Source organism: Enterobacter cloacae complex sp. SHL009 (genome assembly GCF_049237205.1).
GTDB classification, from domain to species: domain Bacteria; phylum Pseudomonadota; class Gammaproteobacteria; order Enterobacterales; family Enterobacteriaceae; genus Enterobacter; species Enterobacter cloacae_M.
In genome coordinates this window covers 173,014-229,286 of the sequence record NZ_JBMKIW010000005.1, presented here as the reverse complement: position 1 = coordinate 229,286, position 56,273 = coordinate 173,014, and the positions used below count along the sequence as shown (strand labels likewise).

Below are 56,273 nucleotides of genomic sequence, written 5' to 3'. Positions count from 1 at the left end.
GGGTAAGTTAACCGCTCCTACATTTTTAACTTCTTTATTCAAATAATCACCCAGAATGTCATCCAGCGACTCAGGTTTAATCGATTTAGAACTGATCAATAAATTTTTACGGACCAACAAATACTCATCGAAATGGATATTCGCGATCGCCATAAAAACAATAAACAGGGTTTTTGGATGCTGATTAATGATTTGCTTAATGTGCTGACTGTTGGCTGGATCGTGAATGAAACAGTCCTCATTAATAAACACCACGCCTGGTTTTAGTTCGTCACAAGCGGCTGCGAGTTCGTCAACGGTGTGTGCATCGTTGATGTCTCTCTTTCTTACCCCTCTGCTTGCCAGGTACCCGGTTAACCCTAGCCGGGTGTAGCTGCATAAATCCATAATGATCGTTGACATGGCATACCCTCACTCAATGCGTAACGATAATTCACCATCTGCCTGAGAGCTCAAAACAGCCATACGGGATGGAAAAAAATAATAAACCTGTGAGCATGACAAAGACTTTCAGGCGGACTCACTATCCCGTAAAGTTACGTATAATTTGCCAGGAATCTTCTTAAAGTAAAGTAAATATTAAGTATTGTGAGATGGTTAGAAACAATTAAACCGCGTCAGATATATCCTGGAAGATGTTTTACGTGTTTTATTTTAGGAATATCCTCAGAAAGACAATAGCAACAGTGAGGGCTATTATTTGCGTGGCAGCTCGCTGACAATATCCGCTAACAGGTTGAATATCTCGCCGAATAAATGTTCACAGAAGGGAGCGATAAGTGGCATCAGTAATGACATTAATAAAATCCCAACCGTCAGCGTCAGCGGAAAACCAATGACAAACACTGAAAGCTGCGGCGCCATTCGGTTGAGTAAACCTAACGCCAGGTTGACGGTCAGCAGCAGGGTGATGATCGGCAGCGCCAGCATCAGCCCGTTGAGGAAAATCAGCCCCGCAGCGCGAGTAAGCGCGAGAAAAGCGTTGCTGTTCACCGGATTTTCGCCAATCGGTAGCGTATGGAACGTATCTACCAGCATGGAGATAAGCCACAGATGGCCGTTGAACGACAGGAACAGCAGCATGGCGAGCAGATCGATAATGCGCGCCAGCACGGGCATGTTGAGATGACTGCCGGGATCGACAAACGTGGCGAACGATAGCCCCATCTGCAGGCCGATCAGTTCCCCAGCGGTACGCACCGCGGCAAAGGCGAGCTGCATGGTAAAGCCGACGGCGACGCCAATCATCACCTGCTGCAGGGCCACCCACACCGCGTTCGCCGAGAAGATCGGAATATCCACGGGGGGAAGAGAGGGTGCGACGATAATGGAGATGATAATGCCCAGCCCCACCTTGACGCGCTTGGGTATCGATTTCTCACTGAGAATCGGGGCGGTGGATATCAGCGCCATGATGCGCAGCATCGGCCAGAAATAGACGCCGAGCCACTGAACCCACTGGTCGCTGGTGAAGTGCAGCATCGTCAGGTCAGCCGATAATGTACGGCAGATTGGTAAACAGGTTGCGCATATAGTCCAGCAACAGGTTCAGCATCCACGGCCCGGCCACGATAATCGCCACGAACACGGCGATGATTTTCGGGATGAACGACAGCGTCATTTCGTTAATCTGCGTGGCGGCCTGCAGGATACTGATAATCAGACCGGTAACCAGCGCAACAAGCAGCAGGGGCGCGGCAACGGCAATCGCGATTTTCATCGCTTCCGTGCCCATCATCATGACCGATTCGGGTGTCATTGCCGTTCCTTAACTGTAGAAACTCTGCGCCAGCGAACTGACCAGCAGCTGCCAGCCGTCGACCAGTACAAAGAGCATGATCTTAAAGGGCAGGGCAATGGTCGCGGGCGGCACCATCATCATCCCGAGCGCCATCAGGACGCTGGCGATCACCAGGTCGATAATCAGGAACGGAATAAAGATGGTAAAGCCGATCTGGAACGCGGTTTTCAGCTCGCTGGTGACATAGGCAGGCAGAAGAATACGCATTGGCACCGCTTCCGGTCCCTGCAGCTCGCCGGTGTTGGACAGGCGGGCAAAGAGGGCCAGGTCGGCTTCGCGCGTCTGGCGCAGCATAAACTCTCGCAGCGGCTGAGCGCCTTTATCCAGCGCCTCCTGCATGGAGATTTTGTCTTCGCTGAACGGCTGATAGGCGTCGGTATAAATCTTGTCGATAACCGGCGACATAATGAAAAAGGTCAAAAACAGCGCCAGCCCAAGCAGAACCTGGTTTGGCGGTGCGGAAGGAGTTCCAAGCGCGTTTCGCAGCAGACCAAAGACGATGATGATGCGGGTGAAGCTGGTCATCATCAGCAGGATGGCCGGAATAAACGTCAGCGAGGTGATGAACACCAGCGTCTGCACCGGAAGCGACCAGCTTTGTCCGCCGCCCGCGAGAGGGGTGGAGACCAGACCGGGCAGCTGTGCATAAACCGCGGGAGCAAACAGGCCAACGCCCGCAAGCGTCAGGGATAACAAACGGCGCATCAGGATCTCCCGGAACGCTTAAGCAAACTCTTCATGACGGACTGAAAATCCGCAGGGGCGTCTGCGCGCTCGTCCACCACAACAGGGGCGGGCGGCAGCTTGTGTAATACGCTGATGTTTGAGGCCGTGACGCCCAGGACCAGGCGCGCGTCATCCACCTCTACGATGACCACGCGCTCGCGTGGACCCAGCGTGGTGCTGGCGCTGACCTTCAGGCCGCGGGCACCGGCGGTTTTACCCGCCAGTCCAAAGCGCTTAGCCAGCCATGCGGCGATAAGAATAAAGGCAATAATACCGAACAATGCCCCGCTCACCTGGAGCAGAGGCGAGCCGGGAACGGCAGAAGGCTGTGATATTGTTGCCTGGGTTTTCATGCTTAACGGCTCAGACGACGCATACGTTCAGACGGGGTGATGATATCGGTGATGCGTACGCCGTATTTATCGGCAACCACCACCACTTCACCCTGGGCAATCAGATAACCGTTGATCAGAATATCCAGCGGCTCGCCGGCCAGACCGTCAAGAGCCACCACGGAACCCTGCGTCAGGCGCAGCAGTTCTTTGATGGTCATGCGGGTGCGTCCCAGCTCAACGGTCAGCTTAACCGGGATATCCATAATCAGGTCGATATCCTGCAGCGTGCCGCTGACGTCACCGCCGCCGAGCTGCTGGAATACGGCATCCGCTGCACTTTTGGCCGGGGGTGCTTTTTGCTCGTTTAACGCGTCAGCCCACAGATCGTCCAGTGCTCCGCTGTTCTCATCGGACGGATTGTTCATGTCACTCATTTGGGCTGTTCCTCATTCAGCGAATTCAAAATCGGGTTGATCAAGTGCTCAACGCGTAACGCATACTGACCGTTAATCGTGCCGTACTGGCTTGTCAGCACGGGGACACCATCCACATGGGCAATAATGCGGTCGGGTTTTTCTATCGGCAAAACATCACCGGGTTGTAATTTCAGGATCTGAGATAACCGCAGCGGGATATCGGCGAAGCTCGCTACCAGCTCAAGCTGCGAATGCTGGACCTGGCGGACCAGGTTTTCACGCCAGTTCTGGTCTTCGTTGCGGGAGTTCTCCAGCGGCGGGTTCACCAGCAGCTCGCGCAGCGGTTCGATCATGCTGAACGGCAGGCAGATGTTGAACTCGCCGGTCAGGTTACCGATCTCCACGTGGAACGGCGTGTTAACGACGATATCGTTCGGGGAGGTGGTGATATTGGTAAATTTCACCTGCATCTCAGAACGGACGTACTCCACTTCCAGCGGGTTAATCGCTTTCCACGCGTCGCTGTAAGATTCCAGCGCCAGCTTCAGCATGCGGTTAATGACGCGCTGTTCGGTGTGGGTGAATTCACGACCTTCTACTTTGGTCGGGAAACGCCCGTCGCCGCCGAACAGGTTATCCACCGCGATGAACACCAGGCTTGGCGAAAACACCACCAGGCCGGTGCCGCGCAGCGGCTTCAGATGAATCAGGTTAAGGTTGGTCGGCACCGGCAGGTTGCGGGCAAACTCATGATACGGCTGAATGCGGATCGCACCGACCGTAATATCCGGGCTACGACGCAGCAGGTTAAACAGCCCCATACGGAACTGACGTGCAAAACGTTCGTTAATGATCTCCAGCGCCTGCAGACGTTCACGTACCACGCGACGCTGGGTATTCGGGTCATAGGGACGAATATCGCTATCGCCGCCAATACCCGGTTGCGGATCATCATTGTTATCGCTGTCGCCGTTGAGCAGCGCATCGATTTCTGCCTGAGAAAGAATACTGTCGCCCATGTCGTTACCGCAGAATGAATGCTGTATACAGAACGTCAGTGACTTCCTGCTTAGGTTGGCCGTTTACCAGCGGGGTCGCCAGCGTTTGTTTAATGGCGTCGACCAGCTTTTGCTTACCCACATCGGTAGCCAGCGCCGAAGCGTCCTGACGAGAGAACAGCAGCAGAAGGCGGCTGCGCACTTCAGGAAGGTAATCGTTCAGACGTGAACGGGTGGCTTCATCTTTCAGGCGCAGCGTAATGCCAACGTAAAGCACGCGATCCGCATCACCCAGATTGACGGTGAAGGTATCCAGCGGGAAGAACACTGGAGCCGGCGGAGGAGGTGCTTCAGCTTTGGCTGCAGCGGTGGTCGGTTCCTGCTGCATACGCCAGTAACTATAGCCCGCGGTAGCGCAGGCGGCGAGCGTGATCAACACCAGCAGCGGGATCCAGATGGAACGCTTACTTTTTTTGGTGATAGCGGAGTCAGTCATCTGATACGAGCTTCCTGTTTCGGTACAGCTTAATAAGGTGATTATCCCGTGTCCTGCTGTCGTCAAAGCGTGGAAAAGACGGGGATAATCACGCTACCTCTGGCGTTTAGGCGAAGATGTCTACGGCACTGTTACCGCGCGCTGCGGACTGCAGGGCGGCAGGAACAGGCAGTAACTCATCGCTCTCTTCATTAAAACCGCCGGTGTTGCCGGAACGCGAAGCCTGGTGCTGCTGCTGGGATGAGGACTGCTGCTGCCCGGCGAAGCTCTCGCTGCTGACGCTGCTCTGCGCAAGCTGAATGCCGTTTTCCGCCAGTGAGGTCCGCAGTACCGGCAGCGCGGCTTCCAGCGCCGCACGAACGTGGCTGTGTGCAGAGACCATCTGCAGCTGGGCCTGATTGTCATCCAGCTTAAGCGAAATTTGCACCTGACCCAGATCTTCCGGGTGCAGGCGCAGCTCTGCCGTCTGCTGGCCCTGTTTGGTGAACAGGGTGATATGCTGGCTCAGGGACTGCTGCCATTCGTGGGTCCCCAGAGGCTGGCTTAACACCGGCGCGATGGCAACGGTGGCGGCCGTCTGACTGGTCACATGGCTGGACATAATCGGTGCCAGGGTAGCCGTTGGTGATGATGAAGAGGACGAACTGGCGAGCTCCTGCTTCTCTGCCGCCGCGGCCACGGCCGGTGTAGCAGGCGCGTTGCCCTGCAGGGCCGGCTCGTTATTTTTCACCTGGCTCTGATAAGGCGTAGAACTCTGCGCTTTATCATGGCTACCCGGAGGCGCGTTCAGGGACGGTTGGCCCGCGCCGTTTTGCGAAAGCGTCGCGGAATTCAGCGTTGAGGTGGCGGATACGCTCTCGTTGCCTGCCACGCGAGAGGCGGTAGTTTGCTGCTGGTGCGGCAGCATCGCCATCAGCGCGCTTAATCCGGCCAGCTCTTCTTCGCTCAGGTCGCTCTTACCGTCATCTTTGCCGTTTGCCGCATTGAGCGTCTTCAGCGCGTCGCCCTTAGACAGCGGCACCAGCCCGGAAACCAGCGTATCAAGCGACGCGATCGGCGACGTTTCATCGCCTTTCAGCGCGGGCTGGCGCGAGAGCAGGTCGGCAATTTTTGCCTGCAGGGTGGTATCCCCTTTGGCGTCCTGAGCCACTTTCGACAGCTTACTGCCGGCGGCTTTCAGATCGGCCAGGGTCAGCGGCGCATCTTTGCCCTTGCCCGTTGCGTCCGAGAGGGCGCCCGCCAGCAGAGAAAGAAAATCCTGTGCACCGTCGGCGCCTTTCCCCGTTTGCGTGCCGCCTGACAGGTCGCTGTCGCTCATCAGCAGTTGTTGCAGTGTGATCATTCCGGTTTCCTCATTGATGCGCGCTGGGCAAACTCATCCATTTTCTTCTGATCCAGACGGTTTTCCGCCAGGGTCGTTGCCGCGATCTGTCGGTCCTGTAAAGTCTGCCAGGCCTGCAGCCGCTGCTTCTTCTCGCGCCAGAAATTGAGCGCGGTATCGACTTTCTGGGTCCACTGGTTAAGCTGCTGGCGATGCTGATCTATCGCCTTCTCCAGCGTCTGGATAAATTGCTGATAGTTAATCCAGCGCTGGCTGCCAATGCCCTGTGTCATATCGGTATTGAGGTTGGTGCGATATTCATGCTGATAGTCGATCAACATCTTCAACTGTTCTTCAGCCTGCTGGCACCCGCGTCGCATTGCGCCTAGCTGCAATGCGGCATCATCAACTTCTTTTTCAGCCAGATCTTTCAGCGTTGATAACGCGCTGTTTTGCGCCATGACCTTCGCCCTCCACCTGTGTTACACCTGCGGGAAAATCAGCTCCAGTGCCTGAATTGAATCTTCCCAGTCGGCGCGTTCAAAAATGCCTTGTTGCAAAAATGCCTCCAGCTGTGGCCACAGGCTAATCGCCTTGTCGAGCATCGGGTCGCTGCCTTTGGCATACGCCCCCACGCTGACCAGATCGCGGTTGCGCTGGAAGCTGGAAAGCAGTTGTTTGAAGTTACGCACGCGGGCGTAGTGCTTCTCGGTTATCAGCGCCGTCATTGCGCGGCTGATAGAGGCTTCAATATCGATGGCCGGATAGTGTCCGGCTTCGGCCAGACGACGCGACAGCACAATATGACCGTCAAGGATCGCGCGCGCGGAGTCGGCAATCGGGTCCTGCTGGTCATCGCCTTCCGTCAGTACCGTATAGAACGCGGTGATGGAGCCGCCGCCGCTGATGCCGTTCCCCGCGCGTTCCACCAGCGCAGGGAGTTTGGCGAAGACCGAAGGCGGGTAGCCTTTGGTCGCCGGTGGCTCACCGATGGCCAGCGCGATTTCACGCTGCGCCATCGCGTAACGGGTCAGGGAATCCATGATCAGCAGCACGTGCTTGCCGCGGTCTCGAAAATCTTCGGCGATACGGGTAGCATACGCGGCACCCTGCATGCGCAGCAGCGGCGACACGTCTGCCGGTGCGGCGATGACCACCGAGCGGGCGCGGCCTTCCGCACCCAGAATGTTTTCAATAAAGTCTTTTACTTCACGACCACGTTCGCCGATCAGCCCCACGACGATCACGTCGGCCTGGGTATAGCGCGCCATCATGCCGAGCAGGACGGATTTGCCTACGCCTGAGCCGGCGAACAGGCCCATACGCTGTCCACGTCCCACGGTCAGCAGGGCGTTAATCGGGCGCACGCCGGTGTCCAGCACATGCTCGATAGGGGTACGCTGCAGGGGGTTGAACGGCTGGGTGATCAGCGCGCCGGTTTCGGTGGTGTCCGGGGAGGGCAGTCCGTCGAGCGGTTTCCCGCTGCCGTCCAGCACGCGGCCCAGCAGGGCAGGGCCAAGCGGCAGCTGTTTCCCGCTTTGCAGCCCGTCGCCAGAAATATTTTTGGCATACACGCGCGCGCCGGGCAGAATGCCTTCCACCTCTTCAAGCGGCATCAGGAACAGGCGCTGGCCGTTAAACCCGACCACTTCGCTTTCAACTTCACGCGTTTCCAGACCATCCTGACGCTCAATGACGCAGGTCGCGCCCAGCGGAAGCTGCAGGCCGGTGGCTTCGAGAACCAGGCCGGTGGCGCGCGTCAGTCGCCCATAACGACGAACGGATGGCAGTAGCGCCATCTTCGTCTCAAAGTTGTCGAGCGTGGTGAGCCAGCGGGTGAGGCGCGCAGTCATCAGACGACTCCCGGTGCCGCCAGGCGGCACAGCTCCTGCCAGCGGGTGGCGACGCTGGCATCCAGATCGCCTTCATCGGCAGAGACTTTGCAGCCGCCGTGATGTAGCGATGGGTCGCCGCGCAGGCGCCAGCCGTGCAGGTTAAGCGTCGCGCCCAGGCTTTCTTCAACGCGCTGCAGGTCGTCCGGATGGACGCGCAGCTGAGGTTTCCCGCTGAACAGCGGCTCCTGCTGAAGCAGACCCTGAATTTGTTTGATAAGCGCGGTGTTATCCACCACGGGCGTCTGGCCGATGACCTGACGCGCGGCTTCCAGCGCCATCTGCATCAGTCGCGAGGCAATCACGCTGTCCAGCGCGTCCAGGGTGTGCTGAAACTCGCTGACCAGCTGCTGCATGCGGGCATGGATCGGCGCCTGCTGCTGGCGCGCCTGATCGATACCGTGCTCTAACCCTTTCGCCAGACCTTCCTGATACCCCTGCTCGTGGCCTTTCTGACGGCCTTCGTTCAGACCGGCGTTATAGCCCTGCTCGTGCGCCTGCATTTGCAGCTGCGCCAGCATCTGGGCCTGCTGCTCCTCTTCGGTCAGCTCGGGCTGCTCGACGTCCGGGTCAAGCTCTTCGGTTGCGATGACGGCCGGCGTGAACTCGGAGAGGGGAGGCGCCAGATCGTCCGGCGTCCAGCGCTTCCAGGGCAGCTCATTAGACATAGGTGTCGTCTCCGCTGCCAATCACCATCTCGCCGGTTTCCGCCAAACGACGAACAATAAGCAGAATGGCTTTCTGTTCGTTTTCCACCTGAGACAGACGAACCGGGCCGCGGTTGGCAAGGTCGTCGCGCAGGATATCGGCCGCACGCTGAGACATGTTGCGCAGGAACTTCTCGCGCAGCGGCTGCTCGGCGCCTTTGAGGGCGATAAGCAGCGACTCGGAGTCCACTTCCTGGAGCAGGCGCTGGATGCTGCGGTCGTCCACTTCGACAAGGTTTTCGAACAGGAACATCTCGTCGATGATTTTCTGTGCCAGCTCGCCGTCGAATTCGCGAACCGCCGTAATGACGGCCTCTTCCTGCTGCGTTTTCATCAGGTTGATGATTTCCGCCGCCGTTCTCACGCCGCCCATTTTGCTGCGCTTGAGGTTCTGACCGTCGAGCAGGTTGTTCAGCACTTCGGTCAGCTCCGCCAGCGCGGCCGGCTGGACGCCGCCGAAGGTCGCGATACGCAGCATCACATCGTGACGCAGGCGTTCTTCGAACAGCGCCAGAATATCTGCCGCCTGACCGCGTTTGAGGTGGACAAGGATGGTGGCGATAATCTGCGGGTGCTCGTCGCGGATAAGGTCGGCGGCACTCTGCGGCTCCATAAAGTTGAGCGTTTCGATACCGCTGGCGGTATCGCGCGTTTCCAGAATGTCTTCCAGCAGGCTGGAGGCACGCTCTTCGCCCAGCGCCTTGACCAGCACGGAGCGCAGGTAGTCGTTGGCGTTGATGTTCAGCGCGGCAAACTGTTCGGCTTCCTGTTCAAACTCTGCCAGCACTTCGGTCAGCTGCTTGTTGGAGATCTGACGCACGTTGGCCATGGCCGCACTGAGAATTTGCACTTCTCGCTGGGAGAGGTGTTTAAACACCTCTGCCGCACGATCTTCGCCAATGGTCATCAGCAGGATGACGCTTTTATCGGTGCCCGTAAGCGTATTACTCATGTTCGTTACCCATCCACTGGCGGATGACCAGCGCTACGACGCGCGGATCGTTATCTGACATTTCGCGAATGCGCTGGCTCATCACCTCAGCGCCCATGCGCTGGTTAGCACGACGCTGCTGCAACTGTTCATCTTTGCTGAGGCGCACTTCAACCGCTTCTTCCGTTTCCTGGCGCGCATTCATCTGCTCGCGAGCCGCTTTTTCGGCTTCAGCACGGCGCTGGAGCTGCGGACGAACGCCCTTACGCCACAGCAGCCACGCGACAATCAGCACCAGCAGCCAGCGTCCTGCGGACATCAGCTGGTCGATAAACGCCTGCTGTTGCCAGAACGGCAGTTCACCGCCGGTCTCATCAACCGAGTTGAACGGTGAGTTCACCACGTTGAGGGTATCGCCGCGCTTCTCGGAGTAACCCATCGCTTCACGGGTCAGGTTTTCAATCTGCTTCATCTGCTCGGCGGTCAACGGCAGCGGTTTGCCGTCCGCCAGCGTTTTGTAGTTCACCACTACCGCAACGGAAAGACGCTGAATATCGCCCACGTTCAGTTTAGTGTGGCGAATCGTCCGATCCACTTCGTAGTTCGTGGTTTCGTTACGGCTGCTGGTGCGCGGACCGGCGTTACTGGTCGTTGAGGTGGTCTGCTGATTATTTTGTTGACCGTTCTGCTGATTGGCCGGCGGCGTAGAGATCGGTGCCGCGTTAGCCGGGGCAGGCTGGTTAGACAGCGCGCCCGGCACGCCGCCTGGGTAGGCACCGCCGACCTGCTCGTTCGAATTGATCTGGCGTGAACGCATCACCGCCTGAGCCGGATCGCCGTTCGGGCTGTACTGTTCTTCAGTTTGTTCTTTATTCGCGAAGTCGATCTGGGCGGTTACCTGCGCGTGCACGTTACTGTTGCCCACTACCGGGCCCAGGATCGCTTCGATACGACGCTGGAGACGGCTTTCGACATCGGCGGCATACTTCAGCTGTGCGTCATTCAGATCGCGACCGGCGGTATTGGACTGCGTCAGCAGGTGACCGCTCTGGTCAACCAGCGTCACGTTACCCGGCGGCAGACCGGCCACGGCGCTGGAGACGAGGTGCGTCACCGCGCTGATTTGCCCTTCGTCCAGCGCGCGGCCGGGTTCAAGGTTCACGGTAACGGAAGCCGAAGGTGATTTCTGTTCGCGGACAAATAAAGAAGGTTTAGGCATCGCCAGGTGCACGCGGGCACTCTTCACCGGGCCTAATGTTTCAATGGTGCGGGCCAGTTCACCTTCCAGCGCACGCTGGTAGTTCACCTGCTCGCTGAACTGGCTGATACCGAATTTTTCCTGATCCAGCAGCTCAAAGCCAACCGCACCGCCTTTCGGCAGCCCCTGCTGAGCCAGACGCAGACGCAGCTCGTGCACCTTATCTGCCGGTACTTCAAGCGCACCGCCATTATCGGCAAAGCGATAAGGGATGTTCATCTGGGTAAGCTGGGTGACGATGGCGCCGCCATCCTGATCGGAAAGGTTGCTGTAGAGCGTCCGGTAATCAGGGCTTTTCGCCCACAGGACCATCGCTACAAGGATCGCAATTGCGGCAGCGCCTGCCACGATCAACGGGATTTTAGGATTCGCGCGAAGGCGGTTCATCCACTCGAGTGATTTATTCTGCGGCGCTGTCGATGCTGTTGCACTCATTGCGCACCTCTTAAATCCTGGTGGTTTACGTTATTCGTGTAGAGAAACAAAACTGACTCCCGGGTCGGCAAACACGACAAAAGTTCCATATTGATGGCCCTGCCATTATTTGATGATTCGTGATTTTCTATGCGTCAAATAACCTGGTTTTTTCATGCTATTTACCGCCATTATCTTATTGACAAGCTGTTAGTCTTGACCGCGTAAAAAACCATCCAGGGGAGAGTCATGGCTATACAGGGCATTGAAGGGGTAATCAGTCAGTTGCAGGCAACGGCGATGACGGCCCGTAATCAGAATGTGGCAGATCAGCAGCCGAGCATCAGCTTCGCGGGGCAACTGCATGCCGCTCTTGACCGTATCAGTGATACCCAGACCGCCGCGCGCACTCAGGCCGAAAAGTTCACCCTCGGTGAGCCGGGCGTGGCGCTGAATGATGTGATGACCGATTTGCAAAAAGCCTCGGTTTCTCTGCAAATGGGGATCCAGGTGCGTAACAAGCTGGTGTCTGCGTATCAGGAAGTGATGGGGATGCAGGTTTAGGCAGTGAAATGTCTTACCGAGATTTCAGACGTAGTTTCTTTTTACAAAGAAAGTTTACAGGATTACTTATGTTACCAAGAGTTCACGTCGTTAACTCATCACAAGGTAGCTTTCTGACCTTTGGCAATGATGTCATTTCCAATCACCTCTTTACCCAGGACAACTGGGAAAACTGGCTTTTTGCTATTACAGGTGAATTCACCAGAGGTTTTGATAAGCCTATAGTGTTCGATCTCGGGGCAAATCTGGGGGCGTATACCATACCTACAGCACTCATGCTGAATGAGCAAAATGGCCATATTTATTCTTTCGAACCACAAAAGGTTGTGTATTATCAGCTCTGCGGAAATATTTTCCTCAATCGTCTCAATAATGTAACAGCCCTGAACAAAGGGGTTGGTGCGGCAAATGGGATACTTGAGTTGCCAGTACCTGACTACCATAAAATGTATAACATTGGTGGTTTTTCCATGATTGAGCAATATCGTTCAAACACGGGAGTAGAGGCGGCGATGAGCGGAGAAAAAGATGTCGTTCAAATTATCAAACTTGATGATGTTCTGTTTGAACAGAAAACGCGATTTTTGAAGATTGATGTCGAAGGCCTGGAACTGGAAGTTTTAAAAGGTGCCGTCGGATTCCTTGAGCATAATAATTTCCCTCCCTTTTCTTTCGAAGCATGGGATTTACCCTGGTTTAAGGAACAGCGTGAGGCATTGATGACCTTTATTCTTGAGCTGGGATACACAGTAGAACATATTCAGTTTGATGATTATCTGGCTCACCATCCTAAAAATGAGGCGAAAGTTGATTTCCTTCGCGATCAAAATGATCAACTGACTCGCGTCGTACGTGTGGCATAAAGTCTATGAGTCATCTGCAATAGGTAATTCTTATTTCATAAAGGGTTCTGACTAGAGTTGCGCGCGTTTTAATGCCAAAATGAATTTTTTCATTAACCTGGATTTTTCATGAAAAAGTTAGCAGTCACAGGCGCTCTGATAATCCTTGCCGGGTGTGTCCAGGTGGATAACTATCAAGATGTGATCAAACATCCTGTCCCGGCAAATCTGGCCGGATACTGGCAGTCGAAAGGGCCGCAGAGCAACATGGTCAGCCCGAAGGCGATTGCCACGCTGGTGGTGACGGAAGAGGGCGATACGCTGGACTGCCGTCAGTGGCAGCGCGTGATTGCCGTGCCGGGTAAAATCATGCTGCGTTCAGACAGTTATTACAACGTGACGCGTAAGCTGGATATCTATCCGCTGGAGCGCGACGGCTCGACGCTTGAGTATGACGGGCTGGAGCTGCAGAAGGTCGACCGCCCAACGGTTGAGTGTGCCGATTACCTGAGCAAGAATCCGCTCGAGAGTAAACTACCGTAGCCGTTTGTTGCCGGGTGGCGCTGACGCTTACCCTGCGGTTAAAAGCAAAACGGCAACCTCGTTGCCGTTTTTGGTGTTTGCGCCCTCTCCCCATGGGAGAGGGACGGGGTGAGGGCATCAGGCCGCACTTTGCCAGTACTACAACGCATCCTCTATCACCCAAACGCTGACGCTTCCCCCATTACAGGTAAACGTCCCTTCGCCATCCGCCGCCGTGGTGATGGTTTCTTCGCGATTGCCGAGAAAATCCCGCCACGTTTTGTTGCCGTAGTTTTCCCCAAGACAAATCACTTTTTCACCATCATCCCCGTTCGACAGCACCACCACGCAGCCGGGATCGTCTTCCGTACCGCTGCGGCTGAAGGCGATGCAGTTTGGATGGTCGAAAAACAGCGTCTGCACGCCGTGGGCAAAACGCTGGCGTGCGAGGATCAGCTCGTGAAGCTGCTCAATGACCGGCATATCAATATGGTACGTTTCACCGTCTCCTCCCGCGTCGTCATAGCTGGCGCCGAAAAGATCCGGATAAAAGACGCTCGGCACGCCATTTTCCCGCAGCAGGATCAGCGCGTACGCCAGCGGTTTAAACCAGGCTTCGACCGGTGCTTCAAGCGCCTGCAGAGGCTGGGTGTCATGGTTCGCGACGAGGGTGACCGCATGAAACGGATCGGCTTCTACCAGGGTGCCGGTGAAGATTTGGCTCATGTCGTAATCCCGGCCCTGACGTGACGCCTCGTGGAATTTCATCTGCAGAGGGGCATCAAACAGCATGGTTTTGCCTTCGACCTGGTCAATATAGGCCTGAAGTTTATCCACCTCATGGGACCAGTATTCCGCCACGATAAACAGCGGCTGGTCGGCGACTTCCTGGACGTGCTCAATCCACTCTTTGTAAAACCAGGCGGGAATATGCTTAACGGCGTCCAGACGAAAACCGTCGCAGCGCGTCTGTTCCATGACCCAGCGGGCCCAGTATTTGATCTCCTCGGTCACGGCGTGGTTGCGAAAGTCGATATTTTCGCCCATCAGGTAATCGAAGTTGCCCATCTCATCATCAACCTGATCGTTCCAGCCTTCGCCGGTGTAGTCGTTGACGATTTTAAAGATGCCGTCTTCATCGGGGTTTTCAATATGGTCGACGCCGCTGAAGCATTTGTAGTCCCAGATAAACTGTGAGTACTGCCCGGCCCGGGCAGGGAAGGTGTAGCGAGTCCAGGCTTCGCATTCAATGACCTCGTCATCGATTTGCGTGCGGTCCTGTTCGTTCACGCGCTGAACGCGCACGGGCTCTTTTTCATCGGCGCCCATTTTGTGGTTGACCACCACGTCCAGCAGCACGGCAATGTCGTTGCTTTTGAGGGCATCAATGGCCTCCAGCAGCTGCGCCTTGTCGCCGTATTTCGTGGCGATACTGCCTTTCTGGTCAAACTCGCCAAGATCGAACAGGTCATAGGTGTCATAGCCGACAGAATACCCGCCGGATGCCCCTTTACAGGCGGGCGGCAGCCAGATCATGTTGATGCCGATTTCGTTAAGATTGGGAGCTAACGCCGTGACCTCTCGCCACAATTCACCGCCAGCAGGGTAGTACCAGTGAAAACATTGTAACAGGGTGGGGTTTTTCATCATCCTTGCTCCAGAAGCCATTGGCAGACTTCTGGAGTATGGATGAAGAAATCATAGTTGTGTGTCGCGGGTAAAACTTTCTGGATAAAGAATATTCCCTGACAGCTTTCCATAGGTAGACGTGATGGATTGCTGTTTGCCGGTTTGATCAATAAGAATGCGGAGCTCTTCCATACGCATAGCCAGTAACTCTTTGAGTTCGCTTTCATTTTTAAGCACATTTTCAAGCAACAATCTGGCCTGTTCGATGTGAGGCCGCGGAGCTGATGTTATTGGATTCTGCGATATATGTTCAATAAGTTGAACATAAGTAATTTCATGTGTGATTAGATCGTCCCATTGACCGGCTTTAGCCAGCTTAAGCATGGAAAGGCTGAGATTATGTAGCGCCTGCCAGGCGCTAAGTACAGAGTTGGGGGTGTTCATTAAAGATTATCCTGGTTAGAGGAGACATTAGAGCCAATTTGTTTCCACGCGTCAGCAATGTTATTCAATAATTCCTCAACTTCGAGGATAGCCCCTTCGTCATTACGTAAATTAGCATGTAACAGACGACGAATCATATAGTCATACAGTGCAGCAAGGTTCGCGGAAAGCGGACCTTCGATCTCCATATTCAAGCCAGCCTTTAAACCATTGTCGATGATATTTATTGCTTTCGACAGTGCTTCCCCTTTCTCGGCAATACGACCTTCGTTGAGGAAAAGCCGGGCACGGACAAGGGCACTGAGTGCCCCGTCAAATAGCATGGTCACAAGTTGATGCGGATTTGCACTCATTACCGCACTTTCAAGACCAATTTGTTGATATGCACGTGCACCAATTTGTGAGTACATGATTATTCCTTAACTGCTAGAGGAACTAAATTGCTGTTTCAGATAGGTGGATGTATTGTTCATTTTGCTCATCAACGTATCCAGATTCGTGAATTGCGCCTTATATCGCGCCATTGTGGCTTCTATATTGGCTTCCATCGCATCATAGCGTTTGTCAAGCGTTTTCAGTGTCGTGTTAATACCATCAGTAGCATTCTTGATAATCCCTTCTTTGCCCGCTGTTGTGCTCAACATATTCGTGAGCATCGTACCCATTTGTGTCGCGAGTCCGGTTGTCTTGCCATCACCGGCAAAATATTCCTGTACCGCTTCTGGATTATCCGTTAACGCCTTACTCAATTTGCTGGAATCAACCTTAAGATTGCCTAATGAACCGTCTGCTCCCGTTGCGGTATCCTGCGTCACGCCAAGCTGAGCCAGGATTGCATAAGAGCCTGACTGCACCTCAGTTAATAATCCACGTAACTGCGACTGCACCGAACGTACCGTACTATCACCAATTAACGCGCCATTATTTGCGGACTGGCTCTCACCGGCATCAACCTTTACATATTTTGTGACGGACGTAATGGTGGACTGTAAAGCGTTGTAGGCCGTTACCCAGTCAGTAATGGCTTTCTGTGTGGTGTCAGCAGCACGGGTGATATTTAGATTTTCACTGCTCGTGCTTTCATTTTTAAGGCTCAGGGTAATACCCGGTAGGGCATCAGTAATCGTGTTAGTTGAACGCTCAATCGTAATGTCGTTGATAATGACTTGCGAATTTTGGGATGCCGTCTGTTGATTCATCACCCCTGTGTGAGTCGATGAATCATAGCCAATGACGTTTTGTAATGTGCTGTCACCTGAGACGCTCACCGTCATATCATTTGCTGTACCAGATGTTTTTGATGTCAGCATTAAAGTATAGTCACCGTCTTTCGCTTTAACGACGGTAGCAGTAACGTTACCGTTCGCTTTGTTAATCGCGCTGGCAATTCCATTTAATGAGGTATCGGAATCGCCGAGTGTAACGGTCAGCGGCGTTGTTGAGCCGGCTTGTGCAATGGTTATTGTACGGGTTGCACCCGTTGTCGCGCCTAACGGTGAAGTCGCGCTAGTCTGGCTGGCAGTGGTCAGTACCTGCGCTTTTGCCAGCGCTTTGACCTGAACGGTATAGCTACCGACGGTAGCGCCCGTGGCTGTGGTTGCCGTGAAGGAGTTATTGGTCGATCCTACGGCTGTTGCGTTCCATGTATCAGTTTTAGAAAGCGCTGCAGTGGCGGTATTGAGCGTTTGCATCGCACTTTGCAGCTTACTGAACGCACTGAGTTGCGCGTTATAAGAGGTTTGCTGATTCGTTATTGTCGTTAATTTTGTTTTTTCAGCATTTTCAAGATTCGTGTAGAGCGTCTGTAGATCCAAACCTGAGCCTACGCCAAGACTACTGATTGTTGCACTTGCCATTAGATTGTTTCCTTTAGTCAATGGTAGTTTCAGCTAGTTATCGGCGGCTTGAGAAAATAGTTTAACCATTAGCTAAGAAAATTATCGGTTGAATAAGCGGTATTCTCCTCGGCATATACCCTCTTCGTTAACGGTATGAAGGATGCAGCCCTAGGGGATTGCGTATAGCCCGACAAAGATGAACGCCATAAATAATTCTGTTTTTGGTATGGTGATTTAAATTTTTTCCTTACAAATTAACTCGTTAAAAAAAATTCAATGAAAATTCTAAAGTCTTCAAAACGTTCGTCGATAACCTTTTTGACGGTGAGAGACGCCGTGAGTGTTAAGCACCGACCCTAGAATCCAATTTGAAGGAATTAAATTATGTCAGTAATCAATACTAACCTGTTATCCCTGTCTACTCAGAACAACCTGAACAAATCTCAGTCTGCTCTGGGTACCGCGATTGAGCGTCTGTCTTCTGGCCTGCGTATCAACAGCGCTAAAGACGATGCTGCTGGTCAGGCGATTGCTAACCGCATGAATTCTCAGATCAAGGGCATGACTCAGGCTGCTCGTAATGCCAACGATGGCATCTCTATGATTCAGACTGCTGAAGGCAACCTGAACGAAATTAACACCAACTTGCAGCGTATCCGTGAACTGTCCGTACAGGCAGCAAACGGCACTAACCAAGACACTGACATGACCTCCATCAACACCGAGATCAACCAGCGTCTGTCTGAAATCGACCGTATCGCAGGTGCTGCAAACTTCAACGGTAAAAACCTGCTGGATGGTTCTCAGAGCGGCGGCGTAACCATTCAGGTTGGTGCAAACACCAAAGCTGGCGATACCATCAGCATCGGTTCTGACTCTCTGATCAATGCTAAGCTCAGCTCTCTGGCATCTGGTACTGCCCTGTCCGGCGGCACGGCATCTATCAGCGACAACACCACTGCAAAAGCGGTTATTGACGCAGTTGATACTGCGCTTAAAGGTATCGACGGTGCGCGTAGCAACCTGGGTGCAATGCAGAACCGTTTCGAATCTACCGTTAACAACCTGAACAACTCAGTAACTAACTTGTCTGCAGCACAGTCTCGTATCCAGGATGCTGACTACGCAACCGAAGTGTCTAACATGTCACGTGCACAGATCCTGCAACAGGCTGGTACTTCTGTTCTGTCTCAGGCAAACCAGGTTCCACAGTCTATGCTGTCTCTGCTGCGTTAATTCTTACGTCCTTAATATTCAAAAACCCGGCGTTGCCGGGTTTTTGTTATATTCTCCAACTCCAATTAAATGTTGATAGACTTGAAAATATTATGCGCAAAATTTTACTTACCATTGACAGGTTTGAACACTATGGTCAACACGAGAGTATCTTTTTTGATTTGATAGAATATTTTCATCGTCACAACTGGCAGGTCGATGTTTTTGCCAAAACCACGGGTCGGTATTGGCTCAACAATTTGAATGTTATAAACGAAAATAAAACCATTCGCTTGTTGGAACAACCCGATGGTCAGTTGCACGCTTTCTATGACCTGATGTGGATATTTAACGGCTATATACCCGCCGAGCTGAACACGATTTTTATGCAAGGAGACTGGGTTTCCAGAGTCTTCTTCCATCACTTTTACAGTTACGCTGATTATGATTTACCCTACGGCGCTGATGTGGAAAATGCGCTTTCCTGCAACAGTTTTGCCTGCTCTACCGCTAGCTATGTCCGCTTAGTTGAAAAGGGAATTAAACAACCTCGAATCAAGATTTTCCCGCTCACCGTTAATAATCAATTTGCGTCTGCCTCAGGTGTATTCACTGATAAACTCGAAAAAGCACTGCTGATCTCCAGTGGGTATAATAAAAATTTAGTTGAGCTCACCGAGTCATTCCAGACCAGAAATATTGAACTGGATTACTATAATCTCGACTCTGCGCCAGGTCCTGTAACGCCAGCGTTGCTGTCACAATATCAGCTTATTATTGGTGATGAAGCCCGAGTTGTACTTGCCATGGGCATGGGTTTACCAGTTGTGATATCAGACGGTATTTCCTCACACGGTTATCTAACAGAAGCAAATCTGCTGGAACGCAGTGATTATCACTTTGCACTGACAGGTGCTCCCAAAATCGCTAACCAAAACCGTTGGATAAAAGAGATCCTTGACGGTTACTCTCAGGCAGCCCAATGGGCTTGGGAATACCGGGCTGAAGCAAACGCGCAGCTTTCTTTAGACGCCTGTGTTGGACGGATACTCGAACGTCTGCCTGCGCCAAAAGTATTAAAAATTTCGCAAGAACAGTACCGCAATCTCGAGTTTCACCGCAAGGTTATGGACAGTTTCGGGGAAGAAACAACGCGGTCAGTCGGTAGCTGGATGAATGATAGAAAACCGACATCATTGCGTTCCGCAATTATAGGTACGTTGCTTCAGTCTTTCCCTGCCTGCGCCAGTATTTCGGTCATAATCATCGATCGTGAAGGCGAACGAGATAAGCTGCGTGCGAGTTTACGCTCTGTTAATAACCAGACATTAACTGCCGATTCACTCATCGTCGTAGGTAAGCAATCATCGCATTCTATTACTGACGATTCGACAATACGCTTCGTGGGTGATCTGAATCTGGCGGTGGACGGGATCGCATCCGCTAATTTGCTCATTATAGAGGCAGGCGATATCCTGGAAGAGCATGCACTACTTACCTGTGCCGAGTTTACGATGCGGGATCCGCAGAAGGCGTTTTGGTATTTTGATGAACTCATTATCCGTGATGATAAGGAAGATGGCTTAATTCTTAAGCCGGAATGCGATATAGATATGTTGCGTGCGCATCCTTATATCGGCTCCAGTGCCTTTATTTCGACAGATGCATTACGTCGGCGCAATGGATTTAATCCAGACTGCCTGTATCTCAGTCATATCGATCTTTGCTGGAAATTAATTGAAGAAGAAGGACCGTTCGCGGTCGGTCATATTCCTGAGGCGCTGGTCGCCAGAACCATCAGTATGAGCGAATGGTGTAAAAAACCCGCTATCATTGATGAAATGAAAATTATCACCGCCGCACATCTCTCACGCTGCGGCATACGTGCAACGATCGCATTCGGCGAAGAGCCTGGCGTCCAGTTCGTGACGTATCAACTTCCCGCTATCGCGAAGGTGTCGGTGATTATTCCGACCAGGGACCGTCTGGTGTTGCTCCAGCGCTGTATTGATTCTTTGATGGAGAAAACTGCTTACCATCAGTATGAAATCATCATTGTTGATAATGGTTCAACTGATGAGGATGCGAGAAGGTATCTGGATCAGCTAGAGTCGATGCAACTGACTCAAATTAGAGTTCTGCGCTGGGAAACTGCATTCAACTTTGCTGCTATCAACAACTACGCTAGCCGTTATGCAACAGGTGAGTACCTGTTGTTCATGAACAATGATATTGAAATTCACGATGGCAACTGGATGGGGGCTTTAGTCGAACTCACTCAACGCCCGGAAGTCGCTATTGTCGGGAGTAAACTTGAATATCCGGATGGTACGCTGGAGCATGGTGGGTATATTACAGGCATCAATGACGGCGTGGTTGTCTGTGGGAAAGGGAGCTCACCGGATGACACTGGCTTCCTTAGCCGGCTGAAGATCCCTCGGGGCGCTCATGCAGTAAGTGCAGCATGCATGATGGTGCGTAAAGACGTATTTGATGAGCTTGGCGGATTCGATGAGGAGAATTTCCCGATCTACTATGCTGACGTTGATTTGGCATTAAAAGCGAAAGCGCAAGGGTATATAACCCTGTGGACACCGTTTAGCCGAGTTAAGCACCTTGGCGGAGCTTCGCGTTTGTTCCCTGAAAAATTTGCAGTCGCTACTCATGCGGATGAAGCATGCAATGATGTGCTGTTGGAGAAGTGGGGAGCAGAACTGGCACGTGATCCTTATTACAATCCAAATATGAATCGTCTCGGGTCGACATTCAGCCTGAACACACGCATGTCGCGCTTACCGCATGCGCTGCCCGGAAAGCCGTTACCTGTGATCATGGGGACCCACATTAACTGGACAGGATGCGGAAATTATCGCGTCATTAAACCTCTTCACGCGCTTCAGCAAGAGTTGAAGGCTGATGGAGGTTTGATCCTCGGCCTGCCTACGGTGATGGAAGTAGCGCAGTTCCAGCCCGATCGCCTGATCCTTGAAGTGCCTATCGCCGATGATATTCCCCAGACAGTACAACGCTATCGTCAGGTCTGTAATGCCAAAATTATTATGGAATTTGATGATTACTATTTAGACGTCCCTGAGAAAAATATCTTCAGGGAAAATGTACCAAAAGACATCCAGAATCGACTGACCTCGGCTCTGGCCCAGGCTGACTGGGTTGTCGTATCAACTGAGCCGCTGGCTGAAGCCTATTCTCGTTTTCATTCGGATATCCGCGTGGCCAAAAATCGCTTGGATATAGAACTGTGGGGGAACCTCAAGTCCGCTAAACGCCGCGGTAAAAAACCGCGTGTAGGTTGGGCGGGGGGGGCGAGCCATACGGGCGATCTCGAAATATTATTACCGATCATTTCTGAATTAAAAGATGAAGTGGAATGGGTGTTTATGGGGATGAAGCCTGAAGGCGTCGCGTGCGAGTTCCATTTACCTGTGCCTTTTGAGCATTATCCGCAAAAGCTGAGTGAACTTGATCTTGATCTGGCATTGGTCCCGCTCGAACAGAATCTGTTTAACGAATGTAAAAGTAATCTACGTCTCTTAGAACTGGGAAGTTGCGGATTCCCCATTATCTGCACGGATATCGAGCCTTATCGCTGTGGCCTGCCCGTTCATCGGGTAAAAAATACCCCTAATGCGTGGATTGCTGCAGTTCGTGAATACATTCACGACTGGAACGCGCTTGAGAAGGCTGGTGAAGAACTGCGCAAAGCAGTGCATCGCGACTGGATGTTAAGAGATGGCGGTCTGGATGATTGGCAGCGTGCATGGATAGGCTAATGCTTGTACCCAGGGGAAGAGCGCCAGAAACTGGCGGTGTCTGAAACGAAGAATAGGTAAATGATGTATGTATCAAGGTGAAAAAATTGGAGTGGGGATCGTCACTTATAATCGTAAAGACGGTTTGCTTAAATTATTAAACTCTCTTCCGCGCCAATGTATTGATGAACTGGTCATTATTAATGATGGACAACATTTTCCTGAGTATTCCGGTCTGGATTGCCACTATATATTGAATGAAGAGAATCTTGGGGTAGGATGCAGCAAAAATCGGGCGCTATCTTACCTGCGAGAGAAGGGCGTTGATCACTATTTCCTCATTGAGGATGACGTGTTTGTCAAACGGAATGATGTTTTTCATCGCTACATTGAAATGTCCCGCCTCACGGGGGTACAACACTTCAATTTCAGTCAGCATGGGTTACTGAATGTTAATCAGCAGGGGCAGCCACTCTTACGGATGCGCTGCGATTATGCCGGAGAAAAACTATTTATGTTCCCTTCCTGTGTCGGGGCATTTAGCTACTACACCGCGCTGGCGCTTGATACAGTGGGGCTCATGGATGAACGTTTCTATAATGCGCTTGAACATGTAGACCATACCATTGCGGTCATAGATGCTGGCATGCATCCTCCGTTTGGTTATTTTGCAGATATAGCAGATTCACAAGACTATATTGGCGATGAGGGATGGAGCACTAAGCAATCTACAATTTCAGGCGAGCTCACTTTCAGAGCAATAGTTACAGTTGCTTTGCAACGGTTTAAACAAAAGCGTGGTTTCGTGCCTGCAGATATTACTATTGAGAACACAAAGAAAGTTACCCGGATGCTGGAAAAAATCCATAGCAAATATACAGTTAAACACTAAATGGTACAATAAAATGTTCAGCAAGCCAGTAGAGGAAAAACGACTGGCTGCAGAATTTCCTGTTCTAATCTCAAAATAACCCCCCATTTCACCCATTATTCATCCAATTGAACGCCCTGCAGAATCGGATAATCATGCCGATAACTCAACTAACGCAGGGCTGTTTATCGTGAATTCACTCTATACCGCTGAAGGTGTAATGGATAAACACTCGCTGTGGCAGCGTTATGTCCCGCTGGTGCGTCACGAAGCATTGCGCCTCCAGGTGCGCTTGCCGGCGAGCGTGGAACTCGACGATCTGCTACAGGCGGGCGGTATCGGGTTATTGAATGCAGTTGACCGATACGACGCTCTGCAAGGAACGGCATTTACGACTTACGCAGTTCAGCGTATTCGTGGTGCGATGCTGGACGAGCTGCGCAGCCGAGACTGGGTGCCGCGCAGCGTTCGCCGCAACGCGCGCGAAGTGGCGCATGCGATGGGGCAGCTGGAACAGGAACTGGGACGTAACGCAACGGAAACCGAAGTGGCGGAACGTCTTGGCATTGCTGTTGAAGAGTATCGTCAGATGTTGCTCGATACCAATAATAGCCAACTCTTCTCTTATGACGAGTGGCGAGAAGAGCATGGCGATAGCATCGAGCTGGTGACGGACGAGCACCAGCAGGAGAACCCGTTACACCATTTAATGGAAGGGAATTTACGCCAGCGCGTCATGGAGGCTATTGAAGCTCTGCCTGAACGCGAACAGCTGGTATTGACCCTTTATTACCAGGAAGAGCTTAACCTCAAAGAGATTGGCGCTGTTCTGGAGGTGGGAGAGTCGCGGGTGAGCCAGCTGCACAGCCAGGCCATTAAACGCTTACGAACCAAGCTGGGTAAGTTATAGGTGATTGATTCACCTTAAAAATGCCGCACAACGTATTGACAACCAGGAGTTATCATGACGGTGCAGCAATCTAAAAGACGGCCTTTAAGCCGCTACCTGAAAGACTTTAAACACAGCCAGACGCATTGCGCCCACTGTAACAAGTTACTCGATCGTATCACGCTGGTTCGCCGGGGCGAAATCGTCAATAAGATTGCGATTTCGCGTCTCGACACGTTGATGGACGAAGCAGCATGGCTCGAAGAGCAAAAAGAGTGGGTGGCGCTTTGCCGTTTCTGTGGGGATCTCCACTGCAAAGAGCAAAGCGACTTCTTCGATATTATCGGCTTCAAGCAGTTCCTGTTTGAACAAACGGAGATGAGCCACGGCACCGTTCGCGAATATGTCGTTCGCCTGCGCCGCCTTGGGCAACATCTGACCGTAAACAATATTTCTCGCGATCTGCTGAAAACCGGTTATCTGGATGAAAATCTGGAGCCGTGGCTGCCTGCGACCAGCACCAATAACTACCGAATTGCGCTGCGCAAGTATGCGCAATACAAGGTGCAAATGCCGGGTGCCATAAAGCAGAAAGCCCACGCCGGAACAACTTCTGATATATATTAAAAAAGAATAAGATGTAGCGCAGTCGCCTTTGACGTGGCAGGCGATTTCTCTACACTACGTAAAAATTCCACTATATCGGGGTATTTATGAAATTTGCACTTCTGGGTCGTCAGGCGCTGATGGGTGTTATGGCCGTTGCGCTGGTTGCGGGCATGAGCGTGAAAACGTTCGCCGCAGAAAACCTGCTGAATAAAGTAAAAGAGCGCGGTACGCTGCTGGTCGGGCTGGAAGGAACCTATCCTCCGTTCAGCTTCCAGGGCGATGACGGTAAGCTGACCGGTTTTGAAGTGGAGTTTGCTGAAGAGCTGGCGAAGCACCTCGGCGTTAAAGCGTCACTGAAACCGACCAAATGGGACGGTATGCTGGCGTCGCTGGATTCCAAACGTATTGATGTGGTGATTAATCAGGTGACCATTTCTGACGAGCGTAAGAAGAAATATGACTTCTCTACGCCGTACACCGTGTCCGGTATTCAGGCGCTGGTGAAGAAAGGCAACGAAGGCGGAATTAAAACTGCCGCGGACCTGAAAGGGAAGAAAGTCGGTGTCGGTCTGGGTACCAACTACGAAGAGTGGCTGCGCCAGAACGTGCAGGGCGTGGATATCCGCACTTATGATGATGACCCTACGAAATACCAGGATCTGCGCGTGGGCCGTATCGACGCCATTCTGGTTGACCGCCTGGCCGCGCTGGATCTGGTGAAGAAAACCAACAATACCCTGGCGGTAGCGGGTGATGCGTTCTCTCGTCAGGAATCAGGCGTTGCCGTTCGTAAAGGTAACGAAGACCTGGTCAAAGCGATTGATTCCGCGATTGCCGACATGCAAAAAGACGGCAGCCTGAAGGCGCTCTCCGAGAAGTGGTTCGGTGCAGACGTCACGAAATAAGCTTCTGCCGCAAAAAAAGGCGCTTTTAAAAGCGCCTTTTTTATTTCTTTCGCGTCTGCGTGCATAATGAAAAATATCACATTTTGTCAGAGTTACCGGAGAACCCATGTCACTACAGAATTTAACGCGCTTTCCCCGCCTGGAGTTCATCGGCGCGCCGACGCCGCTGGAGTATCTGCCGCGATTTTCTGATTATTTAGGGCGCGATATTTTTATCAAGCGTGACGACGTGACGCCGATGGCGATGGGGGGCAATAAGCTGCGCAAGCTGGAGTTTCTGGCGGCTGATGCACTGCGCGAAGGCGCGGATACGCTCATTACCGCCGGGGCTATCCAGTCCAACCACGTTCGTCAGACGGCGGCAGTGGCGGCAAAGCTCGGGCTCCACTGCGTGGCATTGCTGGAAAACCCGATTGGCACGCGGGCAGAAAACTATCTCACCAACGGCAACCGTCTGCTGCTGGACCTGTTTAACGTGCAGGTCGAAATGGTGGATGCGTTGACTGACCCGACCGCCCAGCTCGACGAGCTGGCGACGCGTCTGGAAGCGCAGGGGTTCCGCCCCTACGTTGTCCCCGTCGGCGGTTCGAACGCGCTGGGCGCGCTGGGGTATGTGGAAAGTGCGCTGGAAATCGCGCAGCAGTGCGAGGGCGCGGTGAGCCTCTCCTCCGTGGTTGTCGCGTCCGGCAGTGCGGGCACGCATGCCGGGCTGGCGGTGGGGCTCGAACAACTGCTGCCTGACGTCGAGCTGGTTGGCGTGACGGTGTCCCGCAGCGTCGCGGATCAGAAGCCGAAAGTGGTCACTTTACAACAGGCGGTAGCCGCGCAGCTGGAGCTGAAGGCCAGGGCCGACATTCTGCTCTGGGACGACTATTTTGCGCCGGGTTACGGTACGCCTAACGAAGAGGGCATGGAGGCGGTGAAGCTGCTGGCACGCCTCGAGGGGATACTGCTCGATCCGGTCTATACCGGCAAAGCGATGGCCGGACTGATTGACGGTATTGCGCAGAAACGCTTTAAGGATGAAGGGCCGATTTTATTTGTCCATACCGGCGGGGCGCCTGCGCTGTTTGCCTACCATCCTCATGTCTAAAAATCAGGTCGAAAAATAATAATGCAAGAAAGTATTCAACTGGTTATTGATTCTCTGCCGTATCTGCTGAAAGGTGCGGTATTTACGTTACAGCTCAGTATCGGCGGGATGTTCTTCGGCCTGGTGCTGGGATTTGTGCTGGCATTAATGCGCATGTCACCCATCCTGCCGGTGCGCTGGCTGGCGCGCTTTTATATCTCCGTATTTCGCGGCACGCCGCTTATCGCCCAGCTCTTTATGATCTACTACGGCTTGCCGCAGTTTGGTATCGAGCTGGATCCGATCCCCGCAGCGATGATTGGTCTGTCGCTCAATACCGCGGCGTACACGTCAGAAACCCTGCGAGCGGCGATCTCCTCCATTGACAAAGGGCAGTGGGAGGCAGCTGCCAGTATCGGGATGACGCCATGGCAGACGCTGCGTCGGGCCATTCTGCCGCAGGCGGCGCGCGTGGCGCTTCCACCGCTGAGCAACAGCTTCATTAGCCTGGTGAAAGATACCTCCCTGGCGGCAACGATTCAGGTACCGGAACTGTTCCGTCAGGCGCAGCTCATTACTTCGCGCACGCTTGAAGTCTTTACCATGTATCTGGCCGCCTCGCTGATTTACTGGGTGATGGCAACGGTGCTTTCTGCTCTGCAAAACTACTTCGAAAACCAGCTTAACCGCCAGGAGCGTGATCCAAAATGAGTGCTATCGACGTCAAAAACCTGGTGAAAAAATTCCACGGTCAAACGGTGCTCCACGGGATCGATCTTGAAGTCGAGCAGGGTGAAGTGGTGGCGATTATCGGACCAAGCGGTTCGGGAAAAACGACGCTGCTGCGCAGTATTAACCTGCTTGAACAGCCGGAAGGCGGCACCATTCGGGTTGGGGATATCACGATTGATACCGGGAAATCCATCAGCCAGCAGAAAGGGTTAATTCGCCGCCTGCGCCAGCATGTCGGCTTTGTATTCCAGAACTTCAATCTCTTCCCTCACCGTACGGTTCTGGAGAACATTATTGAAGGGCCGGTGATTGTAAAAGGTGAATCGAAAGAGGAAGCGACGGCGCGCGCGCGCGAACTGCTCGCTAAAGTCGGGCTGGCGGGGAAAGAGACCAGCTATCCTCGCCGTTTGTCGGGAGGGCAACAGCAGCGCGTGGCGATAGCGCGCGCGCTGGCGATGCGCCCTGATGTGATCCTTTTTGATGAACCGACCTCTGCGCTCGATCCGGAACTGGTGGGTGAGGTGCTGAACACCATTCGCCAGCTGGCGCAGGAGAAACGGACGATGGTGATCGTGACGCATGAGATGAGCTTTGCACGCGATGTTGCTGACAGAGCCATCTTCATGGATCAGGGGCGGATCGTGGAGCAGGGACCGGCGAAAAGCCTGTTCGCTAACCCTCAACAGCCCCGAACCCGTCAGTTCCTTGAAAAATTCCTTATGCAGTAGAATTTTTGCACTAATTTGCTCCAGAAAGTTAGGCTGGAGCAAATTATTCTCCCTTCTGGGGCAGTCGTTTGTTTTTTTATTCCATCCGGCCCGGATAAACCTTATCAATAGTAAAGTTAATTGTGCTAATGCCGATATTTTGTAGTTAGAAAAAAGTTTTATGTGTTAGGTTATATTCACCATAATAATGATTATCTTTTAGAGGCTTCATTTAGTAAGTATGAAGGATTCAGACTTTTTCACCTGGCGACGGGATTGCTCCCTCCGGTTTCAGGAATTGACGAATACCGATGAGGTATATCGGGAGCTAGAGCGGCAAACTCAGGCGCTGGAATTCGATTATTACGCGCTCTGCGTGCGGCATCCCGTGCCCTTTACGCGCCCTAAAATCTCTTTGCAGACCACTTATCCAAAGCCCTGGATGGCGCAATATCAATCCGCGAACTATTTCGCTATCGATCCTGTTTTAAAAGCGGAAAATTTCATCCAGGGTCATTTGCCCTGGACAGACGCATTATTTGCCGAGGCTCAGGAATTATGGCATAGCGCCCAGGACCACGGTTTACGCGCGGGAATAACGCAGTGCCTGATGCTGCCTAATCATGCGCTTGGCTTCCTGTCTGTTTCTCGTACTAGTATACAGGAAGGGCCTTTTGCCCGTGAGGAAATAGAACTGCGGCTGCAAATGCTGGTGCAAATGGCCTTAACTTCTCTGATGCGTTTCGAAGATGGGATGGTAATGCCACCCGAAATGAAATTTAGCAAACGCGAGCGCGAAATTCTGAAATGGACTGCGGAAGGGAAGACGTCAGCGGAAATAGCGATCATTCTCTCTATCTCTGAGAATACCGTTAACTTCCATCAGAAAAATATGCAGAAGAAATTCAACGCGCCCAACAAAACCCAGATTGCGTGCTACGCGGCGGCAACGGGACTGATCTGACAGGATACTACGTTCTGCGTGACAGACGAACAAACGGCTGAATGCACTGCATCCAGCCGTTTTTTGTTACTGGCGGTAGGCTTGTTTGATTTGCTTAACGGTGTTAGCAAATACCGCAGATTCAGCCTGGTCTTCCATCTCCGCGATTTGTTTTTCCATTTTAATGATCACACGACCGGCATCCGCCTGGCCCATCGCCTGCAGCATCAGCGTCAGCAGTGCTTTCAGGCAGTTTACTTCCTGTGCCAGTTCCTGGTTATTCTCCGCAGTGGCAAATTCAGGTGTGCTCATTTATTTTCCTCATTATTTAACGGCGCTAAAGCGCGACGACGAAAGTCAAGGCGGCGGAGTATACCACAAGCTGAAGCAAAAAATGCAGCGGTTGTTTTTTGTACTTTTACGTGGATGTTTAATTGCGTAAACAGAACGTACCGGTAAACTGTACCTTCGTCAAAGGCTATTAATTGTTTATGCCCGGTTCGCTTGCCGTTAATTATTGTTACAAAAATTTGAGATCTGTTTTTTTGCAGAAAAAAGCTTGCAAGTTTTTTGTAACTTTTTGAATACAGATGCTTAAAAAAAGCTGCAAAAGCCCTGAATGCATGGTCTTTCTTTCCACGGACTGTACAGCCTAATTTCCAAAAACGAGAGCAAAATCGAATAGCCGGTTTTTTAACGTTTTAATCTTGTGAGGAAAACCGTTAATATAAACCAAATTATCACTCAGTAGCGTTATCCCTATTCTGGAGACATTTCCTTTGATCAACGTCCTTCTTGTTGATGACCACGAACTGGTGCGCGCAGGGATACGACGCATTCTTGAAGATATTAAAGGTATTAAAGTTGCCGGTGAGGCGTGCTGCGGCGAAGATGCGGTAAAATGGTGCCGCACAAACTCGGCCGATGTGGTACTGATGGATATGAATATGCCCGGTATCGGTGGTCTTGAAGCAACACGCAAAATCGCGCGTACCTTTGTCGATACAAAAGTCATCATGCTGACCGTACATACCGAAAACCCACTGCCCGCGAAAGTGATGCAGGCGGGCGCAGCGGGCTACCTGAGTAAAGGTGCTGCGCCGCAGGAAGTCGTCAATGCAATCCGTTCCGTGTTTGCCGGACAGCGCTACATTGCTTCCGACATTGCCCAGCAGATGGCGCTGAGTCAGATAGAGCCCGAGAAAACAGAATCACCGTTTGCCAGTTTGTCCGAGCGTGAATTGCAGATTATGCTGATGATCACCAAAGGTCAGAAGGTGAATGAGATCTCGGAACAGCTGAATCTCAGCCCGAAAACGGTGAACAGCTATCGTTACCGGATGTTCAGTAAACTGAACATTCACGGCGACGTCGAACTGACGCACCTGGCCATCCGGCACGGTTTGTGTAATGCGGAGACGTTGTTAAGTCAGTGAGTGATGTGTTCGATTCAAAAGCATTTCTGAAAACCGTAACCAGCCAGCCTGGCGTCTATCGCATGTATGACGCTGGCGGTACGGTTATCTACGTGGGGAAGGCAAAAGATCTTAAAAAACGCCTCTCCAGCTATTTTCGCAGTAACCTGGCTTCCCGTAAGACCGAAGCGCTGGTCTCACTCATTCAGAATATTGATGTCACCGTCACGCACACCGAGACAGAAGCGCTGCTGCTTGAGCACAACTATATAAAGCTCTACCAGCCGCGCTATAACGTCCTGCTGCGTGATGATAAATCCTACCCGTTTATTTTTCTGAGCGGCGACACCCATCCGCGCCTCGCCATGCACCGCGGTGCAAAACACGCCAAGGGCGAATATTTCGGGCCGTTCCCTAACGGCTATGCCGTGCGAGAAACGCTGGCGCTGCTGCAAAAAATCTTCCCGATCCGCCAGTGTGAAAACAGCGTTTACCGTAACCGCTCGCGCCCGTGCCTGCAGTACCAGATTGGACGCTGCCTGGGGCCCTGCGTGGAAGGGCTGGTAAGTGAAGAAGAGTATGCCCAGCAGGTGGATTATGTGCGCCTGTTCTTAGCGGGAAAAGACGATCAGGTCTTAACGCAGCTGATCGCGCGGATGGAAAAAGCCAGCGCCGCACTTGAGTTCGAAGAGGCCGCGCGTATCCGCGACCAAATCCAGGCGGTGCGCAGAGTCACTGAGAAACAGTTTGTCTCGAATACCGGTGACGATCTCGACGTCATCGGCGTAGCCTTTGACGCCGGGATGGCCTGCATGCACGTTCTGTTTATTCGCCAGGGCAAAGTGCTCGGCAGCCGCAGCTATTTCCCGAAAGTGCCCGGCGGTACCGAACTGGGTGAAGTGGTGGAAACCTTTGTCGGCCAGTTCTATCTGCAGGGAAGCCAGATGCGCACGCTGCCTTCTGAGATCCTGCTCGATTTTAATCTTGACGATAAAACCCTGCTGGCCGATTCGCTCTCTGAACTGGCGGGCCGTCGGGTCAATGTTCAAACAAAACCGCGCGGCGATCGTGCGCGTTATCTGAAGCTGGCACGCACCAACGCAGCGACGGCACTCACCACTAAGCTGTCGCAGCAGTCGACGGTGCACCAGCGCTTAGCGGCCCTGGCGGCGCTGCTGAAGCTTCCGGAAGTGAAACGGATGGAGTGTTTCGACATCAGTCACACGATGGGGGAACAGACGGTGGCGTCTTGCGTGGTGTTTGATGCGAATGGCCCACTGCGCGCCGAGTATCGCCGCTATAACATCACCGGGATCACGCCGGGCGATGACTATGCGGCCATGAATCAGGTGCTGCGTCGTCGCTATGGTAAAGCCATAGAAGAGAGCAAAATCCCGGATGTGATCCTGATTGACGGCGGGAAAGGGCAGCTCGGCCAGGCGAAAGCGGTATTTGAATCGCTTGATGTCAGCTGGGATAAAAACCATCCGCTGCTGCTGGGTGTCGCAAAAGGGGCCGATCGTAAGGCCGGTCTGGAGACATTGTTCTTCGAGCCGGAAGGTGAGGGCTTCAGCCTGCCGCCGGACTCCCCGGCGCTGCACGTCATCCAGCATATTCGCGATGAATCACACGATCATGCCATCAGCGGTCACCGCAAAAAACGGGCGAAGGTGAAAAACACCAGTAGCCTGGAAACGATTGAAGGCGTGGGGCCAAAACGTCGCCAGATGCTGCTGAAATATATGGGCGGATTGCAAGGATTACTCAACGCCAGCATGGAGGAAATTGCAAAAGTGCCGGGTATTTCGCAAGGGCTGGCAGAAAAGATCTACTACTCGTTGAAACATTGAGGGCTCTGTAGCAACATAGAGCTAAATTTTACTGACAACAAACAGTTACCGTCATTATGCAATTTAATATCCCTACGTTGCTCACTCTCTTTCGTGTTGTACTCATCCCGTTCTTTGTACTGGCATTTTACCTGCCGGTTGTCTGGGCACCCTTCGCCTGCGCGTTGATCTTCCTTATCGCAGCGGTAACAGACTGGTTTGATGGCTACCTGGCGCGCCGCTGGAATCAAAGCACCCGTTTCGGCGCCTTCCTCGATCCGGTGGCGGACAAAGTGATGGTCGCGATCGCCATGGTGCTGGTGGCCGAGCACTATCACACCTGGTGGGTGACGCTGCCTGCGGCAACCATGATCGGCCGCGAGATCATTATCTCTGCGCTGCGCGAGTGGATGGCGGAACTGGGAAAACGCAGCAGCGTGGCGGTCTCGTGGATTGGTAAAGTCAAAACGACGGCGCAGATGGCGGCGCTGGTCTGGATGCTCTGGCGTCCGAACGCCTGGGTTGAATGGGCGGGAATTGGTCTGCTGTGGGTGGCGGCAGTGCTGACGCTGTGGTCCATGCTGCAATATTTGAACGCTGCGCGCGGGGATTTGCTTGATCAGTGATCGTTTCGCCGTAATTTTCAGCAAACGATCCGGGGATGCAAAAAATAACGTTGACTCATAACGTCATATCAGTAGAATGCAACGCATCGAACGGCGGCACAGTCAGCCGGACGATAATGAAATCAAGTGGTTAGATGTTTACTTGATGTTCTGCGGGAATAGCTCAGTTGGTAGAGCACGACCTTGCCAAGGTCGGGGTCGCGAGTTCGAGTCTCGTTTCCCGCTCCAGATTAAAGACATGCGCAGTAGCGGGTGTCACTTTAAAAAGTTTTACGGCGCGTTAGCAAAGCGGTTATGTAGCGGATTGCAAATCCGTCTAGTCCGGTTCGACTCCGGAACGCGCCTCCACTTTCTTCCCGAGCCCGGATGGTGGAATCGGTAGACACAAGGGATTTAAAATCCCTCGGCGTTCGCGCTGTGTGGGTTCAAGTCCCACTCCGGGTACCATGGGAAAACTAGAATAAAATCAATGATAAGCAGTGTCGTATAAACCACCGAAAGGTGGTTTTTTATTATCTGTTTTTCGCCATTGCCATTGTTTCGCCATTCGGCTTCGCCAGAGAAAGAGGGTATTACTGTCCCTCGAACACCAACCAAACGCGTACCACGCTATAGGTTACCAGCTGATTTCATCCCATCCGATGCTTTTCCATGATCTAATTATGGCAGGAAGCAGTCAAGCCTGACCCTCTAACGCCAGGCCCACCAATCGGTGGGCTTTTTGCTGGAGTAAGAGCAATTGAGGTCTTCAACGTTCGTCAAACACCTTGAGTATCGCAATTCGGTATATAAAGTAACCAAGTACAATGAGAGCACCAGACGCTGCGCCCCAGATAAAACGGGATTCGTCTTTTGAAAATGAAAAGAAATAAATACAGGACAATAGGCCCGCAGAAGCAATTCCCATCCCCAACCCGCGCAGAATTCTGGATGCTATTAGTTTGATAATGTCCTGAGTGTTCATAATCCACCAAAAAAGTATTTACATACTTCGTTAAATTCATGCTTGTTTACATCTGCTACGCTGCATGCGTCAAGAAAAGGTTTCAATTTATCTTCAACAAGAAAATACAGAAGATCCAAATCACCCATACTCTTAAGTCGGTAGTAGAGTGCAGGGTTTTGGTTTTCAAGCTTTCTGGCCGTATAGATAGCTCTCGATGTTTCTGCGCCAATCGTCAGAGCACTTCCGATGACTACGCCAGCGGCGAACGAGGTCATAATACGTGTCGATACGGCAGCACCTAGCTTTACTCCGGTTAGCTCAGCGAATATGAATTTACCAGCCATTACGCCTGTAAAATTTTGTGCAATACCCTGAATACTGTCCATGTTAACTTTTGACATGAACTCTCTGATTACGGCATTAACTATTTTTTGAGCTTCCTGATGAACCGATATCCCTCGTTTGAGCTGTTAGCCATCCTCACTCGATCATCAAAATTAGAATGACGATGAGTCGTGTCCATGAAGTCATATCCGAGGTAATACATACTGACCGGGAAAGAGAGCATTCCTTGGGCTACAGAAGCCAGGAAACCGGAATCGCCAACATCCAGACTTTTCAGCATCCTTTTTGCCAGAGATTTCGCGCTGTCCAATTCAAACCTTCCTTATGGTTTTGCTTGTGAAACAGACAGAATGATAATGAGGATACTACGAAAAAGAAAATGCAAAAGCCCCACCGAGTTGATGGTGAATTGTAGAGTTACACTTTTGTCGAAGCGTCGACGCCATGTAGACGCGGATTTTGAAGCAGCCATTCAAACGCTTGATCTTCCGCTGGATTGTGAGAAAAACTGGATTTAGCTCTCCGAAAATAGTGGCAGCAGAAGTGCAACCATCACCAGTGATTACCTGCGATTACCATATAAAAGAGTCTTACGTATCATAAGCTTATGATGCGTAAGGCTCTCTTATAGTTTTTAAAGTCCCTCGGCGTTCGCGCTGTGTGGGTTCAGGTCCCACTCCGGGTACCATGGGAAACAAAGAATAATCAAAGCAATAAGCAGTGTCGTGAAACCACCGAAAGGTGGTTTTTTTGTGCCTTTGGCTTAGGGCGAAGTGATCGTATCTCATCATCGTCCCGATCCTGCTGTGCCCGAGAATTTGCTGTTATACCAGAAGGTTAAGCCTGACTCTCTAATAACAAGCCCAGAAAGCAGGGCGATTTTCAGCTAACCTGCAACCAATCTTAAACAAACATTTCACTCGCCAGACACAGGTTGCCGCCGCTGATAAACTGGTTGGTATCCACCCTGGAGAGCGGAAGGTTATTGTCATGCAATATGAAGAACAGCAGCTTATCAACGGCCTTTTCGAGCGTCTAAAACAGACCGGACAACAAAACAGCCAACGGGATGCAGATGCAGAGCGTCAGATCGCTGAATTTGTCAGACAGCAGCCTGCGGCCCCCTACTATATGGCGCAGTCGATTTTGATTCAGGAAGCGGCGCTGAAACGCCTACAGGCCCGGGTTCAGGAGCTTGAAAGCGAATTAGCCGCGCAAAAAAGCAAACCCTCGATGGGCGGCAGTTTCCTCGGCGGCCTGTTTGGTGGCGGGAAAAATAACCCGCAGCCTGACAACAGCTGGAATGCCCAGCCGCAACAGCCACCGGCGCAGGATTACTCTCGGGCGCCAGCTACTCGCGGCGGCGGTTTTATGGCTGGCGCGCTCCAGACAGCCGCTGGCGTGGCCGGTGGCATAGCGCTTGCCGAGATGCTTACCAGCATGTTCCATCAGTCGCGGCCGGAAGAGATCGTGAACATCATCGAAGAACCGGCAATGCCCGTCGGTGGCGAACCGTTTGTCGGTAATCAATACGGCGACGTTAATAACATCTCTGACACCCGTTTCCTCAACCAGAACGATCCGTTAGGCAGTAATAACGACGTCTGGCAGAATGACGATGTAGATGACGACTACAGCAATGACGACGATAGTTTTATTTAACGACGTTATCGTGTAACCACCGAAATGAAGTGAACCCCGAAAGTTAGGTATCCAACTTTCGGGGTTTTGCGTTTCCGGGTCAAAAAAGCTTTCGCGGCTAAGTCTGAAGGCTCATAAATCACATTCTTTTTACTACGTTTCTTACTAACAAACCTGTAAGAATTGCCGGAAGCAATCCAAACAAAGAGGCGATATCGACTAACATATACTCCAGTTCTTCTATCCCATATGTGCCGAAATGATCCATCACGGAATCAGCCCATTTGGCAGATATCAAATCACACCCCACCTAAATACGCCTTCCTCACCTCCTGATTTCCCAGCAGCTCCTCGCCGCTGCCGCTCAACCGGATCTGCCCGTTAACCATCACATACCCACGGTCTGAAAGCTTCAGCGCGTGATGCGCATTCTGCTCCACCAGAAAGATGGTCATGCCGTTGCGGGCCAGCTCGCGCAGCGTCTGGAAGATCTGTTTCACCACAATCGGGGCTAAGCCCAGGCTGGGCTCATCCAGCAGCAGCAGCTTCGGACGGCTCATCAGCGCCCGGGCGATCGCCAGCATCTGCTGTTCCCCGCCGGACATGGTCATCGCGCGCTGCTTGCGCCGCTCCTTGAGGCGCGGGAAGAGGTCGAACATGGTTTGCATATCCTCAGCGGCAAACTGGCTGCCGATGGGGATGGTCCCCATCAGCAGATTCTCTTCAACGGTCATATCCGGGAAGATTCGTCTGCCTTCCGGCGCCTGCGCAATGCCTCCGGACGCGACGTAGTGGGTGGATTTATGGCTGATATCTTCGCCGCCGAAAAGGATCTGTCCGCTGCGAATACGGGGCTGGCCAAAGATGGACATCAGCAATGTCGATTTACCCGCGCCGTTTGCGCCAATCAGCGCCACGGTTTCACCCTTATTGACCTCGAGGGAAACCTGCTTCAGCGCCTGAATGACGCCGTAGAACACGTCCACCTCGCGAAATGCCAGCAGCGGTTCGCTCATAGGGTGACCTCGCTTTCATCCGTACCCAGGTAGGCGGCAATAACCTTTTCATCATGCTGGATCTGCTCGGGTTTTCCCCTGGCAATAACATCCCCGTGGTCGAGCACGATAATGTCGTCCGAAATCTCCATCACCATCCCCATATCATGCTCAATCAGTAGTACCGTGATGTCATGATGATCCCGCAGAAAGCGAATAATGCTGCTGAGCTTATGCGTTTCAACCGGGTTAAGCCCGGCGGCGGGTTCATCCAGACAGATCATTTCCGGCCCGGTGCACATTGCTCGCGCAATTTCCAGACGCCGCTGCTGGCCGTACGACATCTCTCCCGCCAGGCGATTGGCGCACTCCACCAGATCCACCACTTCCAGCCAGTAGAAGGCCCTGTCCAGGGCGTCGCTTTCCGCCCGCCGGTATGCCGGCGTATTTAAGATCCCGGCAAGCAGATTGCGGTTAACGCGCATATGCTGCGCAACCAGCAGGTTTTCTACGACAGACATCTCGCGAAAAAGACGGATATTTTGAAACGTGCGCGCCAGCCCTGCGCGGTTGACCAGATGCGTTCCGCCGAACATTTTGTAGAAAAGACGCTGCCCGAACTGCGCGGGGTTAATCCAGTCTCCCGGCTGGAATTTTTGTCCGAGCACCTGAATAACGTTGGTCGTTTTATGGCGGGTATTAAATAAAATGTTGCCGCCGGAGGCCCTGTAGAAGCCCGTCAGGCAGTTAAACACGGTAGTTTTTCCCGCCCCGTTTGGCCCAATCAGGGCGGTAATTGAGCCACGCTGCACGTCCAGGTTGACGTCGTTTAACGCCTTAATCCCGCCGAAGTGCATCATCAGATGTTCAACGCGCAATATCGTTCCGTTCATGGCGCGACGCCCTTACGCACGGCAAACCCGCTGCGGTTAATGCGGATCAAACCGCGCGGACGCCAGATCATCATCACCACCATGAGCATGCCAAACAGCAGGACGCGGTACTCGGCAAAACTGCGCAGCAGTTCCGGCGTGACCGTGAGCACAAAGGCGGCCAGCACCACGCCAAGCGTCGAGCCCATCCCGCCCAGCACCACAATGGCGAGGATCAGCGCCGATTCAAAGAAGGTAAAGGAGGTGGGATTCACGAACCCCTGATAGGTGGCGAAGAACACCCCGGCAATGCCCGCGGTCGACGCGCCCAGCGTAAAGGCGGAGAGCTTAACCAGAACATGATTCAGCCCCATCGAGCGGCACGCAATTTCGTCTTCACGCAGCGCTTCCCACGCCCTACCAATCGGCATACGCGTCAGGCGGTGCTTGATATAGAGCACCAGCATCACCACCAGGAACAGAACCGCGTAGATAAAAATAAACTTCATGTTCGGGTTGTAGGTCAGGTGGAAAAATTCGTGGAAGGGCACGCCGCCTTCTTTCGCGCGTCGTCCAAATTCCAGGCCGAAAAAGGTGGGGGGAGGGGCCGAGACGCCGTTTGGGCCGCCGGTGAAGGTCAGCCAGTTGTTCAGTATCAGGCGAATGATCTCCCCGAACCCGAGGGTGACGATGGCCAGATAGTCACCGTGCATGCGCAGTACCGGGAAACCGAGCAGGGCGCCTGCGGCGGCGGCCATGATTGCCGCCAGCGGCAGCATGCTCCAGAAGCCTAAGCCGAGATACTGGTATCCCAGCGCCAGACCGTACGCCCCAATTGCGTAGAACGCGACATATCCCAGATCCAGCAGGCCGGCCAGACCCACGACGATATTCAGCCCCAGACCGAGAAGCACGTAGATCAGCCCGAGAATGGCGACGGTCAGCACATATTTAGTGGCGACAAACGGAAAGCAAATCGCAAGGGCAATTACCAAAGGAATAATCCAGCGCATGCGGCTTTTATATTCCGGTGGCCGGACATATACGCCCGCGCTATCGGCTTCGAAGCGCGCCTGGAAACGGGCGCCCGCGGCGGTACCTAAAAAGACGCTCAACAGAAAACGCCCGAACATGACGATGCCAACCATCCAGGCCAGCCGTTGCCCGGCGAAGTTAAAGCTGTACCCGTCCAGCACCACGCCCGCAATGGGGCCGAAAATAATCAGCGCAATCAGTCCGGAAAAAATCGCGTCCAGCATGCAGCGTTTAAGTGAAAAAACGTGTGATGTCATCATTCTCTCCCTCATACTTTGGCCACAATCGGGCGTCCAAGCAGGCCCTGAGGACGGAAAATAAGGATCATGACCAGCAGGCCGAACGAAAAGACATCTTTATAGTCCGAGTTCACCATGCCTGAGAACTGGGCTTCCGCCACGCCCAGGATAAGGCCGCCGAGCATGGCGCCGGGGAGGGAGCCGATGCCGCCGAGTACCGCTGCAGTAAAGGCTTTAATGCCGATCACGAACCCGACGTAGAAATCAAAGGTGCCGTAATTCATGGTGATCAACACCCCCGCCAGACCGGCCATCGCCGCGCCGATCACAAAGACCAGCGAAATGATCCGGTCGGTGTTAATGCCCAGAATGGAGGCCATCTTACGATCCTGCTGTACCGCGCGGCACATCCGGCCCAGCCGGGTATGGTTGATAATCCAGGTGAGCACCAGCATGCCGGCAAACGAGGCAACCAGAATAAACACTTTGGTGTAGGTTATCTGTACGAACCCGTCGCCCAGATGCAGGCGAATCACGCCGTCCAGCATGGTCGGCACTCCTTGCTGACGCGGACCCTGGCTCAGCTGAGCGTAGTTTTGCAGGATAAGCGACATGCCGATGGCGGAGATCAGCGGCGCCAGGCGCGTGGAGTTGCGCAGCGGCTTGTAGGCGATACGCTCGATGGTCCAGCCGTACACCCCGGTTACAACAATGGTGAACACCAGCGTCCCGAGGATCAGCAGTGGGAACGACTGCAGACCGAAGAACGAGAGCAGCGCCAGGCCAATGGCGCAGAGATACGCGGAAATCATATACACTTCGCCGTGGGCGAAATTGATCATCCCGATAATGCCGTACACCATGGTGTAGCCGATGGCGATTAAACCGTAGACGGAGCCCAGCGTTAAGCCATTGATTAACTGTTGCAGGAAGAATGTACTCATCTTAGCGCGCTCGTTTTATAGGCTGCGCGATGCGCGCAGCCGGATGTTTATTACGCGCCGACGGGCAGGCCCGCCGACGTTGAGCGTGACTCCGTCCCGTTACTGCACTTCCTTATATTTTCCTTTGTCGTCCCACTGGTAAACCACGTAGTCAGACACTTTCAGATCGCCTTTACTGTCCCAGGCTTTTTTGCCCATCACCGTGTCGACGGAATTGGCTTTCAGCCACTCGCTGGCTTTGGCGGAGTCCTTGCCGCCGGTGGCCTTGAAGGCCGCGGCAATAGCCTGTACGGAGGCATAGGAGTAAAGGGTGTAACCTTCTGGTTCGAATTTACCTGCGCGGAATTTTTCGATAACCGCTTTACCGTCCGGGATGAGGCGCGGGTCTTTACCGAAGGTCATGTAAATGCCGTTGGTATATTGCGGGCCCCCCGCAGCGGTCACCATCTCTTCGTTGACAATACAGTCGCCGGAGAAGAATTTCGCCTGCACGCCCTGTTCGCGCATCTGGCGAACCAGCGGACCGGCTTCCGGGTGACAGCCACCGAAGAATACGACGTCCGGTTTTTGCGCGCCGATCTTCGTCACCAGCGCGTTAAAGTCTTTTTCACCGCGGGATAACCCCTCGTACATCACATCCTGAACCCCGCGTTTGGCCAGCGCCGCTTTGGTGGCGTCAGCCAGACCCTGGCCATAGGTGTCTTTATCGTGAATAATCACCACGCGCTTGGCTTTCAGCTTGTCGATGATGAAGTCGCTGGCAACCTGACCCTGCTGATCGTCGCGGCCGCACATGCGGAACATATCGCTCATGCCGCGTTCGGTGATCAGCGGGTTAGTTGAGCCGGGGGTAATCGAAATAATGCCCGCGTCGCTATACACCTCGGAGGCGGGCATTGTGGAAGAGGAGCAGAAATGGCCGACCACGGCGTTGACCTTATCCTGGTCAACTAAACGGTTGGCCACGGCCACGGCTTGCTTGGGCTCGCAGGCATCATCCCCCTGAACCAGTTTGATTTTCTCGCCGTTAATGCCGCCTGCGGCATTAATGTCTTCAGCGGCCTGCGTTGCGCCGTGCCAGTACTGATCGCCATAGGTGGCATTAGGACCCGTGAACGGCCCGGCCACGCCAATCACAATATCTGCCCGGGCGGAAAACGCCGTCACCAGGCAACCGGCCAACACAAGAGAAAGAGGAGTTCTGATAAATTTCAGCGACATTATTATGTTCCTTAGCAAAGAGGTTTTTGCACCACGGCGTAAACCCGAACGCCCGACGGCGCAGCCAATCCGAAACACGAGCAAGAACAAAATGCACTAAACGAACAAGATACAGACGGCATCCTGCATGTACGGCGAGGTATCCCTGCGCAGCGTCGCGCGAAGAACATTAAGCAAAAACGTTGCCAGAATGGTTAACCCTTTGACGGGCTTGTGACATGTCTGAGTATAGAGCGCCGCGTTATGCCGCCTTGCGGGAGGAGAAGAAATTACAGCGGAGATCACATATCGTTAACAATAAAGCCCATAAGTTGTGCAAAGGTCACGATTTGCACGTTTTTGCAGCAATAAAGACCTAAACTTCAGCCCGGAGAGGCGTGAGATATGTGTTAGGATCGTTTCCTTTTGCAGGAGTGTCAGCGATGACTGAAGGCCCATTGAATGAAAGCGAAATGGCGTGGCTTGAAGAGACGTTAATGTCTTACGGTCATGATGATGCGTCCGTGATTGACGTGTCCGAACTGGACGGCATGCTAACCGCGGTGCTTTCCGGTCCTGTTGTCGTTGAGCCAGATGCCTGGCTGGTGGCGGTGTGGGGCGGCGAGAAATATATCCCGCGCTGGAAAAACGATCGGGAAATGAACCGTTTTATCGATCTCTGCTTTAAGCACATGAACGATATTGCCGAGCGCCTGAGCGAGTACCCGGATCAGTTTGAACCTATGTTCGGCTATAACGACGTGGACGGTGAGAGCTATACCGTGGTGGAAGAGTGGTGTTATGGCTACATGCGCGGCGTGGCGCTGACGGACTGGTCAGCCTTGCCGGAAGCCCTGAAGGCCGATCTTGACGTGGTTGCGCTGCACGGGACGGAAGAGAACAGCGAAAAGCTGGATGAACTGTCCGAAGAGGAATATATTGCCAGCATCGAGCGTATCCAGCCTGCGGCACTGCGTTTATATCAATACTGGGTAAATAATCCGCAGCAGCCGGAAGTGAAGAAGCCGACGGTGAACGGCACGAAGGTCGGACGTAACGATCCGTGTCCTTGCGGCAGCGGGAAGAAGTTTAAGAGCTGCTGTTTGCACTGAAACATTTTTGTGGCATTGGTTCGTTCACCTTAAGACCAGTAGAAAATAATACGGTCTTTACCTGTGAACGAAATAAGGGGCCGTCGAGGCTCCTTATCAATCCTCCCGGCTCCGCGGAAAATCGATGCTTCGCACTGCGCTTACCTCCCAACCTTCTGCCTTCAGGTAATGATAACTCTCTGAACTTTGCCGTAAACGATATATATATGGCCAGGCATATCAGACCGTGAATAAGCGCAATGTTTATTGTTGCTCATCGAATACCATTGATCTCTATACCCTGAAGGGCTTAGTGGGATTCTTGTATTTTCATATTTCTTCCGGGTATTTATTTTATCTTTTCATTTAATTCATGAATGTTTATTTTGTGTTTATTTGCGCGTTGAATATTTTAAATCTTTCATCCCTTTCTGTGAAATAAGGTTTTAATGATCGGTCTCCAGGCGTATATTTTGATTAATCTTATCGGTTGATCAAAAGGATAATTGACGATGGCAGGGCAATCAAACTCGATTCAACAACAGGATACATTGAATCGTTATTTACTGTATTTTCCCAGAAATAAAACCGTTTTATCTGATGTTCTCTCGTTTAGAGGAGAAGAAGAACTCAGTAAACCCTATCGCTATACCATTCGCTTTACCAGTCCGGTACCAGATATTGCCGTCAACGACGTTCTTAACCAGATGGCTGAGTTTATTCTGCGTGCCCCGAATCCGAAAGCTGGCTGGCACAATCAGGAGCCCTGGCTGCCGGTGCGGCAGATAAATGGCGTAATCACGTCATTTACCCGTCTGAAGTCGTCCGCTGATGAAACGCTGTATGAATGCGTGCTGGAGCATGAACTGGCGCTGATGGACCGAAATTATCGTTCGGCCGTGTACATGGGTATGACGGTGCCTGAGCTCGTCACGAAGTTAATGAAGGACAGCGGACATTTTCAGGGTTACAACATCGATTTCGACCAGCTGGGCTTCAGCTACCCGTTGCGGGAAATGGTTATCCAGTGGAAAGAAACCGATCTCCAGTTTATCCGCCGCCTGCTGGCCGAAGTCGGGATCTGGTTTCGCTTTGAAAATCACGACAAGGTACCGGCCGAAACGGTGGTGATTTTTGGTGACGGGGGCCGTCGCTACGTTTTCAGCGATAAAAAGCTGCCATATGTCCGTCATTCGGGCATGACCAGTCATGAAGAGTACGTTACCGAGCTCGAAGAGCGCTACCAGCTCATTCCCGAAAACGTGCTGGTCCGCACCTATAACTATCGCGATCCGTTTTCTCCGCAGGCGGATAAAACCATTACCGACAACGACATTCCTGACGGGATAACCCGCGGCAAACAGTACCACTACGCCGATCACTTTCTGAGTGAAGGCGACTTTTATGGACAGGAGGCGGAAACGGCTACGTTTTACGCGCGCCTGCGCTATGAGCGTCTGCTGAACAATCAGAGCGTGCTGGGGCTGACGACCAGCGATCCGGAACTGCTGCCGGGCGTGATGTTTAACCTGACAGGAGATATTCCTGCCGGGTTTAAGCCCGGATTCGTTGTCACCACGATGACGCTCTCCGGCAGCCGCGCGGAGCACTATCGCGCCATCCTGAAGGGCATTCCCTGTCTGCACGGCTACAGCTACCGTCCGGACTATCTGCCGCGTCCGGTGATAGCCGGAACCGTGCCCGGCCGCGTGGCGGCCATTAATCGCGATCCCACGTATGCCGGAGTCGATGCGCAGGGCCGCTACCGCGTGAAGTTTGATTTTGACCTTGATGAAAAACGTGACGGCTTTGAAAGTGCGCTGATGCGTCTGGGCAGACCGTACGGCGGGGATGTGTTTGGTTTTCACTTCCCGCTGCTGGACGGAACGGAGGTGGCAGTCGCCTTTGAAGGTGGCGACCCGGACAGGCCGTATATCGCGCACGTCATGCATGACGGCAGCCATCCGGATTTGGTCACAAACCGCAACGATACCCGCAACGTGATCCGCACGGCCGCCTCGAACAAAATCCGCCTTGAGGATCGCCGGGGTGAGGAACATATCAAGATTTCCACGGAGCACGGCAAGGGACAGGTCAGCGTCGGCCACCTGGTCGATGCCACGGGGAAAAAACGCGGGCAGGGCGTGGAAGCCCGCACCGATGACTGGATGGCGCTGCGTGCCGCCAAAGGGGTGCTCATTACCACAGAGGCCCAGCCCCGCGCGCAGGGCCAACAGCTGGATATGACGGCCGCCATCGCGCAGCTGGAAAAAGCATTGTCGCTGGCGATGACGCTGCAACAAAGCGCCTTAACGGCCGGTGCCGGGAATGTGGATACCGATCGGCAAAACCAGCTGGCCCAGGTGCTGAACCAGCTGACAGGGCCGGGCATTCTGGCGTATGCCGAAAAGGGTGCCGCACACGTCACCCCGCAGAGCCTGCAGCTGTCCGCCGGGAAAGACCTGATCGCAACAGCAGGTCAGGATGCCAGCGTGAACGTGGTGAAAAAATTCTCGCTGGCCGTGGGGGAAAAACTCTCGCTGTTCGTCCGCAAGCTCGGCATCCAGATGATTGCCGGTGCCGGGGATATCACGACGCAGGCCCAGCGTGGTGCCATGCACATGCTCTCGCAGAAAGATTTCACGATGGCGAGCACTGCCGGGCAGCTGAACGGCAGCGCCAAACACGGCATACAGCTGGTCTGTGGCGGCGGCGGGATCCGTGTCAGTCCGAACGGACTGGTCACCATCTTTTCGCCAACGGGAATCGAACTGAAAGGACCCAACCTGAAGTATGACGGTCCGGAAAGCGCGCAGGTCACGGTCCCGCCGTTCAATAAGGGCGCATTCAAATTCCGCTACCAGCTGCACGCCGGAGACGACCCGGAACAAATTCTCGCAAACAAAAAATTCAGGCTGACCAGCTCGGCCGGAAACGTGGTTGAGGGTGTTACGGACAGCAACGGTCATTCATCGCTACTCGATGCCGATGACCTGGATACCTACAAAATGGAGTTAATGGAATGACGGAAGCCAGAAAAAGCCCGTATGCGCCACGGGTAATATCAGAAGGGGATATTCCTGTACACAGGGATTTGGGGGAAGTCGCTCAGACCTGCCGTGTGGGCGTACCGCGCCCGATGCCGGGGATCGTTATTCTGGTCCACGGCGTGAATGATGTAGGCGAAGCGTACCAGAACCAGGAGAAGGGCATTATCGCGGGCCTGAGTAAACGTCTTGGCCGCACAGACTTTTACACCCATGAATGGGGGAAATACAGAATCACCCGTCCCGGCCGTTCACCGGTTATCCCGTTTTACTGGGGGTATAAGCCCGTCACCCATGCGGATTATGTTGCAGATCAGAAGCGGTACCGGGATGAAGTGGGTAAGCTGAAAGACCAGGCTCACCTGCCGTACGATGCCTATCAGGAAGATAATGCTGATAAAAAAGCCGATCTGGGTAATGACGGAAAAGGCGCGTATAAGTACCAGAACGATAACTTTGGTAATGCGCTGGAAGCGAACTTTGCCAAAGGGGGCGGCACCTTCGCGAACGCCACAACCAATATTCCCGACATGCTGGGGCCGGGGGCGGGAGGTGTGGCGCTGGCGGCTGCGGGATTTGCATCACTGCATATGAATCACGGGGATTACACTCATCCCATCTATGAAAACCCCCACCGAATCTATCAGTTTTTTGCTGCCCAGCGCCTTGCTGATTTGATTTTACAAATCCGAACCGAAGAGGCAACTAGACATGATGTTATTAACATCGTGGCGCACAGCCAGGGGACCATCATCACCATGCTGGCAAATATGCTGGTAAAACAGGCAGGACAGAATCCGGTGAACTGCGTCATTCTGAATCATTCCCCTTATTCACTGGAGTCCCGCGTGGCTGAAAATATTCAGCCCGGATACCAACAGACGGATGCCGCCAGGCAGAAGACATTCAAAAATTTCTGTAGCCTGATGTATACCCAGTGGAAAGGGGGAGGAAAATTAGACGAGGATGAATTACTGACCCTGGAAGCCTCCTGTACGTTGCGTAAACCTTCAGATAACCCGCTGCGGGGTGATGATCGATATTGTCGGAACAACAACGGCAAAGTGTACAACTACTTCTGCCCGAACGATGGTGTTGTGTCACTTGAGAATGTGCAGGGGTTCGGCTGGGGTGGTATCCCCCAAAAAATAGCCAGTGGTATTCCTAACCTGTTTCAGCGAGTTTTTTATCAGCATGGCGAAGTAGGAAAAGCTCCTGACACTAAACCCTTTGCGTTGCCACAACGAAAAGAGGGGGATGCAAAATATTCGTTTCTCCCGAATGCCTGCTACCGAGCCCATGACGTAGTGGTAAACGGTGAAGAATTGCCAGAGCCCTTTATTTTCAAACTACAGGGTCAGGATAACCATCCTGATAATGACCCTGAAACGAGTGACAAGCCGTATACGTATTATATCGACCCGGATAGCCCAGATGCCTACATATCCTATTCAGCTAAAGCCAGTGCCATTAAGCGCACAGATTCTGCGATGTATATGCTTAACAGTTATCAGCGTATTAGCTGGAAGCCTGGGCATGTTTTAACACCAGATGAGCTGAAGGGGGAAAGCCTTGACCGGGGGCATACCGTTATTCACGGGGAAGTAACTGGTTCAAAAGATTACCCTGTGTTGTCCATTACCTGGCTGAAAACCCGTGAAGTACTTGAAAAAGAATGGAAAAAAGTTGACCCGGTAAGCTACAGCCAGCATTCGTCAATTGTCATGAGCGAGTTTGCACCATCGCACGCGATGGCGTTCGACCTTGCAATTGGTCAGTGTAAGTCGTTTGACTACAAAGCCGGTAAATTCTGGGAAGGGTTGTTACACCGTGCAGACTGGCGTGATCCTCAAAGCGGTAATCAATATGCGAGGGAATATTACAAATCGGGTCGATTGCCAACGGCCTCTACAAAAGATTTTATGAATAAACCCGATAAGGTGCTGCCTGCGGGTGACTTCGGTGTGAAAAATGATTATGCCGGTATCCGGCCGCGATCACGTAACCTGATGGATATTGAGACGGGAACCGCCAGGCCGGAAGATTTCCAGGAAGTAAAATTATTGCAATGGGAAATGCCAAAACCTAAAAGTGACAGCCAGCTGGCTTAAGGATTAGATATGAAAGGATTATGTACAGGCTTGGCGGTCACAGCTATTTTTCTGGCAGCGGCTTGTCAAGCCCAGGAGCCGCCGACGCAGGTGGTTTACCGATTCGATGACCATCGCTATCTGGAGCTGAAGGGCTGGGACTGCGAAGGTGAACTCTGGTACACCGATACGCAGAGGGCTATACATTCTCAGGTTTATTTTCAGTTTTATCGGATCTTCACGCGTAAATTTATTCATCCTTCAGAAAAATATATGTCTGTACCTATTTGGGGGACAGATGGTTTCAGGGTATCGAAGGACTATGGTCGGACATGGAAACTTGCACAGTTTGCCCCAGGAGAAAATGAACCCAATGGTGATGATAGTGCGCCTTATGAAGATGTTCTCTCTTTCACCGTAGTCAACGATCAGGGTTTTTTGCAGACGAAACACCGGCTGTATATGTCGTCAAAGCCGTTTGATGACCCGCGCATTTTGCCTGGTGGGTCGGGGATTAAATATCGTTTAGACAGCGGTGAAATGGATGAAATTACGCCAGATGCCCCAGGGTGGTCTTGGGGGATGGTTTATTTTACGCAGGAAGGTTTGCAAGGAAAGGTTATGCGCCGTGAGGCCAATTATCAGGACCTGCCCGACAAAGTGCCGGAAGTAAAAGGTTATACCGGCTGGGACCATATGCGTTGCGATATGGATGCGGGGCGATAAAGCATGAAAGGATTATGCTCAGGTCTGACAGCTGCAGCTGTATTTATAGCAGCGGGTTGCCAGGCGAAAGAACCGCCGACGCAGGTGGTTTACCGTTTTGATGACCACCGTTACCTGGAGTTAAAGGGCTGGGACTGTGAAGGAGAACTCTGGTATGTCGATGCTAAAAAAGGCATTCATTCGCAAATAGCCAGTCAATTTTATCGAATTTTCACGAAAAAATTTGTGCATCCTTCAGAACGCTATATTGCCATTCCCTGGTGGGGGAATGTAACGGGTGGTTTTTCAGTATCGAAAGACTATGGACAAACGTGGGTAAAAGGTGGTGCATCAATGTCATCGGGAGAAAATGAACCTGATGGAAGTAATGCCCCTTATTACGACGACGTTCTTTCTTTCACAGTCGTCAACGATCAGGGTTTTTTGCAAACGAAACACCGGTTGTATATGTCATCAAAACCGTTTGATGATCCGCGCCTTGCCGCTGGTGGACCTGGGATTGAATACACCGTGGATGACGGTACTGGGCAAAAGGTAAGCGGGAAAGTGGAACCCCGTTCACCTGGTTGGTCCTGGGGAATGGTGTATATGACCAAACAAGGTTTAGAAGGCTCTACTGAGCAACTTAAAACCAATTGGCAGAATCAACCTGATAAGGTTCCGGAAGTGAAAGATTATACCGGCTGGGACCACATGCGTTGCGATATGGATGCGGGGCGATAAAGCATGAAAGGATTATGCACAGGTCTGACAGCCGCAGCTGTATTTATGGCCGCAGGTTGCAATGCTTCAGAACCGCCGACCCAGGTAGTTTACCGTTTTGATGACCACCGTTATCTGGAACTGAAGGGCTGGGACTGTGAAGGTGAACTCTGGTACACGGATACAAAGAGAGGTATTCATACCGAACCGGTCAGCCAGTATTACCGATTATTTACCCGCAAATTTATCCATCCCTCAGAACGATATATTGCAATAACAGGCTGGGGCGCTGGTGGGTTTATGGTGTCCAAAGACTACGGACAAACCTGGCATTCTGTAGGTATTGCACCCGGTCACAATGAGCCAAATGGTGATGATGGTCCTCCTTATGAAGACGTTCTTTCTTTCACAGTCGTCAACGATCAGGTTTTTTACAGACGAAACACCGGCTGTATATGTCATCAAAGCCGTTTGATGACCCGCGTATTTTGCCTGGAGGGGCGGGTATTCAATATGAGCTTGAGGATGGAACAAAAGGAGATATAAAACCCGGAACTGCGGGGTCGGCCTGGGGAATGGTTTATATGACTAAACAAGGGCTAAAAGATACCGTTCAGGAACTTCAGACCAGTTGGCAAAATCAGCCTGACAAAATACCGGAAGTAAAAGGCTACACCGGCTGGGATCATATGCGTTGCGATATGGATGCGGGGCGATAAAGCATGAAAGGATTATGTTCAGGTCTGACAGCTGCAGCTGTATTTATGGCAGCGGGTTGCCAGGCGAAAGAGCCGCCGACGCAGGTGGTGTACCGGTTCGATGACCATCGTTATCTGGAACTGAAGGGATGGGACTGCGAGGGTGAACTCTGGTACACGGATACACAGCGGGGTATCCACACGGAGCCAGTCAGCCAGTTTTACCGGATATTTACCAAAAAATATGTGCATCCCTCAGAACGTTACATTGCGCTTCCGACCTGGGATGTAAGTGGTTTTCTTGTTTCGAAAGATTACGGTCAGACTTGGCATGATGCACTGTTTTCCCCTGGTGAAAATGATCTTAATGGAATGAATGCCCCACAGCAGGAAGATGTTCTTTCTTTCACCGTCGTCAACGATCAGGGTTTTTTACAAACGAAACACCGGCTGTATATGTCATCAAAGCCGTTTGATGACCCGCGTATTTTACCTGGAGGCCCAGGTATTTTTTATAGCCTTGCTAATGGGGAAAAAGACAGTATTACTTCGGAAGCACCAGGATGGGCTTGGGGATTGATTTACTTCACGCGAGAAGGACTTGTTGGAAAAATAATGAGTCATGAAGCCAACTATCAGGATCTTCCTGACAGGATACCGGAAATAAAGGGCTACACCGGCTGGGATCATATGCGTTGTGACATGGACGTGGGGAAATAACTCATGAAAGGATTATGTGTAGGGATTATTACTATTGCTGTTTTATTTGCGGCGGCTTGTAAGGCTTCAGAACCGCCAACACAGGTGGTTTACCGTTTTGATGATCATCGCTATCTGGAGCTGAAGGGTTGGAACTGCGAGGGCGAACTCTGGTATACGGATACAAAACGGGGCATTCATACCGAGCCTGTGAGTCAATTTTATCAAATTTTTTCTAAAACATATATTCACCCATCAGAAAAATATATTGCCGTACCGACAAAAAATGTATCGGAATTTATCATTTCAAAAGACTATGGGAAAAACTGGCAAATAGCTGTGTTTGCGCCAGAAAGTTTAGAAATTAGATTGAGGGCGTGGTCTAATCAGTCTGTTCATCCTGATCAGCAAAACGCTATTTCATTTGCAGTTATTAATGACCAAGGTTATTTGGTCATTAAGCCATATGATGGAGGAAACAAAAATCAGCGTGACTTCATATATATGTCATCTAAGCCATTCGATGATCCCGGTTTTAAAAGTAAAGATTATATCGATATTGGTTTAGATAAAAATTATAAGCCTTTACAAATGCCTAAATCATTCAGCGATTGGTCATGGGGAACGCTCTATATAACTAATGGTGAGTTAGACCAAACAGGCTTAAAAGAAATGAAAAAATATCAGGGGCTGCCCGATAAGGTTCCGGAAGTAAAAGGCTATACCGGCTGGGATCATATGCGTTGCGATATGGATGCAGGAAGGAAAGGATACTAATGAACGGCGTAATTCGACTCAATGACCCGCTGGTAAGCGGCGGGAAAGTAATTAAGGCGTCAGGCGCGCAATTTATGGGCCTGCCTGTGGCTCTGAAAGGCGATGAAGTGACGTGTACGGAGCATAAGGGGACGTTCCCTATTAACGATTGTCACCCAACCTGGACGATGAACGGCCGCGGCGTGGTCGTGGACGGCTGTAAAGCGGCGTGTGGTTGTGCTATCCGGACTACGCTACCTGTTGCGGGGGCTGTGTGATGAATTGGTGGTTGTATCCTGAACAGGACGAATTTAAAGAAGACTACCCCTATCTGGCAGTTTTTATCTTATATGTGATCGTCGTGATTATCTGTATTGCTGTTCGGGCAGTCACCTGGCCGGGTAATAAACATGTAGATCTCGATTTTCTTGCCCAGTCCGCGGTTATTCCGGTTGTTTTTCTGACGGGGTTCGTTCAGATGTGGTCTGTCGTGTATCACGGCATGAGGCACTACATGGAAACGAGGCTGCTGATTGCCGCCCGGCAGGAATATAAGGTTGTCAGCTTCGCCAGGGGGAACATTACCCTTGCTGGCTGGTCCGTACTCACTCCACCAAAGGCAACAAAGGAACTGGCACTGAGAATGCTGAAACTTGAGGGAGAGTTTCCGCTGGCCGCTAAAATGCCGTTGAAAATCGAGCTGGAAGAATCGTTCGATTTCACGAGGGCCGGGCAGGCAGTAGCCCGCGTTCTGGAGCCCATGGCAGGGAAACTTTCTCGGTACCAGCAGATTGAAGCGCTGGTGTGGGTTCGAGGCGGGGATGAATCCTTTAGCGATGAACTGCGGCGAGTGTTCGAACGCCAGGCAATCAGCGCCGATAAAATTACGTTTTTACCTGAATGTCCGGACTATACGCAAATAACGGAGTGGATAAAGCAGTCCGGAACCCGTGTCGCAAATCACCTGCTTATCATTGCAGACCTGCACCCGGCAGAAGAAGAATCGAAGTGGATGGAGAATGTCACCGCGCTTTTCTTCACAAATTACTACGTCAAAACTGAAGGAGAAAAACCTGTTTATCTTTACCAGCCGATGACAGGTGTTACTGACGTTGAAAGCAAGGTGCCGGTTTATCTGAGGACGGAAACGGTCAGTAAACCTAAAATGCTCTGGTATACCGGGTTATCCCGCACAGAGAAGTATCCGCTGCTGGAAGTGCTGGACGAGAACAAAGTGGTGCCGGACAGGCTGGAGCTTGAGGCTTCGCTCGGTGAGCGCTCTGCCGGTTATCAGTGGCTGATGCTGACGCTGGCCGCTGATGCGATTATGTACGGGCAGGGCGATCAGCTTGTGGCCGCGTCCGCACAGAACCATTTTGCCATGGCCGCGCTATCCTCCCGGTTGACCTGCCAACCCGATTACCCCGAAGAAAAAAGATATACGTTGCCGTGGCAAGCTGGCGGGATTGGCGGTCTGATGTTGTTTTTTGGGCTGATGTTAATCATTGCCAGCGTTGGTGAAGCCGGTAAAACTCTGTCCGGCTGGTTTATAACGATAATGGCGGTTCTGTTAATAGGTTTATTCCTTGGGATGGGGACATTGTTTACCTTGTATTATGGTGACAAAGCTTATGAGCACATGGGGATGTGATGATGAATGAAGCATTAATTTTAACGACAGCATTTCGGATGGTGATAATCGTAATATAAGGGATTGATTAAAGGGGAATCTCTCCCTATTAAAGCGGATAGTTTCCCCTTAAACCTTTGTTATCCCACTTCCGGCAGCATCCCGGCTGCAATCAACACCTGCACCAGAATAATCACCACCCCACAGCAAAACACCACGCACAGCAGCGGTTTTCCCCCCGCCACGCGGTAACCCTGCTGCGGATGCTGCTGGCGGCTCTTCCATGCCAGCAGGGAAGGGAGCAGCAGGGCCAGGATAGAGAGCGCCACCCCCGCATAGCCCAGCGCCATCACAAATCCGCGTGGGTAAAACAGCGCAAAAGCGAGCGGCGGCAGGAAGGTGATGGCCCCCGTCTGCAAGCGTCCAGCCGCGGTATTGCGACGCTGGAACAGGTCGGCGAGGTAATCAAACAGGCCGAGCGCCACGCCCAGGAACGAGGTTGCCAGCGCCAGGTCGGCAAACAGGTGTACCCCCAGCTCCACGTGCGGGGAGGTAACAACCTCGCGCAGTGCCAGCAGAAAACCGTTCAGGCCAGCGTGTTGCGCCATCAGCCCAATAAAGGTCGAAGAGTCAATGCTGCCCAGCGTCACCAGCTGCCAGAAAATATAGGCGATCAGCGGGATCGCGCTGCCGATAACAAAGACGCGGCGCAGCTTGCGGATATCGCCGTTCATATAGCTGACGATGCTCGGCACGCTGCCGTGGAAGCCAAACGAGGTGAAAATGACCGGGATCGCGGAAAGCGCCAGCCCTTTTTCCAGCGGCAGCGTCAGCAGGTTGACCTTGTGCACGTGCGGGGCCAGCAGCACCAGCATGATAATCAGGAAGAGAATTTTGGCGCTGAACAGAAAGCGGTTAAACAGATCGACCAGCGATGTCCCCACGCAGACCACGCCGCCGCCGATGAGCGCAAAGAAGATAGCCCCCGTCGCCGGGGTAATGTCAGAGCCAAACCAGTCGTTGACGCTGGAGGCGATGAGTTCCCCGGCGCCGCTGATATAGGCGGCGGTCAGGGCGTACATCAGGAACATCATGCTAAAGCCGGTTATCCACTGGCCGTAGCGTCCCAAATAGCGCGCCGCAAGCGAACCCAGACCGGTGTCGGCGGGGACGTGCTGGTAAACCTCAAGCAGCAGCAGGGCGGTGTAACACATCAGCGCCCAGAGCGTCCCCAGCAGCAGCAGGGTCATGCCAAATCCCACGCCCGCGGCCGCCAGGGGCATGGCCAGCATTCCTGCGCCAATCGTCGTTCCGGCGACGATAAAAATACTTCCCAGGGTTCTGTTTTTCACGCTTTCCTCTACAACAATGCTTAACCGCGACAAAATCTGCGGCGCAGAGTAAGGGAAAAGCCGTAATTCGTCAAATCACCGTTACAAGTAGTGTAACGAATAGTTTACGAATTATTGGCGCTCTGATCCTTTTTAGGCGGATGCCTACTTCATAAGGGCAATATTGCTGGGCGATATTCCGGCGTAACGTAAACAATAAATATAAATTATCAAATTAAGTGAGGGTTTTATGGCTGGAGAGAATCCCTTCACCGCGGCATGGAGTCGGGGAGGTAACCTGTTGTGCCATGGGCACTGGATAATCAGCTGGCAGAACCAACCCCTGATACTTCCCGAGTCCCGCCGCGAAAAGGATATGGGCACCTGGGCAATCTATTCGGTTATCGATCCTGAAGATGAAACCTTTGCACAAGGCTTACAGGAAGATGAGTGGATCGTTGAGAATGTCGACTGGTTAACGGATATGTTCTTCGAGGTGGGTATTCCGCTGGAGACGTCCAGCTACCGCTATTTTTACCAGGCGGTGAATCCTCATGACTGGCGCTGCACCAGCTGTGCGGGGTGTATGTAAATTAACGCGGTGCCGGTTTTCGGCACCGCGCTGAAATTAATTCTGCGTATCGAGGGTGGAAAGTTCTTTATCAATAAAGTAAAGACCTTCGCCGGATTTCCCCACCAGAGACAATTTATCCAGTACGGATTTAAACAGCTTCTCTTCTTCGTGTTGTTCAGCGACATACCACTGCAGGAAATTAAAGGTTGGATAATCCTGGCTGGTCATCGCGGCATGGACCAGTTCGTTAATTTTCTGCGTGATCAGCTGCTCGTGCTCGTAGGTGGCGCGGAACAGTTCATCGAGAGAATTATACTCAGCAAAAGGTGAAGCCACGGTTTCAATGCGCGGCAGGCTGCCCGTATCCGTAAGATAATCAAACAGACGCTGCATGTGGGTCATCTCTTCCTGAGCGTGACGACGCAAAAACGCGGCCGCACCTTCGAAGCTGTGATAGCTGCACCAGGCGCTCATCTGCTGGTAGAGCAGGGATGAAAAAAGCTCAAGGTTCATTTGTGCGTTGAGCTTGTCGATCATTTCAGTTTTCAGCATGGTGACGCTCCGGATTATTATTTCTGGTTCACAATGAGCGACACTATAATTTGTTATTTAATTATTTGCAAAACGTAAATTTTTTATTTTATTTATTTAAAATACGAATGGGAATAAAACGCATTGGCGATTTTTATAATTTATTAATGAGAATTGTTTTTGTTCGTAATGAAATAAACTGCCAGCAAACGCTGGCAGCGTTGATTAATACCAGGGATTATTTGTCTTAGGGTTAACGGCGTAACCCATACATTTATACTGGATAGTCACGCTCTCGTTCAGGCACAAAGAGCCGCTCGTCAGGGTGCAGGTTTTAATGGGCTGACCATAGGCTGAGGCAGTGGCATACCCCATGCTCTGACACGCTTTTGCCGCAGTGCCGTTATTAACATACTCATCGGAATACGCATTTTGCAGCGCTGCCTGGCCGTAGTCGAGGCGGACGATGCCGTTCGGCGCGTCGCGGCTGCTGACTTCAGCCTGGCGGTTGATACTACACCCCGCGAGCAGCAGGATTGTGCCGGCTACAATGACTCTTTTCATGGTTCGCTCTGAGTGGATGGAAATACCTTATCGTACCCGCAGATGCCCGCTGCAATGCCTGGAATAGCCGGACAATCTGCCCTCACTCTTCGCAACGGGTGAGAGGGGAGCGCTATCAGGCCAAATCCTGATAAGAATGTGATGAGTATCACAAAAAGATTGATTTTTGTGATGGTGGTCATATTATAAGCACGTTGACAATAAAGTTGTATAACAAGTTAATGGAGCATCATCGTGAAACTGCGCAAAATCCTGAAAAGCATGTGGGCCAATTACTGCCGCACGTTCAAAGACGTGCCGCCAGGCGCCATGTTCTGATAAAAAAACCTGCTTCGGCGGGTTTTTTTGTACCTGCAGGCGATGAAGGGAAGATGTCAGGGGGCGTGTTTTGCTACTATGGCGGCCTTTAAATAAGGAGAAAACCCATGTCACAAAACCTGAGCGCCGATCAGGAACTGGTCTCTGACGTTGTCGCCTGTCAGCTGGTTATCAAACAAATCCTTGATGTTCTGGACGTGATTGCGCCGGTTGAAGTGCGCGAGAAGATGTCTACGCAGCTGAAAAATATCGATTTTGCCAGCCATCCTGCTGCCGCTGACCCGGTTACGCTTCGTGCGATCCAGAAAGCCATCGCGCTGATTGAGCTGCGATTCACGCCGCAGGGTGAGTCCCACTAAAACAGGGAAAGGGGCGACGGCACGTGTCGCCCTTTGATGCTGTTAAAAGAACGTCTGGACCAGCAGGTAGCTCGCCGCGCACGCGCAGCTTACCCCAATCAGCCCTGGCAAAATGAAGCTGTGGTTGATGATAAATTTCCCGATGCGGGTGGTGCCTGACCGGTCAAAGCCGATGCAGGCCAAATCGCTGGGGTAGGTCGGCAGGACAAAATAGCCGTAGGAC

At 52.3% G+C, this 56,273-nt stretch carries 57 protein-coding genes, 3 tRNA genes and 3 pseudogenes (2 of these 63 only partly in view); 33 read left to right on the top strand and 30 right to left on the bottom strand.

Translation table 11 applies throughout. The features are described 5' to 3' along the window. The 14 genes and pseudogenes from rcsA to fliF all read right to left on the bottom strand — a co-directional run. Positions 1–402, bottom strand: partial view of a transcriptional regulator RcsA gene (gene rcsA / locus ACOTZC_RS14095; protein ID WP_008500313.1) — the 5' portion only. Its footprint begins 222 nt before the window's first position; the window shows 402 of its 624 coding nt (coding positions 1–402); it begins with the start codon at positions 400–402; its stop codon lies beyond the left edge, outside the window. Between the two features lie 287 nt (positions 403–689). Next, a pseudogene (fliR, locus tag ACOTZC_RS14090) lies at positions 690–1,482 on the bottom strand (flagellar biosynthetic protein FliR); the annotation flags it as partial. A gap of 7 nt (positions 1,483–1,489) precedes the next feature. Then, entirely contained in the window at positions 1,490–1,759 is a 270-nt protein-coding gene (fliQ, locus tag ACOTZC_RS14085) for a flagellar biosynthesis protein FliQ (RefSeq protein WP_008500315.1), read from the bottom strand. A 9-nt stretch (positions 1,760–1,768) separates the two neighbouring features. Beyond that, on the bottom strand, positions 1,769–2,506 hold the full coding sequence (gene fliP, locus ACOTZC_RS14080; RefSeq protein WP_008500316.1) for a flagellar type III secretion system pore protein FliP: 738 nt from the start codon (positions 2,504–2,506) through the stop codon (positions 1,769–1,771). Next, entirely contained in the window at positions 2,506–2,880 is a 375-nt protein-coding gene (gene fliO, locus ACOTZC_RS14075) for a flagellar biosynthetic protein FliO (protein WP_023312309.1), read from the bottom strand. Before fliO ends, fliP begins: the two co-directional genes overlap by 1 nt. Before the next feature lie 2 nt (positions 2,881–2,882). Next, positions 2,883–3,296: a flagellar motor switch protein FliN gene (gene fliN / locus ACOTZC_RS14070; RefSeq protein ID WP_023312308.1), complete on the bottom strand. Its 414-nt coding sequence runs from the start codon at positions 3,294–3,296 to the stop codon at positions 2,883–2,885. Next, on the bottom strand, positions 3,293–4,297 hold the full coding sequence (gene fliM, locus ACOTZC_RS14065; RefSeq protein ID WP_023312307.1) for a flagellar motor switch protein FliM: 1,005 nt from the start codon (positions 4,295–4,297) through the stop codon (positions 3,293–3,295). Before fliM ends, fliN begins: the two co-directional genes overlap by 4 nt. A 4-nt stretch (positions 4,298–4,301) precedes the next feature. Continuing rightward, positions 4,302–4,772, bottom strand: coding sequence for a flagellar basal body-associated protein FliL (gene fliL, locus ACOTZC_RS14060; RefSeq protein ID WP_023312306.1), 471 nt, complete (start codon positions 4,770–4,772; stop codon positions 4,302–4,304). Between the two features lie 106 nt (positions 4,773–4,878). Further along, a complete protein-coding gene (fliK, locus tag ACOTZC_RS14055; protein WP_322408104.1) occupies positions 4,879–6,114 on the bottom strand; it encodes a flagellar hook length control protein FliK in 1,236 nt (411 codons plus the stop codon). Then, positions 6,111–6,554, bottom strand: a complete 444-nt coding sequence (fliJ, locus tag ACOTZC_RS14050) for a flagellar export protein FliJ (protein ID WP_023312304.1) — start codon at positions 6,552–6,554, stop codon at positions 6,111–6,113. The genes fliK and fliJ overlap by 4 nt, the downstream gene beginning before the upstream one ends. A 21-nt stretch (positions 6,555–6,575) precedes the next feature. Then, positions 6,576–7,946, bottom strand: a complete 1,371-nt coding sequence (fliI, locus tag ACOTZC_RS14045; RefSeq protein WP_023312303.1) for a flagellar protein export ATPase FliI — start codon at positions 7,944–7,946, stop codon at positions 6,576–6,578. Then, positions 7,946–8,653 carry a flagellar assembly protein FliH gene (fliH, locus tag ACOTZC_RS14040; RefSeq protein ID WP_023312302.1) on the bottom strand — a complete coding sequence of 236 codons (708 nt, stop codon included), beginning with the start codon at positions 8,651–8,653 and terminating at the stop codon, positions 7,946–7,948. The genes fliI and fliH overlap by 1 nt, the downstream gene beginning before the upstream one ends. Next, positions 8,646–9,644: a flagellar motor switch protein FliG gene (gene fliG, locus ACOTZC_RS14035; protein ID WP_023312301.1), complete on the bottom strand. Its 999-nt coding sequence runs from the start codon at positions 9,642–9,644 to the stop codon at positions 8,646–8,648. Before fliG ends, fliH begins: the two co-directional genes overlap by 8 nt. Beyond that, the gene (gene fliF / locus ACOTZC_RS14030; protein WP_047741656.1) at positions 9,637–11,316 is read right to left on the bottom strand and encodes a flagellar basal-body MS-ring/collar protein FliF; all 1,680 of its coding nucleotides are present in this window, start codon (positions 11,314–11,316) and stop codon (positions 9,637–9,639) included. The genes fliG and fliF overlap by 8 nt, the downstream gene beginning before the upstream one ends. 228 nt (positions 11,317–11,544) lie before the next feature. Here fliF and fliE point away from each other — a divergent pair, with 228 nt between their 5' ends. From fliE to yedD, 3 genes are all read left to right on the top strand, one after another. Beyond that, entirely contained in the window at positions 11,545–11,859 is a 315-nt protein-coding gene (gene fliE, locus ACOTZC_RS14025; protein ID WP_008500329.1) for a flagellar hook-basal body complex protein FliE, read from the top strand. A gap of 68 nt (positions 11,860–11,927) precedes the next feature. Beyond that, a complete protein-coding gene (locus ACOTZC_RS14020) occupies positions 11,928–12,722 on the top strand; it encodes an FkbM family methyltransferase (protein ID WP_421635826.1) in 795 nt (264 codons plus the stop codon). 108 nt (positions 12,723–12,830) lie between these two features. Next, positions 12,831–13,244: a lipoprotein YedD gene (gene yedD, locus ACOTZC_RS14015; protein ID WP_045403214.1), complete on the top strand. Its 414-nt coding sequence runs from the start codon at positions 12,831–12,833 to the stop codon at positions 13,242–13,244. Between the two features lie 138 nt (positions 13,245–13,382). On the opposite strand, the gene amyA is transcribed toward yedD, so the two are convergent. From amyA to fliD, 4 genes are read right to left on the bottom strand one after another with little or no spacing between them, the layout of a single operon-like run. After that, complete coding sequence (amyA, locus tag ACOTZC_RS14010) at positions 13,383–14,870, bottom strand: alpha-amylase (protein WP_045356878.1); 1,488 nt, start codon at positions 14,868–14,870, stop codon at positions 13,383–13,385. A 51-nt stretch (positions 14,871–14,921) separates the two neighbouring features. Further along, entirely contained in the window at positions 14,922–15,296 is a 375-nt protein-coding gene (fliT, locus tag ACOTZC_RS14005; protein WP_045403218.1) for a flagella biosynthesis regulatory protein FliT, read from the bottom strand. Next, positions 15,296–15,706, bottom strand: coding sequence for a flagellar export chaperone FliS (fliS, locus tag ACOTZC_RS14000; RefSeq protein WP_045356867.1), 411 nt, complete (start codon positions 15,704–15,706; stop codon positions 15,296–15,298). Before fliS ends, fliT begins: the two co-directional genes overlap by 1 nt. 9 nt (positions 15,707–15,715) lie before the next feature. Further along, positions 15,716–17,152: a flagellar filament capping protein FliD gene (gene fliD / locus ACOTZC_RS13995; protein ID WP_045356865.1), complete on the bottom strand. Its 1,437-nt coding sequence runs from the start codon at positions 17,150–17,152 to the stop codon at positions 15,716–15,718. Between the two features lie 366 nt (positions 17,153–17,518). On the opposite strand from fliD, the gene ACOTZC_RS13990 reads away from it, so the two are divergent. The 10 genes from ACOTZC_RS13990 (at position 17,519) to sdiA (ending at position 28,868) form a co-directional block, all read left to right on the top strand. Continuing rightward, a complete protein-coding gene (locus tag ACOTZC_RS13990) occupies positions 17,519–18,370 on the top strand; it encodes a flagellin domain-containing protein (RefSeq protein WP_045356863.1) in 852 nt (283 codons plus the stop codon). Positions 18,371–18,462: 92 nt separating this feature from the next. Further along, the gene (locus ACOTZC_RS13985; protein WP_126303817.1) at positions 18,463–22,140 is read left to right on the top strand and encodes a glycosyltransferase; all 3,678 of its coding nucleotides are present in this window, start codon (positions 18,463–18,465) and stop codon (positions 22,138–22,140) included. Between the two features lie 67 nt (positions 22,141–22,207). Beyond that, the gene (locus ACOTZC_RS13980; RefSeq protein WP_052671441.1) at positions 22,208–23,011 is read left to right on the top strand and encodes a glycosyltransferase; all 804 of its coding nucleotides are present in this window, start codon (positions 22,208–22,210) and stop codon (positions 23,009–23,011) included. 169 nt (positions 23,012–23,180) lie between these two features. Continuing rightward, positions 23,181–23,900 carry an RNA polymerase sigma factor FliA gene (locus tag ACOTZC_RS13975; RefSeq protein WP_014170714.1) on the top strand — a complete coding sequence of 240 codons (720 nt, stop codon included), beginning with the start codon at positions 23,181–23,183 and terminating at the stop codon, positions 23,898–23,900. Positions 23,901–23,954: 54 nt separating this feature from the next. Then, positions 23,955–24,506: a flagella biosynthesis regulatory protein FliZ gene (fliZ, locus tag ACOTZC_RS13970; protein ID WP_008500339.1), complete on the top strand. Its 552-nt coding sequence runs from the start codon at positions 23,955–23,957 to the stop codon at positions 24,504–24,506. A gap of 86 nt (positions 24,507–24,592) precedes the next feature. Continuing rightward, positions 24,593–25,393, top strand: coding sequence for a cystine ABC transporter substrate-binding protein (tcyJ, locus tag ACOTZC_RS13965; RefSeq protein WP_023336163.1), 801 nt, complete (start codon positions 24,593–24,595; stop codon positions 25,391–25,393). A gap of 106 nt (positions 25,394–25,499) precedes the next feature. Beyond that, positions 25,500–26,486 carry a D-cysteine desulfhydrase gene (gene dcyD, locus ACOTZC_RS13960; protein WP_248162002.1) on the top strand — a complete coding sequence of 329 codons (987 nt, stop codon included), beginning with the start codon at positions 25,500–25,502 and terminating at the stop codon, positions 26,484–26,486. A 21-nt stretch (positions 26,487–26,507) separates the two neighbouring features. Next, entirely contained in the window at positions 26,508–27,176 is a 669-nt protein-coding gene (gene tcyL, locus ACOTZC_RS13955) for a cystine ABC transporter permease (protein ID WP_014884380.1), read from the top strand. Then, positions 27,173–27,925 carry an L-cystine ABC transporter ATP-binding protein TcyN gene (gene tcyN, locus ACOTZC_RS13950; protein ID WP_252040214.1) on the top strand — a complete coding sequence of 251 codons (753 nt, stop codon included), beginning with the start codon at positions 27,173–27,175 and terminating at the stop codon, positions 27,923–27,925. The genes tcyL and tcyN overlap by 4 nt, the downstream gene beginning before the upstream one ends. A gap of 220 nt (positions 27,926–28,145) precedes the next feature. Beyond that, on the top strand, positions 28,146–28,868 hold the full coding sequence (gene sdiA / locus ACOTZC_RS13945) for a transcriptional regulator SdiA (RefSeq protein ID WP_047173109.1): 723 nt from the start codon (positions 28,146–28,148) through the stop codon (positions 28,866–28,868). A gap of 66 nt (positions 28,869–28,934) precedes the next feature. On the opposite strand, the gene ACOTZC_RS13940 is transcribed toward sdiA, so the two are convergent. After that, complete coding sequence (locus tag ACOTZC_RS13940; RefSeq protein WP_008500345.1) at positions 28,935–29,159, bottom strand: DUF2594 family protein; 225 nt, start codon at positions 29,157–29,159, stop codon at positions 28,935–28,937. Between the two features lie 25 nt (positions 29,160–29,184). Next, a pseudogene (locus tag ACOTZC_RS13935) lies at positions 29,185–29,253 on the bottom strand (hypothetical protein); the annotation flags it as partial. A gap of 373 nt (positions 29,254–29,626) precedes the next feature. Here ACOTZC_RS13935 and uvrY point away from each other — a divergent pair. The 6 genes from uvrY (at position 29,627) to ACOTZC_RS13905 (ending at position 33,164) form a co-directional block, all read left to right on the top strand. Further along, on the top strand, positions 29,627–30,283 hold the full coding sequence (gene uvrY, locus ACOTZC_RS13930) for a UvrY/SirA/GacA family response regulator transcription factor (RefSeq protein WP_013096026.1): 657 nt from the start codon (positions 29,627–29,629) through the stop codon (positions 30,281–30,283). Further along, entirely contained in the window at positions 30,280–32,112 is a 1,833-nt protein-coding gene (uvrC, locus tag ACOTZC_RS13925; protein WP_248191250.1) for an excinuclease ABC subunit UvrC, read from the top strand. Before uvrY ends, uvrC begins: the two co-directional genes overlap by 4 nt. Before the next feature lie 56 nt (positions 32,113–32,168). Beyond that, complete coding sequence (gene pgsA / locus ACOTZC_RS13920) at positions 32,169–32,717, top strand: CDP-diacylglycerol--glycerol-3-phosphate 3-phosphatidyltransferase (RefSeq protein WP_028019572.1); 549 nt, start codon at positions 32,169–32,171, stop codon at positions 32,715–32,717. 152 nt (positions 32,718–32,869) lie between these two features. Next, a tRNA-Gly gene (locus ACOTZC_RS13915) sits at positions 32,870–32,945 on the top strand. Between the two features lie 46 nt (positions 32,946–32,991). Next, positions 32,992–33,065 (top strand) — tRNA-Cys (locus ACOTZC_RS13910). Positions 33,066–33,077: 12 nt separating this feature from the next. Continuing rightward, positions 33,078–33,164, top strand: a tRNA-Leu gene (locus tag ACOTZC_RS13905). Positions 33,165–33,677: 513 nt separating this feature from the next. Here the strand turns inward: ACOTZC_RS13905 and ACOTZC_RS13900 are convergent. Further along, on the bottom strand, positions 33,678–34,049 hold the full coding sequence (locus ACOTZC_RS13900) for a hypothetical protein (protein WP_226855190.1): 372 nt from the start codon (positions 34,047–34,049) through the stop codon (positions 33,678–33,680). Positions 34,050–34,998: 949 nt separating this feature from the next. Here ACOTZC_RS13900 and ACOTZC_RS13895 point away from each other — a divergent pair. Then, entirely contained in the window at positions 34,999–35,670 is a 672-nt protein-coding gene (locus ACOTZC_RS13895) for a DUF2076 domain-containing protein (RefSeq protein WP_045404404.1), read from the top strand. A 278-nt stretch (positions 35,671–35,948) separates the two neighbouring features. Here ACOTZC_RS13895 and ACOTZC_RS13890 read toward each other — a convergent pair whose 3' ends face one another. The 5 genes from ACOTZC_RS13890 to ACOTZC_RS13870 all read right to left on the bottom strand — a co-directional run bounded on the left by ACOTZC_RS13890 (position 35,949) and on the right by ACOTZC_RS13870 (position 40,955). Further along, positions 35,949–36,665, bottom strand: a complete 717-nt coding sequence (locus tag ACOTZC_RS13890; protein WP_033145889.1) for an ABC transporter ATP-binding protein — start codon at positions 36,663–36,665, stop codon at positions 35,949–35,951. Then, the gene (locus ACOTZC_RS13885; protein WP_045356847.1) at positions 36,662–37,537 is read right to left on the bottom strand and encodes an ATP-binding cassette domain-containing protein; all 876 of its coding nucleotides are present in this window, start codon (positions 37,535–37,537) and stop codon (positions 36,662–36,664) included. Before ACOTZC_RS13885 ends, ACOTZC_RS13890 begins: the two co-directional genes overlap by 4 nt. After that, the gene (gene livM, locus ACOTZC_RS13880) at positions 37,534–38,808 is read right to left on the bottom strand and encodes a high-affinity branched-chain amino acid ABC transporter permease LivM (RefSeq protein ID WP_032668486.1); all 1,275 of its coding nucleotides are present in this window, start codon (positions 38,806–38,808) and stop codon (positions 37,534–37,536) included. The genes ACOTZC_RS13885 and livM overlap by 4 nt, the downstream gene beginning before the upstream one ends. An 11-nt stretch (positions 38,809–38,819) precedes the next feature. Beyond that, positions 38,820–39,734, bottom strand: a complete 915-nt coding sequence (locus tag ACOTZC_RS13875; RefSeq protein ID WP_023312278.1) for an ABC transporter permease subunit — start codon at positions 39,732–39,734, stop codon at positions 38,820–38,822. A 99-nt stretch (positions 39,735–39,833) separates the two neighbouring features. After that, positions 39,834–40,955 carry a branched-chain amino acid ABC transporter substrate-binding protein gene (locus tag ACOTZC_RS13870; RefSeq protein WP_059445062.1) on the bottom strand — a complete coding sequence of 374 codons (1,122 nt, stop codon included), beginning with the start codon at positions 40,953–40,955 and terminating at the stop codon, positions 39,834–39,836. Positions 40,956–41,377: 422 nt separating this feature from the next. Between ACOTZC_RS13870 and ACOTZC_RS13865 the strand changes: the two genes are divergently transcribed. The 10 genes and pseudogenes from ACOTZC_RS13865 (at position 41,378) to ACOTZC_RS13820 (ending at position 52,394) form a co-directional block, all read left to right on the top strand. Further along, complete coding sequence (locus ACOTZC_RS13865; RefSeq protein WP_047173104.1) at positions 41,378–42,046, top strand: YecA family protein; 669 nt, start codon at positions 41,378–41,380, stop codon at positions 42,044–42,046. A 491-nt stretch (positions 42,047–42,537) separates the two neighbouring features. Further along, entirely contained in the window at positions 42,538–45,051 is a 2,514-nt protein-coding gene (locus tag ACOTZC_RS13860; protein ID WP_163353955.1) for a type VI secretion system Vgr family protein, read from the top strand. Continuing rightward, complete coding sequence (locus tag ACOTZC_RS13855; protein WP_421635825.1) at positions 45,048–47,183, top strand: T6SS effector phospholipase Tle3 domain-containing protein; 2,136 nt, start codon at positions 45,048–45,050, stop codon at positions 47,181–47,183. Before ACOTZC_RS13860 ends, ACOTZC_RS13855 begins: the two co-directional genes overlap by 4 nt. Before the next feature lie 9 nt (positions 47,184–47,192). Next, on the top strand, positions 47,193–47,888 hold the full coding sequence (locus ACOTZC_RS13850; protein WP_248162008.1) for a T6SS immunity protein Tli3 family protein: 696 nt from the start codon (positions 47,193–47,195) through the stop codon (positions 47,886–47,888). Positions 47,889–47,891: 3 nt separating this feature from the next. Beyond that, positions 47,892–48,611: a T6SS immunity protein Tli3 family protein gene (locus ACOTZC_RS13845; RefSeq protein WP_047173101.1), complete on the top strand. Its 720-nt coding sequence runs from the start codon at positions 47,892–47,894 to the stop codon at positions 48,609–48,611. A gap of 3 nt (positions 48,612–48,614) precedes the next feature. After that, positions 48,615–49,309, top strand: a pseudogene (locus ACOTZC_RS13840) (T6SS immunity protein Tli3 family protein). A 3-nt stretch (positions 49,310–49,312) separates the two neighbouring features. Then, entirely contained in the window at positions 49,313–50,008 is a 696-nt protein-coding gene (locus tag ACOTZC_RS13835) for a T6SS immunity protein Tli3 family protein (RefSeq protein WP_248162010.1), read from the top strand. A gap of 3 nt (positions 50,009–50,011) precedes the next feature. Beyond that, positions 50,012–50,764 (top strand): T6SS immunity protein Tli3 family protein, encoded by a 753-nt coding sequence (locus ACOTZC_RS13830; RefSeq protein ID WP_064790948.1) that lies wholly within the window; start codon positions 50,012–50,014, stop codon positions 50,762–50,764. Beyond that, on the top strand, positions 50,764–51,021 hold the full coding sequence (locus ACOTZC_RS13825) for a PAAR domain-containing protein (protein ID WP_045356826.1): 258 nt from the start codon (positions 50,764–50,766) through the stop codon (positions 51,019–51,021). The genes ACOTZC_RS13830 and ACOTZC_RS13825 overlap by 1 nt, the downstream gene beginning before the upstream one ends. Beyond that, positions 51,021–52,394: a hypothetical protein gene (locus ACOTZC_RS13820; RefSeq protein WP_045620561.1), complete on the top strand. Its 1,374-nt coding sequence runs from the start codon at positions 51,021–51,023 to the stop codon at positions 52,392–52,394. The genes ACOTZC_RS13825 and ACOTZC_RS13820 overlap by 1 nt, the downstream gene beginning before the upstream one ends. A gap of 119 nt (positions 52,395–52,513) precedes the next feature. Here the strand turns inward: ACOTZC_RS13820 and tyrP are convergent, their stop codons facing one another. Further along, on the bottom strand, positions 52,514–53,725 hold the full coding sequence (tyrP, locus tag ACOTZC_RS13815) for a tyrosine transporter TyrP (RefSeq protein WP_045404417.1): 1,212 nt from the start codon (positions 53,723–53,725) through the stop codon (positions 52,514–52,516). A gap of 229 nt (positions 53,726–53,954) precedes the next feature. On the opposite strand from tyrP, the gene ACOTZC_RS13810 reads away from it, so the two are divergent. Further along, on the top strand, positions 53,955–54,296 hold the full coding sequence (locus ACOTZC_RS13810) for a hypothetical protein (protein WP_045404419.1): 342 nt from the start codon (positions 53,955–53,957) through the stop codon (positions 54,294–54,296). 36 nt (positions 54,297–54,332) lie between these two features. Here ACOTZC_RS13810 and ftnA read toward each other — a convergent pair whose 3' ends face one another. Continuing rightward, the gene (gene ftnA, locus ACOTZC_RS13805; protein WP_014884366.1) at positions 54,333–54,830 is read right to left on the bottom strand and encodes a non-heme ferritin; all 498 of its coding nucleotides are present in this window, start codon (positions 54,828–54,830) and stop codon (positions 54,333–54,335) included. 204 nt (positions 54,831–55,034) lie between these two features. Further along, complete coding sequence (gene yecR, locus ACOTZC_RS13800) at positions 55,035–55,373, bottom strand: YecR family lipoprotein (RefSeq protein ID WP_023312272.1); 339 nt, start codon at positions 55,371–55,373, stop codon at positions 55,035–55,037. Between the two features lie 234 nt (positions 55,374–55,607). On the opposite strand from yecR, the gene azuC reads away from it, so the two are divergent. Together azuC and ACOTZC_RS13790 are read left to right on the top strand one after the other, a co-directional pair. Continuing rightward, positions 55,608–55,691 (top strand): stress response protein AzuC, encoded by an 84-nt coding sequence (azuC, locus tag ACOTZC_RS13795; RefSeq protein WP_014884364.1) that lies wholly within the window; start codon positions 55,608–55,610, stop codon positions 55,689–55,691. Between the two features lie 107 nt (positions 55,692–55,798). Further along, on the top strand, positions 55,799–56,050 hold the full coding sequence (locus ACOTZC_RS13790) for a DUF2766 family protein (protein ID WP_008500405.1): 252 nt from the start codon (positions 55,799–55,801) through the stop codon (positions 56,048–56,050). A 42-nt stretch (positions 56,051–56,092) separates the two neighbouring features. On the opposite strand, the gene ACOTZC_RS13785 is transcribed toward ACOTZC_RS13790, so the two are convergent. Continuing rightward, positions 56,093–56,273, bottom strand: the 3' end of a protein-coding gene (locus tag ACOTZC_RS13785; RefSeq protein WP_023312271.1) for an anaerobic C4-dicarboxylate transporter. It continues 1,163 nt past the right edge of the window; 181 of the gene's 1,344 nt are visible here — the last part of the coding sequence; its start codon lies beyond the right edge, outside the window; its stop codon occupies positions 56,093–56,095.

What these genes read in the sequence shown, in the direction of transcription:
- fliQ (WP_008500315.1), bottom strand. Translation starts at nt 1,759, where the DNA reads ATGACACCCGAATCGGTCATGATGATGGGCACGGAAGCGATGAAAATC.
- fliP (WP_008500316.1), bottom strand. Translation starts at nt 2,506, where the DNA reads ATGCGCCGTTTGTTATCCCTGACGCTTGCGGGCGTTGGCCTGTTTGCT.
- fliO (WP_023312309.1), bottom strand. Translation starts at nt 2,880, where the DNA reads ATGAAAACCCAGGCAACAATATCACAGCCTTCTGCCGTTCCCGGCTCG.
- fliN (WP_023312308.1), bottom strand. Translation starts at nt 3,296, where the DNA reads ATGAGTGACATGAACAATCCGTCCGATGAGAACAGCGGAGCACTGGAC.
- fliM (WP_023312307.1), bottom strand. Translation starts at nt 4,297, where the DNA reads ATGGGCGACAGTATTCTTTCTCAGGCAGAAATCGATGCGCTGCTCAAC.
- fliL (WP_023312306.1), bottom strand. Translation starts at nt 4,772, where the DNA reads ATGACTGACTCCGCTATCACCAAAAAAAGTAAGCGTTCCATCTGGATC.
- fliK (WP_322408104.1), bottom strand. Translation starts at nt 6,114, where the DNA reads ATGATCACACTGCAACAACTGCTGATGAGCGACAGCGACCTGTCAGGC.
- fliJ (WP_023312304.1), bottom strand. Translation starts at nt 6,554, where the DNA reads ATGGCGCAAAACAGCGCGTTATCAACGCTGAAAGATCTGGCTGAAAAA.
- fliI (WP_023312303.1), bottom strand. Translation starts at nt 7,946, where the DNA reads ATGACTGCGCGCCTCACCCGCTGGCTCACCACGCTCGACAACTTTGAG.
- fliH (WP_023312302.1), bottom strand. Translation starts at nt 8,653, where the DNA reads ATGTCTAATGAGCTGCCCTGGAAGCGCTGGACGCCGGACGATCTGGCG.
- fliG (WP_023312301.1), bottom strand. Translation starts at nt 9,644, where the DNA reads ATGAGTAATACGCTTACGGGCACCGATAAAAGCGTCATCCTGCTGATG.
- fliF (WP_047741656.1), bottom strand. Translation starts at nt 11,316, where the DNA reads ATGAGTGCAACAGCATCGACAGCGCCGCAGAATAAATCACTCGAGTGG.
- fliE (WP_008500329.1), top strand. Translation starts at nt 11,545, where the DNA reads ATGGCTATACAGGGCATTGAAGGGGTAATCAGTCAGTTGCAGGCAACG.
- ACOTZC_RS14020 (WP_421635826.1), top strand. Translation starts at nt 11,928, where the DNA reads ATGTTACCAAGAGTTCACGTCGTTAACTCATCACAAGGTAGCTTTCTG.
- yedD (WP_045403214.1), top strand. Translation starts at nt 12,831, where the DNA reads ATGAAAAAGTTAGCAGTCACAGGCGCTCTGATAATCCTTGCCGGGTGT.
- amyA (WP_045356878.1), bottom strand. Translation starts at nt 14,870, where the DNA reads ATGAAAAACCCCACCCTGTTACAATGTTTTCACTGGTACTACCCTGCT.
- fliT (WP_045403218.1), bottom strand. Translation starts at nt 15,296, where the DNA reads ATGAACACCCCCAACTCTGTACTTAGCGCCTGGCAGGCGCTACATAAT.
- fliS (WP_045356867.1), bottom strand. Translation starts at nt 15,706, where the DNA reads ATGTACTCACAAATTGGTGCACGTGCATATCAACAAATTGGTCTTGAA.
- fliD (WP_045356865.1), bottom strand. Translation starts at nt 17,152, where the DNA reads ATGGCAAGTGCAACAATCAGTAGTCTTGGCGTAGGCTCAGGTTTGGAT.
- ACOTZC_RS13990 (WP_045356863.1), top strand. Translation starts at nt 17,519, where the DNA reads ATGTCAGTAATCAATACTAACCTGTTATCCCTGTCTACTCAGAACAAC.
- ACOTZC_RS13985 (WP_126303817.1), top strand. Translation starts at nt 18,463, where the DNA reads ATGCGCAAAATTTTACTTACCATTGACAGGTTTGAACACTATGGTCAA.
- ACOTZC_RS13980 (WP_052671441.1), top strand. Translation starts at nt 22,208, where the DNA reads ATGTATCAAGGTGAAAAAATTGGAGTGGGGATCGTCACTTATAATCGT.
- fliZ (WP_008500339.1), top strand. Translation starts at nt 23,955, where the DNA reads ATGACGGTGCAGCAATCTAAAAGACGGCCTTTAAGCCGCTACCTGAAA.
- tcyJ (WP_023336163.1), top strand. Translation starts at nt 24,593, where the DNA reads ATGAAATTTGCACTTCTGGGTCGTCAGGCGCTGATGGGTGTTATGGCC.
- dcyD (WP_248162002.1), top strand. Translation starts at nt 25,500, where the DNA reads ATGTCACTACAGAATTTAACGCGCTTTCCCCGCCTGGAGTTCATCGGC.
- tcyL (WP_014884380.1), top strand. Translation starts at nt 26,508, where the DNA reads ATGCAAGAAAGTATTCAACTGGTTATTGATTCTCTGCCGTATCTGCTG.
- tcyN (WP_252040214.1), top strand. Translation starts at nt 27,173, where the DNA reads ATGAGTGCTATCGACGTCAAAAACCTGGTGAAAAAATTCCACGGTCAA.
- sdiA (WP_047173109.1), top strand. Translation starts at nt 28,146, where the DNA reads ATGAAGGATTCAGACTTTTTCACCTGGCGACGGGATTGCTCCCTCCGG.
- ACOTZC_RS13940 (WP_008500345.1), bottom strand. Translation starts at nt 29,159, where the DNA reads ATGAGCACACCTGAATTTGCCACTGCGGAGAATAACCAGGAACTGGCA.
- pgsA (WP_028019572.1), top strand. Translation starts at nt 32,169, where the DNA reads ATGCAATTTAATATCCCTACGTTGCTCACTCTCTTTCGTGTTGTACTC.
- ACOTZC_RS13900 (WP_226855190.1), bottom strand. Translation starts at nt 34,049, where the DNA reads ATGGACAGTATTCAGGGTATTGCACAAAATTTTACAGGCGTAATGGCT.
- ACOTZC_RS13895 (WP_045404404.1), top strand. Translation starts at nt 34,999, where the DNA reads ATGCAATATGAAGAACAGCAGCTTATCAACGGCCTTTTCGAGCGTCTA.
- ACOTZC_RS13890 (WP_033145889.1), bottom strand. Translation starts at nt 36,665, where the DNA reads ATGAGCGAACCGCTGCTGGCATTTCGCGAGGTGGACGTGTTCTACGGC.
- ACOTZC_RS13885 (WP_045356847.1), bottom strand. Translation starts at nt 37,537, where the DNA reads ATGAACGGAACGATATTGCGCGTTGAACATCTGATGATGCACTTCGGC.
- livM (WP_032668486.1), bottom strand. Translation starts at nt 38,808, where the DNA reads ATGACATCACACGTTTTTTCACTTAAACGCTGCATGCTGGACGCGATT.
- ACOTZC_RS13875 (WP_023312278.1), bottom strand. Translation starts at nt 39,734, where the DNA reads ATGAGTACATTCTTCCTGCAACAGTTAATCAATGGCTTAACGCTGGGC.
- ACOTZC_RS13870 (WP_059445062.1), bottom strand. Translation starts at nt 40,955, where the DNA reads ATGTCGCTGAAATTTATCAGAACTCCTCTTTCTCTTGTGTTGGCCGGT.
- ACOTZC_RS13865 (WP_047173104.1), top strand. Translation starts at nt 41,378, where the DNA reads ATGACTGAAGGCCCATTGAATGAAAGCGAAATGGCGTGGCTTGAAGAG.
- ACOTZC_RS13860 (WP_163353955.1), top strand. Translation starts at nt 42,538, where the DNA reads ATGGCAGGGCAATCAAACTCGATTCAACAACAGGATACATTGAATCGT.
- ACOTZC_RS13855 (WP_421635825.1), top strand. Translation starts at nt 45,048, where the DNA reads ATGACGGAAGCCAGAAAAAGCCCGTATGCGCCACGGGTAATATCAGAA.
- ACOTZC_RS13850 (WP_248162008.1), top strand. Translation starts at nt 47,193, where the DNA reads ATGAAAGGATTATGTACAGGCTTGGCGGTCACAGCTATTTTTCTGGCA.
- ACOTZC_RS13845 (WP_047173101.1), top strand. Translation starts at nt 47,892, where the DNA reads ATGAAAGGATTATGCTCAGGTCTGACAGCTGCAGCTGTATTTATAGCA.
- ACOTZC_RS13835 (WP_248162010.1), top strand. Translation starts at nt 49,313, where the DNA reads ATGAAAGGATTATGTTCAGGTCTGACAGCTGCAGCTGTATTTATGGCA.
- ACOTZC_RS13830 (WP_064790948.1), top strand. Translation starts at nt 50,012, where the DNA reads ATGAAAGGATTATGTGTAGGGATTATTACTATTGCTGTTTTATTTGCG.
- ACOTZC_RS13825 (WP_045356826.1), top strand. Translation starts at nt 50,764, where the DNA reads ATGAACGGCGTAATTCGACTCAATGACCCGCTGGTAAGCGGCGGGAAA.
- ACOTZC_RS13820 (WP_045620561.1), top strand. Translation starts at nt 51,021, where the DNA reads ATGAATTGGTGGTTGTATCCTGAACAGGACGAATTTAAAGAAGACTAC.
- ACOTZC_RS13810 (WP_045404419.1), top strand. Translation starts at nt 53,955, where the DNA reads ATGGCTGGAGAGAATCCCTTCACCGCGGCATGGAGTCGGGGAGGTAAC.
- ftnA (WP_014884366.1), bottom strand. Translation starts at nt 54,830, where the DNA reads ATGCTGAAAACTGAAATGATCGACAAGCTCAACGCACAAATGAACCTT.
- yecR (WP_023312272.1), bottom strand. Translation starts at nt 55,373, where the DNA reads ATGAAAAGAGTCATTGTAGCCGGCACAATCCTGCTGCTCGCGGGGTGT.
- ACOTZC_RS13790 (WP_008500405.1), top strand. Translation starts at nt 55,799, where the DNA reads ATGTCACAAAACCTGAGCGCCGATCAGGAACTGGTCTCTGACGTTGTC.